The following is a 57,671-nucleotide window of genomic DNA, read 5'->3' as shown; positions in this document are numbered from 1 at the left end:
AAAACAGAATGTCCAAGTACACCTGAAAAGACTTATTTGTTGCCTTTCCGTTTTCTGAAAGAAACATTTTGTAACGGTTCTGTAACATAACCGTTTATGAGCCCCCACTCAAACTGTTGCTATGGTTCACCTCCTTAATTAATACTAGCACCCCGATTATTAGTTTTATACTATATCGAAACCGATTGACGAAAAACCGGTGGCCAGCAAGTTCAGTTAATAAACCAAGCATCATCAGGAGCTTATGACAAGCCTAACAAAGGTTCATCACTGTGGAAAGTTAGGTTTACTGAAGACTAACTGAGAATTTCTCAGAAAGAGCCAACAACCCAAAAAAGAGCCAACCAACTGAATTGCCCAGTTGATTAGCTCTAATTAGTTAACCGCGTTTAAACACCGCGTAATTTATCGAATAAGGAACTCTTCCCATTGCCAGCAACCGTCTTGCCACTAGCCTTGGCAAAAGTCTTCAAGGCCTCTTTTTGGCCCTTGTTAAGCTTGGTTGGCGTTTGGATGGCAACCGTGACTTGTTCATCACCAGTCCCATTGCCACGCAACCGGGGTGCACCTTTACCGCGTAAACGGAAAGTCGTCCCAGTTTGCGTCCCCGCCGGAATCTTCATCTTAACATCGCCATGAACAGTCTTGACACGCACTTCATCACCCAAAGCTGCTTGTACAAAATCAATTGGTAGCTTGAAGTAAATCGTCGCCCCATCACGTTCAAATTCATCACTTGGTTCAACCCGGAAGATAATGAACAAGTCCCCATAAGGGCCACCGTTAGCACCGGCTTCCCCTTGGTTTTGTAACCGCATTTGTTGGCCTTCTTCAACACCAGCAGGTACCGTTACCTTGATTGAATGACTTTGTTCCGTATGACCAGAACCACCACAAGTGGCACATTTGTCTTTAATTTCTTTCCCAGAACCATGACAAACATCACAAACTTGTTGACTCATCATACGACCAAGTGGGGTATTCGTTTGAACTTGGATATACCCACTCCCATGACACTTCGAACAGGTAACTGGCGACGTCCCTGGCTTAGCACCAGAGCCACCACAAGTTTCACATTGTTCTTCACGGTTATAAGTGATATTAGTCTTTTTACCAAAAATGGCATCTTCAAACTTCAAAGACATCTCATATTGTAAGTCCCGCCCTTGTTGAGGGGCCGTTGGATTTGGCTGCCGACGACCGCCGCCAGCACCACCAAAGAACGAACTGAAAATATCTTCGAAACCGCCGCCACCGCCGCCAAAACCACCAAAGTCTTGGCCGCCGAAGCCCCCGGCACCACCACCAAAACCTTGTTGGCCACCGGTTGAACCGAATTGATCATACTGAGCCCGCTTTTGCGAGTCACCTAACGTTTCATAAGCTTCATTGACTGCTTTAAACTTGTCTTCAGCACCCGGTTCGTGGTTCAAATCGGGATGGTACTTCTTTGATAGCTTCCGATAAGCTTTCTTGATTTCATCCTGACTGGCATCTTTAGCAACACCCAGAACTTTATATAAATCTTGTTCTGCCATTGTAACCTCCTAATGATCCTAAATAAAGTCTCATTAATACTAGCATATCCTGACGCAAAAAGCCAAAGCCGCGCGGCCTTGGCTTTTTGTGATAACCGGTCAGTTTTACTTCTTATCCTTATCTTTATCTAAGTCTTCGAAGTCGCCATCAACGGTGTTGTCATCGCCTTTAGCATCATCCTTACCAGCAGCACCTTCAGCACCGGCCGCGCCCTTTGCGTCGCCTTGAGCTTGTTGGGTTTGTTGATAAAGTTTAACTGATAAGTCTTGGACGATCTTATTCAAATCATCTTTCTTGGCTTTCATGTCATCGATGTTGTTGTCATCTTGAGCTTTCTTCAAAGCATCACGGGCATCTTGTGCCTTCTTGACTTCTTCATCGGAAACCTTACCTTTAAGTTCTTTGAGCGTCTTGTCAGTCGTAAAGATCAATTGGTCAACTTCGTTCTTCAAGTCAACTTCTTCTTTACGCTTCTTATCAGCATCTTCGTTTTCTTTGGCTTCCTTGACCATTTGATCAATTTCGTCATCTGAAAGACCCGATGAACTCTTGATAGTAATCTTTTGTTCTTTGTTCGTGCCCATATCCTTAGCAGAAACGTTCACGATCCCGTTCTTATCAATATCGAACTTAACTTCGATTTGAGGAACCCCACGTGGGGCAGCTGGAATGTCAGTTAATTGGAAACGACCCAACGTCTTATTGTCCGCTGCCATTGGTCGTTCACCTTGCAAGACATGAATGTCAACAGCTGGTTGATTATCAGCCGCCGTTGAGAAGACTTGTGACTTGCTAGTTGGGATCGTTGTATTCCGATCAATCAACTTAGTGAAGACACCACCCATGGTTTCAATCCCAAGTGATAATGGGGTGACATCAAGTAAAACAACGTCCTTAACATCACCAGTGATAACCCCACCTTGAACCGCAGCACCTAAAGCAACCGCTTCATCAGGGTTAATCGAATGGTTAGATTCCTTGCCAGTCCACTTTTCAACCGCATCTTGAACGGCTGGAATCCGAGTTGACCCACCGTTTAAGATCACAACATCCAAGTCAGAAGCTTGTAAGTCAGCATCTTTCAAGGCGTTTTGAACTGGAATCCGTGTCTTTTCAACTAAGTCTTCCGTTAATTCATTGAACTTGGCCCGTGTTAAGGTTTGTTCCAAATGCAAAGGACCACTAGCACCGGCTGAGATAAATGGCAAACTGATTTGGGCTTCAGAAACACCTGAGAGGTCCTTCTTAGCCTTTTCAGCCGCATCCTTTAACCGTTGTAAGGCCATCTTGTCTTGTGACAAGTCAACGCCGTTATCAGCCTTAAAGCTGTCAACTAACCAATCGATAATCTTTTGGTCAAAGTCATCCCCACCTAAGTGCGTATCACCATTAGTTGATAAGACTTCAAAGACCCCATCGCCTAATTCCAAGATGGAAACATCAAAGGTCCCACCACCAAGGTCATAGACTAAGATTTTTTCATCTTTATCGGTTTTATCCAAGCCGTAAGCCAAAGCAGCGGCCGTTGGTTCGTTGATAATCCGTTCAATGTTCAAACCAGCAATCTTACCAGCATCCTTAGTGGCTTGACGTTGGGCATCATTGAAGTATGCAGGTACGGTTACAACAGCCTTTTCAACTTTGTCACCTAAGTAATCTTCCGCAAACCCTTTGATGTATTGTAAAATCATCGCTGAAATTTGTTGTGGGGTGTAATCCTTGCCATCAACATTAACTTTATAACCAGCTTCACCCATGTGACGCTTGATTGAAGCGACCGTATTAGGGTTAGTGATGGCTTGACGTTTAGCAACTTCACCGACTTGGGTTTCGCCGTCTTTAAATGCAACTACTGAAGGAACGGTCCGGCCGCCTTCAGGAGTCGTGATAATCTTTGGTTCGCTACCTTCGAGAACCGCTACAGCTGAGTTAGTCGTCCCGAGGTCAATCCCGATAATCTTATTACTTGCCATAAATTAATAAACCTCTTTTTAATTAGTTTTTAGTTTTATTATTGTGCCACAACGACCATTGCTGGCCGCAGGGTCCGATCTTTGAACAAGTAGCCCTTTTGTAAGACTTGGACTACCGTATCAGCTGGATGTTCATCCGATGCTGGAACGGTTTGAACCGCTTGGTGAATATTCGGATCGAATTTTTCACCAGCAGCTGGTACTTCGGTAATCGCATGCTTCTTCAAGGCATCTTGTAAATGGCCATAAACCATTTCAACACCCTTCTTCAACTGCTGAGCAGCTGCATCGTCCGCTTGCGTTGCCAAAGCACGTTCAAGATTATCCAGCACTGGTAAAACATCTTTTGCCAATGCTTGACCATCATACTTGATGGTGCTGGCTTGTTCTTTCTTAAACCGATTCTGCATATTGACAACTTCGGCTTGGGCCCGCAACATTTGATCATCTTTTTGATCTAATTGTTGTTTTAAATCCGCAATTTGTTGATCACGGGGGTCGACCTTCGCTTTCGCTTGATCTTTAGCGGCAGTATCAGTTTGACCATCAGCTGGTTGCGCGGCGGCTTTGGTGGCCGCTTGGCTAGCCGTGCTGGTCGTTTGTTCATCCGTTGCGCTAGTTGATTCTTTTGCCAATGAGTTCATCTCCTTGTCCGTCACTCGTCAAAGTACCGGTAATATTCTAACAGTTTGCGTGCGAGCTCACGCTGAAAGGCGCCCATTAACCCAATCGTGCGGGAATAAGGCATCGCAGTCGGCCCGAGCACCGCAATGATCCCTTGACCATGCTGATCAACGTCATACGTCGCCGTAATCAAACTGTAGTCTTTCAACAAATCGTTGGTGATTTCATTACCGATGCGGACTTGGATATGCTGACCGGGCGAGCCGATCACATTCGCCAAGTTATCCGTTTGATCTAATAATGAATACAATGATCGCATTTCTTGCGGATTTTGCTTGGTCGTATAGTCAAACAAATTTAACTTGCCACCCACGTAGAATCGTTCAGAAGCTGCCTTGGACAATACACTGCCGAAGATATCCAGAAAGCCATCGGGATTTTGCAAATAATGCGATAATTTCAATGGGATTTCTTGTTGTAACTTCGCCAATACGTCTTGTAACGGCAGGCCGATCAATTGATCATCGATAAAACGAACGACTGGTTCCAATTCATCGCCAGTTAAATCATTCGGGATGGTAAAGGTCTGGTTCTCAACGTCACCGTTATTCGTGACCAGAATCGCCATCACCTGATGATTCCCTAACGGCACTAAGCGAAACCCGCTTAACCGGCTATGTTTCAGCTCAGGCCGTAACGTAAACGTTGTATAACTTGTCAGTTGTGACAAGATGTCCGCCGATTGCGCTACGATTTCATCGATTTTATGAAATTCACCACCCAATGAATGTTGGATGACTTTCAAGTCTTTACTATCCACTTTTTCAGGTTTCAGAATATGATCAACATAATACCGATAGCCTTTAATGGATGGAATACGACCTGAAGATAAATGCGTTTTGACGATCAATCCCAACGCTTCCAAATGGGCCATTTCATTACGAATCGTCGCCGAACTTACCTTGATTGGCAGCTCTTGGACTAATGATTTGGATCCCACGGGGTTACCGCCTTCGGTATAGTCACGGACAATGGCCTTTAAAATCAGACTTTGTCGTTCAGTTAACGTGATCATCACCTCTTTTTAGCACTTAACTTAATGGAGTGCTAACACAATTACTAATATAACAACCTCATGGGTTAAAGTCAAGGAAAGACAAAGTTTTTTAGCAAAATAATTAGTCGAGTGCTAAAAATGATCGTCCAGACAAAAAAAGCCTAGGAACCCAGTTCCCAGACCCATTCAAACTTAACGTTCAGCCTTATTAATCGCTGAATCGATTTCTTGATTATCAAATTGTTCTTGTAAATAGGCCGCGTTATCAATTGGCAAGTGAACTTTAAAATCAGCAAAGCGCTGCACCTTGACCGTGGCTTGATCGATTTCAAAGCCTAACAAATGACCGCCTAACTGATGGTCCGCACTCAAGAAGTGCAAATGATAGCCACCAACTGTCGCCCCTTGGAACAAATGCGGTGCGTAATAACCAACAATCGTCCCAGTGACATTCTCACCCTTAAACTCTGGTTGCGTAGCAGTCGCTTGTACTAACGTCTTGTATGGCCGTTGTTGCCGAGGCGCTACCCGCGTATGGATCTTTTTAAAGGTGCCATCAACACGAATCGCGGCAAACATATTTTGTAACTGATAGTCTTTCAACATTTGCGCTTCAAAATCAGCTTGGCTCATTGGCGTCAAATCAGCACTAGCATCTGGCTTCTCAAAGTGGACCGACGCGAATGGTAAGGTTTCGTCAGTGGCAATCTCCCGAATTTGGCCGTCTTCACGAGCTTGATAAGCATGACCATCTAAGATGATAACTTCACCGTCAAGACCGTTTAGCGTGCCAATTCCAGTATCGCCATGGGTTAGCAACTCACCAGCTGTGATCGTACCATCGTATAAACCTGGTACTAACAACCCTAACGTCCCATGTTGAAAAATCGTCGTTGTATCTACTGCCATGCTAATCGTCCTCCTTTAAAGCTGCTGTCAACTGGGTCAATCGCGGACTGGCTTGAAAGGGCTGGGCCACGAAATAATCCCGAGTGGCTTGTTCGTCATGCTGCAACTGAGCGACTAAGCCCGCTGCCCCATCAAACTTCACTTCTCCACGCATCCAATGACACCAGCGAACCGTTACCGTCTGCCCATAAATATCGCCACTGAAATCCAATAAATAGATTTCAACCGTAATCGGCCGATCATCACCAAACGTGACGTTACGACCCACTGACGCCATCCCAGCTACCCATTGATCGCCAACTTTGACCATGGTGACATAAGTCCCAATGCCCGGCACCCGGGTATTCGCTGAATGGGCCACATTGGCCGTTGGAAAGCCGAGTGTGCGTCCCAGAGCTTCACCGTGAACAATTGTGCCACTAGTTTCGTATTGGTAGCCTAATAACGCATTGGCTTCATCCACCTTGCCCGTATCGATGGCTTGACGAATACGTGTTGAACTAATCTTAGCCTGTGCTTCAACCGCTTTAGGCACTTCAATAATTTCAAACCGACCGCGACCATAATCACCTAAGCGTTGCATATTTGCAACATCAGCTGGCCCATAAGTATAGTCAAAACCAGCCACCACCGTTTGGGTATGGAGCCCGACAATTAAGTCGTCAACAAACGTTTGCGCAGGCATCGACGCGACGGCCTGATCAAAATGCAACACATACATCAAGTCAACGCCCATCTCTTGCATTAACGCTGCCTTTTGCGTCACCGTGGTTAAGTAACGCACTTTGGCCGGATCCTTGTGAGCAAAGATGACCGACGGATGCTGATCAAATGTCATAACTGCCAGTTTGGCTCCCGTGGCCCGGGCTGCTTGCCGCGCCGTTTTTACGACTTGTTGATGGCCACGATGCACCCCGTCAAAAAAGCCGAGCGCCAAAACAATTGGCCCGGCCGGAATTTGACTGGCAGCATATGGATAAGTTAAATTAATCACCTGCATATCAAAAAACTCCTCTTAATTCACTGCGAACATTTTAAAGGGCTTGTAACATGATTCTGCAACCCGATAACTATATAGACATTTTATGCGGTCTTGGTAAGTTAACGCAACCAATGTGTTCGCATCTGGATCTTTTTGTTGGCCTTCCTCGGCAGCTAACCACGCGCCGTTTCGCACGCGCGACCATTGTTCATCACTTAAAGCAACTTGCGGATAAGCAGTTAGTGCCATCTCGATCGGCGACAATAGCTCATCTGCCGTGCCGTCCGCCACGTGTTCGGCGATCTGTTCTAAGGTCACCGTCTGATCCAACGTAAAGCCACCACTCTTCAAGCGCGTTAAGTCACTCATGACCGCTGGCACACCGAGCGTTTTCCCAACATCAACAGCTAGCGTCCGGACATACGTCCCTTTACTGCAAGCCACCGTAAAATAAATCGTCTGCGTTTGCGTAGTAGCGTCATAAGTTGCTGGTTGCCGTTGTTCAAAGCTGGCAATTTGGATCTGGCGACTAGGCCGCTCAACGGTTTCGCCATGACGAGCATAGTCATATAAGCGTCGACCGTTGACTTTAACGGCCGAAAACATTGGTGGAATCTGGGTAATCTCGCCCGTCATTTGGGCTAAAGCTGCGTCAATCTGGGCTGCACTGAATGGTGCCGTCACGGCTTCACGCGCAATCTCCTCACCATCTAAATCTTCCGTCGTGGTGGCAAAGCCCAACGTAATACTACCTTGATATTGTTTACCAGACGCAACTAGAAACTGAACCACTTTGGTGGCGTTTCCAATACAAATTGGCAAAACACCGTCAACACTTGGATCTAAGGTCCCTGAATGACCGACTTTTTTGGTTTGATATAATCTTCTTATTTTTGCCACACAGTCAAAACTAGTGACTCCGCGTGGTTTGTAGAGCGGTAATATTCCATTTGACATGATAAAACTCCTTAAAATTAACTCGCTTAAGTATAACACAAGTTAATCACTGCAAAAAAGAGACGTTACGAGCTGCTGGCTAACCCGTGAACTCTTAGTTAGCTTGCCACTCTAAACGGCCTTTCTTAAAATAATCACGCTTGGTGCTATAAAATTGTCGCCTGTACAGTTGGTTTCTAGAAATATCGGAACACCGTGGGCCATTTTGAACCCAAAGCTCGGTCTTCCAAACTGACCTTGACCTTAAAGTCCAAGAAAACTACTCGTACTACCAGCCAACGACAACAGCTACGGTAACTGTTGAAAAAATAATCGTTTATTAATCGATAACCGGTTGCTAACGACGGGCGGACCAGAATTGGCTCAGTGGTGTCGTTTATCTTAGTCGTGGTTTTCGACTTAGATAAAGCCCGGCTTTCGAGACCGCTCTGTGGCTCGAAAACGTGGCCACCACGTTCCAGCCGATTCTGGGCCAACCAGAGTGGTAAGTAAATACCACAACTTAAGGTTCAACCTCGTCCAAACAAAAAAGGCAGCTCCCATAATAGGAACTGCCTTAAACACTAAACCACCAATTAATCTTGGCGTTTTAAGTTATTAATTAATTCATCAATACGACTCCCATATTGAACAGAAGTATCCCGTTCAAAGATCAATTCAGGCGTCTTGTAGATGCTTAACCGTGACCCTAATTCACTGCGGATCAACCCTTTAGCTTTTTCAAGCCCTTTGGCCGTCTTTTCACCGTCAGATGCTTTATCTGATAAGATGCTGTAGTAAATTGTGGCTTGTTGCAAGTCACCAGTCACTGTCACGCCCGTAATCGTTAACCCAGCGACCCGGGGATCACGAACGCGCTTTAATAAGATATCATCGACTTCTTTTTGAATTTCTTGTTCAAGTCGACCAACCCGATAATGTTGTGCCATGATGTGCACCTCCTTGAGGGATTGTTTATTCGATTGGAATTTCTTTCATGACGTAAGCTTCAATGACATCGTTAACCTTGATATCATTGTAATCCTCAATCCGGAGACCGAGTTCAAAGCCTTGTTTAACTTCCTTCACATCATCTTTGAAACGACGTAAGCTGGCTAGCTTGCCATCATAAATGACGACACCATCACGGATGACCCGGACACCAGATTCACGGTGGATGACCCCATCAGTGACCATCCCACCACCGATTGTCCCAATCTTAGAAACCTTGTAGATTTCACGGATTTCGGCTTGACCAGTGATCTTTTCTTCATACTTAGGTTCGAGCATCCCTTTCATCGCGCTTTCGATTTCATCGATTGCGTTGTAGATAACTTGATGCAAACGAATGTCAACATCATCAGTATCTGCTTGGGACTTGGCTTGTGGCGTTGGCCGGACGTTGAACCCGATAATAATCGCGTTACTTGCTTCGGCTAAGGCCACATCACTTTCGTTGATGGCCCCAACGGCGGTATGGATAATATTAACCCGAACACCTTCAACGTCGATCTTCTTCAAGCTACCAGCTAATGCTTCAACTGAACCTTGAACATCCGCCTTGATAATCACGTCGACTTCTTTAATTTCCCCTTGCTTCATTGAATCAAACAAGTTGTCCAAAGTGACATGGTTCGTTTGCTTCCGTTCGTCCATCAAAGCTTGCTTAGCCCGAGTTTCACCAGCATCACGTGCAGTCTTTTCATCATCAAAAACGACGAAACGATCCCCGGCTTCAGGGACATCATTCAAACCAGTAATTTCGATTGGGGTTGAAGGAATGGCTTCTTTCAAACGACGACCATTATCATCAGTCATCGTCCGTACTCGACCATAAGTGTTCCCAACAACAATTGGGTCACCAACATGCATCGTCCCTTGTTGAACTAACAAGGTAGCGGTTGAGCCTTTCCCACGATCCAAGCTGGCTTCCAAGACAGACCCAGCTGCATTTTGCTTTGGATTAGCCTTTAATTCTAAGACTTCTGCTTGTAATAAGATCATGTCAAGTAATTCATCTAAGTTCTTACCGAATTTAGCTGAAATCTGAACAAAGATCGTATCGCCACCCCAATCTTCAGGAATTAACCCATATTCAGTTAATTGTTCCATGACATGGTTAGGGTTGGCACCGGGCTTATCGATCTTGTTAACTGCAACGATAATTGGTACTTTAGCGGCTTTAGCATGGTTGATAGCTTCGATGGTTTGTGGCATGACCCCATCGTCCGCAGCGACCACTAAGACCGTGATATCGGTAATATCAGCACCACGCGCCCGCATTTCAGTAAAGGCCGCATGCCCCGGTGTATCCAAGAAGGTAATGGTCTTACCATCATGCTTCACTTGATAAGCCCCAATAGCCTGCGTAATCCCACCGGCTTCACCGGCGGTAACATGCGTATGCCGTAACTTATCAAGCAAGGTCGTCTTACCATGGTCAACGTGACCCATGACCGTAACAACGGGTGCCCGAGTGATTGCATCAGCCATGTTTTGGTTTTCATCGTCAAAGAACTTATCCAAGTCAGTGACATCGACTTCGACTTTTTCTTCAGCGTTAATCCCATAGTCCGCCGCTAAGACTTCAATCGTATCCTTATCTAAGGATTGATTTTGGTTAACCGCCACGCCTAACATAAACAACTTCTTAATGATTTCAGCAGGTTCGCGATGCAAAATCTTACCCAAATCTTGAGCGTTCATGCCAACCGAATAAACTAAGGTTTCTGGCAATGGCCGATCTTTACGAACTGAAACCGGCTTATTCGTCACTTGCCGAATCCGTTGGTTCTTACGGTTAATCTTCTTACCACGACGCTTGTTACCACGATAACGACCACCATTATTGTTGTTCAAGCTGCCGCCAAACCGACCGCTACCGTTACGGCTACTATTGTTATTACTCCGGTTACCGCTATTGTTGCGATTGTTTGTACTGTTGTTATTAGAACGATTCCCGTTACCACTGTTATTACCGTTCCGGTTATTACTGTTGTTACTCCGGTTAGCATTGTTACCAGTCGTACTGCGGTTACCGTTATTATTAGACCGATTAGCCGATGAATTATTAGACCGGTTGTTGCTATTGTTCCGTGAACTTGAGTTATTCGTCCGGTTAGCATTGTTAGTCCGGTTACCGTTGCTACTATTTGAGCGATTGCCAGTTGTGCTTGACGTACTACGCCCGTTAGCGGCCCGGTTATTCGTTGGCCGTGAACTGTTCGTCCGGTTACCATTGCTATTATTACTGCTATGGTTCCCGTTATTGTTCCGACTTTGGCTATGGTTGTTGTTTTGGTTATTATTTCGATTATTATTCAAAGAATCACCACTCTGTTGATGACGCGAGTTGGATTGCTGCTTAGTAGCAGTTCGTGTCACATTCTCAGCTGTATTAGCTGAACTAGTTTTCGGACTAGTTGTTTTAGATTTAGGATGGGTGCCCGTCTGAGCGGCCTTAACTTGCCGTTCTTCGTTGTCACCGAGTGTCGACATATGATTTTTGACGGAGAATCCCAACTGTTGTGCTTGCGCAATCAACTGTTTACTTGGGATGTTCAGCTCCTTCGCTAATTCATAAATTCGCTTTTTCCCCATATCTTCACCCTCCTTTAGTTAGTCATGATCGCCACCATTTTTCTGGCAAAACCACGATCCGTAATCGCAATTACGGTCCGTGGATTCCCGGTTGCGGCATTCAATTCCGCCTTAGTAAAGGTATCGATCACTGGTACATCATAGGATTGGGCCTTATCATGGAACTTTTTTACAGTCGTGGGACCAGCATCGCTTGCAATAAAGACAAGTTTGGCTGATTGGTTACGAATTGCGGCTAAAGCTAAGCCTTCACCGGCAATTTGTTTCCGGGCACGCCGAGAAAGTCCCAGTAGGTTCAAACAAGCTTCTTTAGGCGTCATCACCGAACAATTCCTTTCGGGCTTGTTGGTGATCGACATATGCCACCAGCTCGTCATAAAACGTTGGGTCGACCTTAATACCAAAAGCCTTGTCAAATGTCTTTTGGGCTTTGGCTTGGTTGGCCACTTCGACGTCGAGTGAAATGTAAGCGCCCCGCCCCGGTTTCTTCCCGGTTGGGTCTACTGACACCTCATCTTGCTTGTTTTTTACGACCCGGACTAAGTCTTTCTTGGGATGCATTTCACCCGTTACGATATCTTTACGCAACGGCACTTTTCTTTTTTTCAAATCCCAGACCTCCTTTAGTTATTCATCATCACTAGCTGAGTCGTCACTCGCCGCAGCCGATGTATCATCAGCAGTGGCTTGATCAGTTTCAGTTGGTGCTGGTTCAACTGCTTGGTCACTGGCAGCTGAGTCGACTGAATCATCGGCATCAACGTCAGCCGTTTCAGGCGCTTCATCAGCGGTTTCAGCAGCAGCAACATCAGTTGGGTTCGCATCCATTATATCAGAAGCTTCGGTCTCAGATTTAATATCAATCTTAAATCCAGTTAATTTAGCTGCTAAACGCGCATTTTGTCCCCGCTTACCAATTGCCAATGACAATTGATAGTCTGGAACAACGACCGTACAGCCACGTTCGTTTTCTGGATCAAAGATGACATCTAAGACTTCAGCAGGATTTAACGCATTCGCGATAAAGACAGCCGTATCATCAGTCCATTCCACGATGTCCATGTTTTCACCATGAAGTTCGTTAACAATCGTTTGTACTCGTTGCCCTTTAGGACCAACACAAGTACCGACGGGATCGACGTTGGGGTTATTTGAACGAACCGCAACTTTCGCCCGATCGCCCGCTTCACGTGCGATTGAGACGATTTCAACGATACCGTCAAAGATTTCAGGAACTTCTTGTTCAAACAAACGCTTCAATAAATCTGGCGCCGTCCGTGAAACAAAGACTTGCGGACCTTTAGTCGCATTTTCAACTTTTGACACGAAGACCTTAATTTTGTCATGAATCCGATACGTTTCACCTGGTAATTGATCAGAACGGCCCATGACCGCTTCAACCTTACCCAAACTGACATAAACGAACCGGTTATCTTGACGTTCAACTTCCCCAGTCACGATTTCATTTTCATACTGGCTATATTCGTCAAAGATAATCCCACGTTCAGCTTCACGAACCCGTTGCATAATGACTTGTTTAGCCGTTTGCGCAGCGATACGTCCAAAATTCTTGGGGGTCACTTCAAAGCGGATGTCATCACCGATTTCGTAAGCGCGGTTAATCTCTAACGCATCTTGTAAACTGACTTCCAAGCGCGAATCAAAGACGTCTTCAACAACTTCTTTTACCGCATAAACATGAATATTACCTTTTACTTGGTCAAAGTCAACTTCGACGTTCTGAGCTTGACCGTAATTACGCTTGTAAGCGGACACTAAGGCCGCTTCCAATGCATCGATCACAACTTCTTTTTTGATGCCTTTTTCTGATTCCAGGGTGTCTAAAGCCCCTAATAATTCCTTACTCATGTGTAAACTCCTTTGCTAGAACTTAACCGCTAATCGGGCTTGCGCAATCTGATCCCGCTTAACAGTGACCGTCTTATGACGGGTTTTATCTAAGTAATTAATGGTCAAGGTTTCAGGCGTGACTTCAGCTAAGTCGCCTTCAAACACTTTTTTGCCGTCGACTTTTTGGTACAAGCCGATATGGACGTATTGACCAATGGCATTTTGGTAATCGGCTTCCTTCTTTAAAGGCCGTTCCGCACCAGGCGAAGATACCTCTAAAAAGTAAGCTTGCGGAATCGGATCCGGATCCATCGTATCTAATTTTTCACTTAATTCATCGCTGACCATCGCACACTCTTCAATGTTGATGCCACCGGGTTTGTCGATATAAATCCGGAGGTACCAGCTCTGGCCCTCCCGGACAAATTCAATATCAACTAATTCAAACTGGTGGGCCGCCACAATGGCTTGGGCCAACGGTTGAATTGTATCAATAACGTTATTGCTCACGTTGCGCCTCCTATCCAGATTAGTCCAATAAAAAGAGTGAGCATCGCTGCTCACTCGTTAACGAGTTTTAAATTACACTCATATATTATCATAATTATGCATAATCCGCAACTCGACGCCATTTATAGCTGTTAGCTTTAAAATAATGACAACTGGTTTTCGTCAGGTAAGCCTTCCAAAACCCCATTTTCCGTCATGAAATCAATTAACGTCTTCGAAACCTTACCACGCTTCGACAAATCTTCCTTAGATAGGAACGGTTTATCCGCGCGTGCGGCGACAATTTGCTTCGCCACGTTTAAGCCCAAGCCTGGCACTGCCCGGAATGGCGCAATCAACGTATCGCCATCGATCAACCAATCTGCCGCATCCGACTTTTCAAGATCGACCATGGAGAACTTAAAACCACGTTCCAACATTTCGTTGGCTAATTCTAACACCGTCAATAAGTTCTTTTCCTTGGCCGACGCATCCATTCCTTTATCCGTGATGGCTTTCATCGACGCTTTGACAGCCTCTTTACCATGCGACATTGCAACCAAATCAAAATCATCGGCACGCACAGAGAAGTACGCCGTGTAATAGATCATTGGGAAGTAAACCTTGAAATAAGCCACCCGCAACGCCATCAAGATATAAGCTGCCGCATGGGCCCGCGGGAACATATACTTGATTTTCAAACAAGATTCAATATACCAATCTGGCACATCGGCATCTTTCATTGCTTGTTGCCACTCGTCTGGAATCCCCCGGCCTTTTCGCACATGCTCCATGATTTGGAAAGACATATCGGATTCCATACCGTAGTGGATCAAGTCGGTCATGATGTTATCCCGGCACCCGATAACTTCGGCCAATGTAACTGTCCCGTCCTTGATCAACTCTTCGGCGTTCCCTAACCACACATCGGTTCCGTGAGACAACCCAGAAATTTGTAATAATTCATTAAAAGTTGACGGGTGGGTTTCTTCTAACATCCCACGGACAAAGCGAGTCCCAAATTCTGGGATGCCCAGCGTCCCGGTCTTAGAAAAGATCTGATCTTCCGTGACGCCCAAGACTTCCGGACTAGAGAAGATTTTCATGACGTTCGGATCAACTGGTGGAATACTTTCTGGCTTAATTCCAGATAAATCTTGCAGCATCCGGATCATTGTCGGATCATCATGTCCCAGAATATCAATCTTCAAAATATTGTCATGGATCGAATGGAAATCAAAGTGGGTCGTTTGCCAAGCCGCAGTTTGGTCATCGGCTGGATATTGAACTGGCGTAAAATCGTAAATATCCATATAATCCGGCACAACAATAATCCCGGCCGGATGTTGACCCGTTGACCGTTTGACCCCCGTAATCCCTTTAGACAAGCGATCGACTTCGGCATTGCGGAACGTTTGATTCGTGTCACGTTCATAGGCTTTGACGTAACCATAACCGGTCTTATCAGCGACCGTCCCAATCGTCCCGGCCCGGTAAACGTTCTTCTCACCGAACAAAACTTTTGTATAGTTATGGGCAATCGGTTGATAATCTCCTGAGAAGTTCAAATCAATATCGGGGACTTTATTCCCGTAAAATCCTAAGAAAGTTTCAAACGGAATATTATGACCATCGCGAACCATGTTCGTGCCACACTTTGGGCAATCCTTTGGCGGTAAATCATAGCCAGACCCATATTCGTTGTTCGTATAAAAATGTGAATACTGACAATTTGGACACCGATAATGTGGCGGCATCGGGTTAACTTCCGTAATCCCTGACAACGTCGCAACTAGACTAGAACCAACAGATCCCCGTGACCCAACTAAGTAGCCATCTTTATTGGACTTAAACACTAACCGTTGGGCAATCAAATAAATAACCGAGAACCCATTCCCGATAATACTCTTTAGTTCCTTATCGACTCGCGCTTGCACGATTTCTGGTAACGGATCTCCATACCAGGCATGGGCCCGATCCATCGTTAACTGCTTGATTTCAGCTTCAGCACCGGCCATCCGTGGCGTATAAAGCTTATCCTTAACCGGCCGAACCGTTTCAAACTGATTGGCAATTGCTTGCGAATTTTCCACCACAATGCGATGGGCTGTCGCCTGACCTAAGAAGTCAAAATCCTTCAACATTTCATCAGTCGTCCGGAAATGGACATCTGGTCGTTCCGTTCGGTTCAATGGATTAGCCCCACCTTGAGAATGAATCAATATCTTACGATAAATCTTATCTTCTGGATTTAAGTAATGGACATCACCCGTCGCAACGACCGGCAACTTCAATTCATCACCGAGTTCGACCATATTGCTAATAATTTCTTCCAAATGTGGGGTATCCGCAATAAGGCCACTTTCAATCAACGGTGCATAGGCTGGCTTCGGTTGCACTTCCAGAAAGTCATAGTAGCCGGCTTTTTGCCGCGCTTCGGCTTTCCCTTTTTGCATCATCGCGGTGAAGACTTCTCCGCTCGAACAAGCTGAGCCAACTAAAATGCCATCACGGTACTTATTCAAAATACTACGGGGTACTCGCGGCACCCGATAATAATATTCGACGTTTGATAACGAAATAATTCGGAATAAGTTCTTTAACCCAGCTTGGGTTTGGGCATACAACGTTGCATGGAACGGCCGGGCATGTCGATAAGCGGCATTTTCATTCATATGATCATTTAACTGATCATGGAACTGGACGCCATACCGTTCTTCCGCATCCTTTAAGAATAAATGGTTCAAATGACCCGTTGATTCCGCATCATAGATCGCACGATGATGATGTTCCAAAGAAACATTGAATTTCTTCGCTAAAGTATTCAACCGATAACTTTTGAAGGTTGGATATAGCCAGCGGGCTAAAGTCAACGTGTCAATAATTGGATTCTCAATCGGGCCCATGCCGTGACGGGCATAGCCGGTATTCATAAACCCAATATCAAACGTAACATTATGCCCAACGACAATGGCATCGCCGTAAAATTCCCGGAACAACTTGAAAACTTCTTCTTCTGATTTAGAACCGCGCACCATGTCATCGGTAATACTCGTCAAATTAGTCGTTGTTTCCGACAAATGAAAGCCGGGATCAATAAATTCTTCAAATTGATCAACAACGTTTCCTTTGACCATCTTGACCGCTGATAATTCGATGACTTTGTCATAAATCGCTGATAACCCGGTCGTTTCAGTATCAAAAATGACGTAAGTTGATTCTTTCAGATCAACATGGGCATCGTTGTACGCAATCGGCACCCCGTCATCGACCATATTGGCTTCAACACCATATAAGACTTTAATGTTATTTTTCTCACCGGCCGCAAACGCTTCAGGGAAGGCCTGGGCACCGGAATGATCCGTAATGGCAATCGCTGGTTGGCCCCATTTAGCGGCCTGCTTCACAAAGTCAGACACACTATTCGTTGCATCCATCGTGCTCATATTCGAATGTAAATGTAATTCGACCCGTTTGTCGTCAGCGGGCGCGGTATCTTGGCGTGATGTATGCGTCGTTTCATTGATATCATACGCATTAACCGTCAGATCTCGCATGAAGCTATCTTCTTGTACGGAACCCCGGACCCGAACCCACATGCCGGGCTGTAACGCAGCAAATTGGGCTTCGTCATCACTATTACGAGAGAACTTCTTAACGACCATTGACGAACTATAGTCGGTAACTTTCAAGATTAACAATTGCCGTTGTGACCGTAATGTCCGAACTTCCATATCAAAGACGTAACCTTCAATAATCACGGAACGTTCTTCTTCGGTAATCTGAACCAGCTGCTTAGCCGGTTCGGCCGGATTAATCTGCTTACCTAATTGAACCGGACCATTGATGGGTGCTGGTTCATCGGCATGTTGGGCGCGTTTTTCATTGGCCTTTTTAATCGCTGCTTCGGCTTTCTTGGCCATTTCTTGGTCAGATTTAGCTTTTTGTTCATGGAACGCCTTGATTTTAGCTTGTGACGCCGTTTCATCAATCATCGTGTGGACTGAGAACTTTGGAAAACCCAGTGCTTGATAGGTCTCTTCAATGGGTCCTAAGGCTTGATTGGTTAAAAAGTTTTGAATGACTTCATTTTCAGCCAATAACAAGACCCGGTCATCTTCATAAGTTGGTACATTACTATTACATAATGACTGGACTAAAGGCGACTTGATCCCACTATTTTGAACGATCCATTCCCAATAATTGGCCAATTCCGTGGGGTTGATTTCAGTATCATCGGTTGTAAGCCGTAACTGAACCCCGGCAATATCGTGAAATGCGATTTGGAGTTTATTTTTAAAATCCATAAACTGCGCAAATGGCAAAACGTGTTGGAAATGTAAATGAAATTCCCAAACTTTTGAGGTCTGATGAACGGTCAGCTTCTCGATGGTCGCGTCCGTATAGACGGGACTCATCGGCATCCCGATTTGTTCGAGTAATTTCTCAAACATTTCCTGCTGATTTAAGCTCACGCGTGCTCCTCCTTTAACTTGGTGACTAACTAAAATCACCTAGTTTCCATGGGTCTCGAAACTAGGTGATTTCTGCATACTCAATAGGGTCAAGTGTACGCATTTTTTAGTTAACTTGCAACGGTCGTGACCGGAAAACCTAATCGATGTTCTTCATCAAAACGGCTAAGTTATTAGCAATTTCTTCTTGCTTAACTTCCAAAGTCTCACCGGTTTGGCGTAACTTGATTTCAACGATGCCTTCACTGGCTTTTTTACCAACTGTGATGCGAACGGGAATCCCCGTCAAATCTGAGTCGGCAAACTTAACACCAGGCCGTTCCTTACGATCATCATATAAGACTTTATAGCCAGCTGCTTCTAATTGCGTTTCGACTTGGTTGGCAACTTCGACTTGGTCGGCCTTCTTAACATTAACTGGAATAACATGGACGTCAAATGGCGCAATATCTTTTGGCCAAACTAAGCCATTCTCATCCGCACGTTGTTCAGCGATGGCAGATAATAGCCGTGAAACCCCGATACCGTAGCAGCCCATAATCACTGGAATGTTCCGGCCATTTTGATCCAAGACTTCCGCATGCAAGTCTTTAGAATACCGAGTGCCTAATTTGAAGATGTGGCCAATCTCAATCCCTTTTGTAAACTTCAAGACACCCGCGCCATCAGGTGACAATTCACCTTCTTGGGCAAACCGGATATCAACGTAGTCTTCTGCATGGAAATCACGTTCTGGATTAACGTTGGTCAAATGATGCCCATCTTCGTTAGCACCGACAGTAATGTTGACCATATCTTTGACATACAAGTCCGCAATAATCTTCACATCATCACTGACGTTCACTGGACCCAATGAGCCGAAGCCCGCCCCCAAATATTGTTTAGCTTGTTCAGGAGTCGCCATTTCTAAGAAATCGGCCCCTAAGTAGTTCTTTAACTTAATGTCGTTAACTTCATGGTCGCCACGAACTAAGGCTAAGACTGGTTCATCATCAGCCATAAATAGGATGCTCTTGACCAATTGATCAGCACCGACTTTCAAAAAGGCCGCTAATTCTTCGATGGTACCCACGCCGGGGGTATCAATCTTAGCCATGTCTTGTAATGAAGCATGCGACTTCTTTGGCACATACAAGCTCCGCGCCATTTCCAAGTTAGCAGCGTAATCGCTGGCATCAGAGTACACGATGGTATCTTCACCAACGGGCGCAATCGCGGAATATTCACGAGAATCTTTACCGCCCATTGCCCCACCGTCACCGATAATTGACCGGAATTTTAAGCCACAGCGTTCAAAAATATTTTGATAAGCTTGCGCCATATCTTGGAAGGTTTCATCCAATGAGCCTTCATCAGCATGGAAGGAATACGCGTCCTTCATGATGAATTCGCGGCCACGTAACAAGCCATACCGTGGACGGTTTTCGTCCCGATACTTTGCTTGGATTTGATACAACGTTAATGGCAATTTTTTATATGACTTGACTTCATCACGAATAATTGACGTAAACGTTTCTTCATGCGTTGGACCTAAGATAAAGTCCCGATCATGCCGGTTCTTTAATTTGAACAATTCTGGACCGTAAGTGTCATAACGCCCCGTTGCTTGCCAAAGTTCGGCCGGAATGACTGCGGGTACTAACATTTCAGCGGCATCGATCTTATCCATTTCTTCACGAATAATCGTTTCAATCTTCGTTAAGACCCGATAGGCTAATGGTAAATAAGCATACATTCCTGCTGAAATCTGACGAATATAACCGGCCCGCAACATCATTTGATGACTGAGCGCTTCGGCATCATTAGGCACTTCTTTCAAAGTAGGAATTAACAATTTTGATTGTTTCATCTACAAATCTTCTCCTTAATTGTTCCAATTTTAATATCATTCTGATTACGACTCTAGTTGGGCAGAAACGTGATGGCCACGTCTACAAGCCGCCATACGGTCTCGCAAGCCGGGCATTGACTAAATCGGAAAATCACCGATTTAGTCAAATGACCCCGCTGAACCAATGTTGGCCCGCCCAATGTTAATTTTTCAAAAGCTTAGAAGAAGTAACGTTGAATATCATTCCACGTCACTAAGACCATCAATAACATTAAAAGGCCAAAACCAATTAACGTAATCACACTTTCAGTCTCTACCCGTAGCGGCTTACCACGGATTCCTTCAACGATGTTCAACAAGAGCTTCCCACCATCGAGGGCTGGAATCGGCAATAAGTTGACGATGCCTAAGTTAATCGACAAGACTGCCAACAAATAAATGACTTGGCGAACACCAGATTTGGCAGCTTGTGACGTAGTGGCAAAGATGGCCACTGGTCCACCTAAATCATTTAGGCTGAAGCCATGTGTCACCATGCGACCAAGGACTTGGAAAATTTGTTTCGTGATGTTCCAAGAACCAGTAACCCCATACGCTAATTTGGCCCCTAAACTGTGATCAGTCGCTGTGGCCCACTTGACCCCAATCTGACCAATCTTATTGCCAGAGACCGTTTTAGCAGCGGGCTTTACCACAATCGTCTTTGTCGTGCCAGCACGCTTGACGCCTAACTTGACGGTTTGATTAGGACTATCTTGAATGAGTAATGAGATGGACTGTGAACTCGTCATCTTTTTCCCATTAACGGCCACAATCTGATCACCGGTCTTAATGCCAACTTGACGCGCGACGGAATTGGCCGTGGTGCCGGCAACTTTGGTCGTTACCGTGGTGACCCCGCCTTGCATAAAGGCCAAAATGGCAAAGGTAATAATTGCCAAGATGAAGTTATTCATCGGCCCAGCAAAGTTCGTCAGCATCCGTTGCCAAAGTTTGGCTGATTGGAACTGGACATCCACTGGGGCAATCTGAACCTCAGTGCCGTCACTTTCAACAATCGTCGCATCGTGATCAACAGCGTAGTGTTTAACTTCGCTTTCATCACCGTTCTCATAACCTTCAATCCACAAGGCTTTTTCAAGATCGGTAGCCGTGACGGATAACGGAATCCCATTAAACAAGGTCGTCTTTTTACTGGCATTAATTGAATGCACCAGGCCATCGTCACCCATCTGCAAACTAACGGGCGTTCCTGGCTTTAACTCATCGTCTTCGTCATCGGCCACCCCAGCCATCCGCACATACCCACCAATCGGTAAAAATCGCAAGGTATATGTTGTGGCATTACGTCGAAATGCGACCGCTTTAGGCCCCATTCCAACCGAGAATTCCCGGACAAGGATCCCGGCCCGTTTGGCAAAGTAAAAATGACCAAATTCATGCACGATCACTAAGATCCCGAAAACGATAATAAAGGTAATAATCGTAACTATCAATGCGCGGATCCTTTCTCCCACTAGTTGTGGGGATGCTTAGTCGTTAGAACAACCCGAAAAGATGGGCAATTGGAAAGACTAGTAACATACTGTCAAAGCGGTCTAAGATCCCGCCATGTCCAGGTAAAATCTTACCAGAATCCTTAACACCATAATACCGTTTTAACGCAGATTCTACTAAATCACCAAATTGACCGACCACTGATAAGATAATCGTGATCACTAACATACTCAACCAATTGTGATACCCGACTTGGAACCCGATGGCAAAGGCCGTGGCAATCACAACCCCGATAATGCTCCCACCGATACAACCTTCCCAAGTCTTGTTAGGACTGATGGGGGTCACTTTATGTTTACCTAACTTCCGGCCAACCATGTAAGCCCCACTATCAGTTGCCCAAACGATAAACATCAAGTACAACAACATCTGCACATTCACACCACGAGCGGCCGTAAAATAATTAAAACCCATCCCAATGTAGAAAATGCCTAGGGTTAGCATACCAGCATCATCAAATGAGAACCGGTTACGTGACCAAACCGTATGCAGTAACAGGAGAATAATCAAGAAATAAACCACATAAGCCTTGTTTAACTGGTCTGGCAGGCCGTTAAACCACTTATTGGGGGCAATCTCGACCATCACCGCTAGCATCCCGATAATCGCTTCAAATGAAATTAAGAGCTTCTTGCGCATGACTAGTAATTCAGTCATCGCAATCGCACCGAGGACCATTGCCACGATATCCAGTGTAATCCCACCAATGAAAATTACGGGGATAAAAAAGATTAACGCCACAACAGCCGTAATGACACGTTGTTTCATAAGTTAAAACTCCCTTTATTTTTGATTCGATAACCCGCCAAAACGCCGATCGCGGCTTTGATAATCCGCAATGCAGGCTTTGAGAGTCGTCGCAGTAAAGTCGGGCCATTTCACATCTGTAAAGACTAACTCACTGTACGCAATCTGCCAAAGCAGAAAGTTCGAGATCCGTTCCTCACCACTTGTCCGAATCAACAGATCCGGATCATGATACGGGGCGAGTGGCGCCGTCATTAGTGCCTGATCAACCGTGGCTTCGTCAATATCAGTAACAGCTAACTCACCAGCTTGAACTTGCGCCGCAATCGCTTGAATGCCACTCACAATTTCCGAACGTGAACCGTAATTCAAGGCAAAGTTCAGGATCATGCCGTCACAATCCTTGGTATCCGCAATCGCATCATTCACGGCCTTTTGCGTCTTCGCTGGTAACTTATCCGTATAGCCCATGACTTGAACTTGCACATTATTTTTAACCAAGTCTGGCACAAAGGTATCAAAGAAGCTGACTGGCAATTGCATCAAATAATTGACCTCATCCGTTGGTCGTTTCCAGTTTTCCGTTGAAAACGCGTATAAGGTCAGGACTTTCACCCCAAGATCACTCGCAGCAATTGTGACCTTTTTGACGGTGTTCATCCCTTCTTTGTGACCCGCAATCCGCGGTAAATGCCGTGCTTTTGCCCAGCGGCCATTGCCATCCATAATGATGGCCACGTGTGCCGGGATCCGTTGGGGATCAATTGCCGGCGTCGTGGTTTCAGCTGGATCATTTTTATTTAAAAAAGCGAACAAATTGCACCTCCAAAAAAAGCTTAACCAAGCACTATTTTACCAAAAAACAGGCGATTAAACTATCGTCAACAAAAAAAGGCTTGAATTTCTTCAAGCCTTAATCAAATCGCAACCCTGATTAACCTTCAAGGATTTCTTTTTCTTTGTCGGCGACAATGGCGTCAACGTCCTTGCCAGCTTGATCAGTCAACTTCTGAGTCTGGTCTTCTAATTGATGTAATTGGTCGTCAGTGAAGTCGCCATTCTTATGGCCCTTCTTCAACGCATCCATCGCATCCCGACGAACATTACGAACGGCAACTTTGCCGCGTTCGCCTTCTGCCTTAACATCTTTAGCTAATTCTTGACGGCGTTCTTCAGTTAACTGTGGAATTACTAACCGAATAGCAGTCCCATCGTTAGCGGGGCTAATCCCTAAATCTGAAGCCAAGATGGCTTTTTCAATTTCTTTTAACGCACTTTTATCAAATGGCGTTACCATTAAGACCCGTGGTTCCGGAACGGTGATTGACGCCATTTGGTTCAATGGCGTCTGCGTCCCATAATAATCCGCAGAAATCCGATTTAACAACGACGCATTGGCGCGGCCCGCCCGAATGTTACCGAGTTCGCGTTGTAAAGCGGCTTCCGCTTTTTTCATTTTAGCTTGTGCATCTTTTAAGATAGGTTCTGTCACTGCCATGTTATTTCCCCCTGACCGTTGTCCCGATATGTTCACCGGCAACAACTTTCCGAATGTTTCCTGGTTGATTTAAATTGAAGACAACGACTGGAATATCATTATCCATTGATAATGAACTAGCCGTGGTATCCATTACTTGTAACCCTTTGTTAATAATATCTAAGTGTGTTAACTCATCGAACTTAACAGCATTGGCATCTTTGTTAGGATCAGCAGAATAAACCCCGTCAACCCCATTTTTAGCCATTAAGATTGCATCCGCATTGATTTCAGCAGCGCGCAAAGCAGCCGTAGTATCCGTTGAGAAGTACGGACTACCCGTCCCACCAGCGAAAATCACAATCCGACGTTTTTCCAAATGGCGCATGGCCTTCCGCCGAATATAAGGTTCAGCGATTTGCCGCATTTCAATTGAGGTTTGGACCCGGGTCGGGACACCGATTGATTCCAAGTTATCTTGGAGTGCCAAAGCGTTCATAATCGTTGCTAACATCCCGATGTAATCCGCTTGGGCACGTTCCATCCCCATTTGGGCACCGGCTTCGCCACGCCACATGTTGCCACCGCCAACGACAATGGCAATTTGAACACCCATGTCATAGACATCCTTTAATTCTTCAGCGACTGTTTTAATAACTGGTGGATTGATACCAAATCCCTTTTCACCAGCTAAGGCTTCGCCACTCAATTTTAGGATCACACGCTTATATTTAACTTCCGACATCGTTTCGTCCTCCTCAAGATTATCTGTCTTCATTTTACCATAATATTTATAGGCATTTAGTGCAAAGGCTTGATTCTTACTTAAAAACCAACATTTTGCCGCAAAAAAAGAGGGATTAGGGCAAGCATGTCCCAATCCCTCCACATTAAGGCGACTAATTAGTCTTTAATTTGACTCATAATTTCATCAACGAAATTACCAGTTTGCTTTTCGATCCCTTCGCCAACTTCAAAGCGGACAAAAGTATTAACCTTGCCACCCTTTGATTGAACGTAATGATCAACGGTTTGGTCAGAATCCTTAACGAATTCTTGATCATCCAAACTGATTTCAGCCAACCACTTGTTTAAACGGCCTTCAACCATCTTTTCGATGATCTTTTCAGGCTTGCCTTCGTTTTGAGCTTCTTTAACCAAGACTTCTTTTTCATGAGCCAACGTGTCAGCAGGCACTTGTTCCCGTGAAACGTATTCTGGGTTAATGGCAGCAACGTGCATTGCAACGTCTTTAGCCGTAGCTTCATCAGCGCCATCCAATACAACTAAGGCGCCAATTTGGCCACCGTTGTGGATGTATGAGCCAAAGTTTTGGTCAGCTGACTTTTCGATCACTTTGAAACGACGTAAGCTGATCTTTTCACCAGTAACTTGTGTCGTGGCAATAATGTCATCGTTAACGGTCCCTTTGTCAGATTTCAAGGCTAAGGCAGCTTCAACTGATTCAGGTGCTTCATCAGCAATCTTATCAGCGATTTCAGCAATTAAAGCTTTGAATGGATCACTAGAAGCAACGAAGTCGGTTTCAGAGTTAACTTCCACGATTGCAGCATGGTCGCCTTTAATTGCAACAGCAGCCATCCCTTCAGCGGCAACCCGGCCACTCTTCTTTTCAGCTTTAGCAACACCTTTTTCGCGTAAAACGTCAACGGCTTTTTCCATGTCGCCTTCAGTTTCAACTAACGCCTTTTTCGCGTCCATCATACCAACACCGGTCTTGTCACGGAGTTCTTTAACTTGTGCTGCAGAAATCTTTGCCATAGTTTACTCTCCTTTGAGCATGTTTATTTTTTGATAAAAGGCTGCCCTCAAAATCAGGCCGATGAGGTCCGCGATTTTTAAGACAGCCTAATTATTTCAATTATTTATTGTCAGACTTAGTATCATTGTCGCCTTCAACAGCTTCAACGATGTCTTCTAAAGAGTCAACTGACTTCTTAGCGTCCTTGTTACCTTTGAATGAAGCTTCAGTAACATCTTCGTCTTCGCCTTGACGGCCTTCAATGACAGCGTCAGCCATCTTAGAAGTGATCAAACGAACGGCACGGATAGCGTCATCGTTTGAAGGAATGATAACATCAATGTCATCAGGATCAGTGTTCGTATCAACCATTGCGACGATCGGAATGTTCAACTTTTGAGCTTCCTTAACCGCAATTTGTTCCTTACGAGGGTCAACGATGAAGATAACATCTGGGATGCGAGGCATATCTTCAATCCCACCCAAGAATTTTTCAAGCTTAGCACGTTGCTTGATTAATAATGAAACTTCCTTCTTAGGTAAACGATCAAAGGTACCGTCTTCTTCCATCTTCTTCAAATCTTTAAGACGTTTGATCCGAGTTTGGATGGTGTTCCAGTTAGTCAAAGTCCCACCTAACCAACGATGGTTAACGAAGTATTGACCGGCACGAGTTGCTTCTTCTTCGATTGAATCTTGGGCTTGTTTCTTAGTCCCAACAAACAAGATAACGCCATCATCAGCAGCGGCATCCTTAACAAAGTTATAAGCAGAATCGATCATCTTGACCGTCTTTTGTAAGTCAATGATGTAAATACCGTTACGTTCCGTAAAGATGTATGGTTTCATCTTTGGGTTCCAACGACGAGTTTGGTGACCGAAATGGACACCGGCTTCAAGCAATTGTTTCATAGAAATAACAGCCATAATATATGTTGCCTCCAAAAAATTAGTTTTGATCCTCCTCGCAGCTCCCTTGACGTCAGGACTCAATGAGCACCACTGATATCATCACCACGAGTGTGAATTGGTGCTTTAGCACCGAAAATTAGTATACCGAAGATTGGCGGTGCTTGCAAGAATTTTCATCAGGAATTTGTGATTTTTAAATTGTATGCTAAAATATCTTTCGCATAGGAGGCTCAATTTAAAATGATTAAAGCCATCATTTTTGATGTAGATGATACGCTCTACGATCAAAAATCACCATTCAGTAAAGCCTTGAGTCAGATGACTCAGTTACACTTGACGCCGACTGAATTGGCTAACGTTTTTAACCGTTTTCGTGATTTTACCGACCAAAATTTCCATCAAGTAACGGCTAAGGAGCTTAGTCTAGAAGCTTGGCAGACCGCCCGATTACGGCATACTTTGGCGACATTACTCACGGAGACCATCACCACCGATTGGGCAATCCAATTCGAACTAGCCTACCATCAGGCCTTAGCTAAAATCGAGTTATTTCCGGGACTCGCTCCCGTCCTCGAAAAATTAAGTCATTGTTTTAAAATCGGGATTATTACCAACGGCCCGGCAGCTATTCAACGAAAAAAGTTGCACCAGTTGCAGATTGAGCGCTATGTGCATCCAGATGATATTTTTATTTCGGATGAAATTGCACTCGCAAAACCTGATCCCTCAATTTTTACAACTTGGGCACATCAAGCTGGTATCAAAGCTAATCAAGCAGCTTATATCGGTGACAATGCGACTTTAGACATTACCAGTGCCAAGCATGCTGGTTGGCAAACGTTTTGGTTCAACCATCGCCAGGCTCAACAAATTCAGCCAGCCGTCATCCCGGATCAAATCGTGGAGACGCCGGCCGAAATGCGTGAATTGCTTACGGCCCTGATTCAAGCAGCGCCAGTTTAAGCTTACAAATTAAAAAGACAGTTGCCAATATTCAGTTAATGGCAACTGTCTTTTTATAACCCTTAAACCAACTAGTCAAAGACCATCTGATTACGATACAGCTCCGCATAAAAACCATTTTCAGCCAATAGTGCTTCGTGACTGCCCTGCTCAATAATTGCCCCATCTTTCAGCACAACGATTTTATCAGCGTTCAAAATCGTCTTCAAGCGATGCGCGATGACAAAGCTGGTCCGACCTTGAATCACATTATCCATGGCTGCTTGAATCTTAGCTTCCGTCACCGTATCCACGTTAGACGTTGCTTCGTCTAAAATTAACAGTCGTGGATTTGTTAAAATCGTTCTAGCAATCGACATCAGTTGCTTCTGACCAGCCGAGAAAATACTCTGTTCATCAGAAACTTGCGTCGCGTATTTCTCCGGCAAGCTTTCAATAAAGTCATGAATATTGGCCTGTTTAGCAGCAGCAATCACACGATCCATGCTCGCTTCCGGCTGACCATAACGAATGTTGTCCGCAATCGTGCCCGTAAATAATTGAGGCTCTTGTAAGACAATCCCAACATTTTGGCGTAACGCCTTTAAATCAAACGTCCGAATATCAACCCCATCAAACGTAATCTGACCACTGTCCACGTCGTAAAACCGATTCAATAAATTCATCACGGTCGTCTTCCCAGAACCGGTCGGCCCCACTAATGCGACCATTTCACCACGCTGCACATTGATCGTAATGCCATGTAAAATTTCTTTACCCGGCAAATAGCTGAAATGCACGTCATCAATCTTCAATTCGCGTTGAATGCCATCTGGACGGCCGCCATCGACTGGATTCACTTCATCCGGTTGATCACGGACTTCATCAATCCGCCGCGCCCCCGTAATCGCCAACTGAATCATGCTGTACAGACTCGTTAACGACATGATTGGTTGATAATATTGTTGGGCATAGTTCACAAACACAACCACTAACGCTAAGGCTGCCCCTTTTGACAAACTACCGTTTAAGGCCAACCAGGAACCGAAAAAGATCACAATCGCCGTATTTAGTAAGGACATCCCCTGCATTAAAGGATTCAAAATACCTGACCAGATTTGACCAGTCAATGCCGATTGACGTACTCGCTGATTGTATTTATCAAAGCCGCGCTTAGAATCCTGCTGTAAGCCATTCGTAATTAAAACCTTTTGACCCGTGATTTGTTCATTGATATAGCCATTCAATTGACCAATATCATCTTGTTGCTGATTAACTGCCGTACCGGCTTTACGCATCACCAAGGCGGCAATAATCAATGCTACTGGCGTTGAAGCCATTGTGACCCATGCCATCGTCACATTTTGATTGAACATCACAATTAGGATACCAACAAATTGGGCAACGGCCAGCAAAACTTCCATTAGCGCCTGATTCATGGCATTAAAGATATTATCCAAATCGGACGTAAACCGTGCTAAAATGTCGCCATCACTATGGGTATCAAAATACTTAACCCGCATCCGTTGCATCTTTCGGAATAGGCCGACGCGCATTGTCCCCGTTGAATGAGCAGTAACACGTGCCAGGATCAAACCGGCCATAAAAATCGTCGCTGCATCGCCAACATATAAGAGGACATAAATAACCAACGTATGATTGAACGTCCCTAAACTGGCTTGAGCCCGCGTAGCCGGATTCAACCACTGATCTAGATAGGTGGTCAACGCTTCAACTGCTCGGCCTAAGTAGGTCGGTGCCACCACGATACACCAAGTCGAAATACCGATTAGCACGGCACTTAAAATAAAGCCCCGCCAATATTTTTTCAAATAATGCCAGTAGTATTTTCCCGCATTTCGTAAATCACTCATTTGACCGCCTCCTCGCGCGCTTTTTGCGTTTGATAAATGGCTTGATAGATCGGATTACTTTGCAACAATTGCTGATGCGTACCGCTACCACTAATCCGACCAGCATCTAGAACCAAGATCTGGTCAGCCCGAATAATTGAGGCGATCTTTTCCGCAATCACGACCGTTGTTGTTGATTTCAAATCGCGATCCATAGCTTCTTGAACCAACTTTTCCGAACGAGCATCTAACGCTGAAGTCGCGTCATCTAAAATCAATATTTCGGGATTGGCAATAATACCACGCGTAATCGCTAGCCGTTGCTTTTGTCCACCCGAAAAGTTTTGTGATCGCTCTTCAACTGGTGCATCATACGTTTGTGGCAAGCGTTCAATAAACTCGGATGCTTGGGCCACATTAGCAGCCCATTGCATATGACTGACCTGCGCATCTGGCCGTACCTGCTTTAAATTGCCAGCAATCGTCCCCGAAAATAACGTGGAACGTTGGAGTACATAAGCCACGGTCGCCCGCAACCTTTTTTCAGGAATTTGACGAACATCGACGCCACCAATCATAATGTGTCCACTGTCAGGATCATATAAGCGGGCAATCAGTTGGGCCAACGTCGTCTTGCCAGACCCAGTAGCGCCAACAATCCCCAACATCGCGCCGGCCGTCGTTTTAAAGCTAATGTCTCTTAACGTTGGCTGAGTATCACCTGGATACGTGAAAGTCACGTGATCAAAGGTAATCTCCCCGGTCAGTGGTGTCTCATCTTCACTGGCGACATAGGTCATACTTGGCTGAGTGACTAGCACTTCACTAATCCGGCCAATTGAAATAAAAGCCCGCGACGCAAACGTCATCAAAAAGCCACCGTTAATGACTGCATATAAAATCTGCATCAAATAAGCGACGAAACTAGTAATTGCCGCTAAATAAGCTGGATGAGCCGTGATATTTTGACCAACTAAATAAACAGCAACACCCACAGCCAAGTTGGCAGTTAGGAAGAAAATTGGCATCAAAATTGAAAACCAATACCCAATCTTAGCCGTCACTGCGGTCAATTGATCAGACGCCTGTGAGAACTTGCTGATTTCGTTTGTTTCTTGTACGAACGATTTCACCACACGGATGCCCATTAAGTTCTCCCGGGTCACCGTATTCACATTTTCAATATCTTGCTGCGTTTCCGCAAAATAGGTGGTCATCCGTCGAACGGCAACCCAAGATGCTAGCAAAATCACCAACATCATGACTAGAATAACCCACCATTGTTCTGGCATCGTCACAATAGCCAGGATTAACGCCCCAATAAATAGTAACGGAACCCGAGTGATCTGTTGAAAGGCTGCCATCACAATTTGCTGGACTTGATTAATATCATTCGTCATGCGAACCACCAAGTTGGACGCCGAAAAAGTCTCAACATCGGCGTACGCAAAAGATTGGATTTTAGCATACATATCCGCGCGCAGATCAGTCGCTACCCCTAACGCCACCCGGGCAGAATAAATCGTATTAATCACACCGCCAGCAATGCCAAGAACGGCTAATCCTAATAGTAGGATTCCCTCTCGCAACACCGTTTGCTGGTCATTTTTAATAATGGCCGTCATCACGACTTGTAACAATCTCGGCTGCCAAAGCGTGGCAAAGACTAAAACAAGCACAGATAACAGCGCAATACTCACGTCGACATGATACCGTTTGAAATAAGGCATCAATATTTTCATCTTGCATTCCTCCTCCGAGTATTCTAAATAAATACGCCTGGTACTAGTTGAAATTGCTGCCTGCCAGTTGGTTCCTAAAATGCTGGACTGAAAGTAATCAAGCGTTAATTTCTTAATATCCGTTAATTAACGTCGGACCAACCAGAGTGGCAATTTAAGCCAACTAGCACCAAACTCATAAATAAATCAATTGTGGTTCCTTTAGACTGAATGTAAAGCCCACCTGTTGTTGCTAGCTAGTTGACATCGATTTATTTATCTGCGATGACGTCTAGGTTAGTTATTTGGACTACCTAAACAACACTGTTACCAGCGTACCTGAAATCAGCGCTTTCGACAATTAATAGCTAACCGTTTCGACTAATAAATGATTGTAATATTGATAGATCGACATAAACCAATTAATACCCAATCGGCACCCAACGACTGAAAAGATAAAAAAACACGCCAATCCGAAGATTAGCGTGTTCCTTATTTAAACTCAGGAGAAATTAGTCAAACTTAACTTGGGTGTCAGCTTTACCAGTTTCGATGAATTGTTTGTTGTTGTCCATTGAGACATGCACCATGTTGTGAACAGCTGTTTCCGTGTAGAAAGCAGTATGTGGTGTAATCAAAACGTTGTCGCGGTTGAACAAGTTCATGAAGACCTTGTCATCAATCGTTTGACCTTCAAGATCCTTGTTGAAGATCTTAGTTTCGTATTCATAAGTGTCAAGAGCAGCACCGGCAACTTTGCCGCTGTCTAAAGCCTTGATCAAGTCTTCTGAATCGATAAGGGTCCCACGGGCAAAGTTCAAGATGTAAGCGCCATCCTTCATCTTGCTGAAGGCGTCAGCGTTTAACATATGATAGTTGTCCTTCAAAGCAGGAACGTGTAACGTGATAACATCAGCTTGGGCGTATAATTCATCCAAGCTATCAACGTACATACCTTCTTTTTCAAGTTCAGCATTACGGTAAACATCGTAACCGATAACCTTAGCACCGAAACCTTTGAAGATGTCGATAGCAGCACGGCCAATACGACCAGTACCGATAACACCAACAGTCATGGTGTTCAATTCCTTGGCAATATCTGGTGCCCAACGGAAGTCTTGCTTAGCTAACTTCTTGTTGAACTTAGGTGTTTGACGTAACAATTGCATCAATTGGGTTACTGATAATTCAGCAATCGCATTTGGTGAGTATGCAGGTACGTTGGAAATGTTCAATCCACGTTCCTTAACAGTTGGGACGTCAACATTGTCGACACCAACGTTACGAAGCGAAATGTTCTTAACGCCTTCGTCAGCTAATTTGTTTAAAACAGCAGCGGTGTAATCCTTTTGTTGGTATACATCGGCACCGTCAAAACCCTTAGCCAATTCGGCAGTCTTTTCGTCAAGTAGTTCGGGAACTAACTTAACTTCAACATCGGGATGTTCTTCCATCCAAGTCTTGAAGAATGGACGTTCGTCATCACGTACAGCATATGCAATAATTTTCATTACAGAAATTCCTCCTATATATTGATACATAGAATATTATAACAGTAAATGTCAGAAATAGAATGACTATTTATGAAAACTTCTTTAAATTTTTACATCATGGGCTGCCAGATATTTTAATTTTGCAGCGCGAGGCTGATGTTTAAAGGCATACTCCGCTTTTAGTGCCGCTGACTTATTTGAAAAAGTTTCATGATAAATCATTTTCAATGGTCGGCGTGACCTAGGTCGCGTATACTTGGCCCCTTTACCAGCATTATGGGTTGCCAGCCGGCGTTCTAAATCATCTGTAAAGCCCCCATATAACGTCTGATCCGCGCATAAGAGCACATAAAAATAGTAAGGTTTAGTTGCCATAGAGTAGCTGGTGCACCTCTTCTCCATAAGTGCCATCTGCTTGATACACGACGACTGGTGGCATGATTCGGACCCCATTTGGCCGGCCGTCTTTGATCATTTCAATCAAAACCATGTTGGCTTCGCGATCGGCTTTCGGATGGACGAATCGTAGCCGCTTGGGGGCTAAACGGTGAGCACGCATTGCCGCAAATAAATCATCTAAACGTTCTGGTCGATGAACAAAATAAGCTTTACCGTTCATTTTCAACAAGTCACTTGTCACTGCCAAAATCTGATCCAAATTCGCCGAAATCTCATGTCGAGCAATCGCTAAATGTGGATTTGGATTCTTTTGACTGGTGGGCTGATCCTTAAAATACGGCGGATTACATAAGACCACATCCACTGAATCTTTTGGAATCGTGGTTGTCACCGTCAGTAAGTCTTGATTTAAGACTGACAGACGCCCGGTTAAGTCGTTCAGTTGGATACTCCGTTGTGCCATATCTGCCAACCGGGGTTGAATCTCAACTTCAATGATAGTCCCCCGCGTTTGGGCACTGACGAATAAGCCAACCGCACCATTACCCGCACATAGGTCAACTGTTTTGGTTTTAGCTGCTTTGGGGACCGCCGCAAACGCTCCCAGTAGCACCGCATCGAGTGAGAAAGAAAACACGGTGGCACTTTGAATAATTTGAATCTCTTTACTATATAATTGATCAATCCGTTCATCCGGATGCAAGTCGACCGTTGCCATCGAACCCCGCCTTTCAAAAAAACTCATTGTTAGCTTACCACAAATTACTTGCAGGACGTTCAAAATTTCGTCATACTATGGGCAGTACTCAATCGAAAGGAAGTTTGCGCGATGTTTTATTCATTCATGCGCGGCCTGGTACGGCTAATCATTGGTCTGATCAATGGCAAGCCTCGCTACCAGGGACGCGATAATCTACCGCAAGGTGCCTACATTCTTGTTGGGCCACACCGGACTTGGTTTGATCCGCTGTTATATGCCTTAGCCGGTAGTCCCATGCCCTTTAGCTTTATGGCTAAAGAAGAGTTATTCAAAAATCCGGTATTACGCTTCATCTTAGTGCATGCCAATGCCTTTCCGGTGAATCGGAATCATCCCGGGCCATCTGCCATCAAGACGCCCGTCAAATTCTTACGGAGTGGTAAATTCTCGTTGATCATGTTTCCTTCTGGGACACGGCATTCACAAGAACTTAAGGGTGGCGCCACAGTGATTGCTAAAATGGCTGGGGTTCCCTTAATTCCGACCGTTTATCAAGGCCCACTGACCTTTAAACGACTATTCACACGCCAACAGATTACAGTCCGTTTCGGCAAACCAATCTACATTGACCGCAAGCTAAAGTTAGACGATGCTGGTCAAAAACAAATTGAAACCAAGATGCTGACGGCCTTTGACGATTTGGATCAACAAATTGATCCAAGCTTCCATTATGTTGATCCGGCCACAAAAAAACACGCCAACTAAGGGCGTGTTTTTTATTAACTCGTTTACTTTTCGTTACGAGCAGAAGCTTTCATCGAATTCAACATTTGATGAAGCTTCTTTTCGGATGGGCGTTGACCCATTTGCATCATCATTGTGCGTAACATTTCTTCGCTAATCGGTGGGTTTTGCTTGAGGTAACTTTGCATGTAGTGCCGAGCACCAAAGAAGCCACCAGTCAAGCCAACCAACACGCCGACAACGACGATTAAAATCCAAATACCAGTTGACACAGTCATTCCCCTCCCTTAAACAGTCTTCATTAAACTAGTCTACACAACTTAATTCTAAAAGAAAAGGAAAATTTACGTTTTCGCAAATTTTCCTAGCACGGTTTAATCATCACGTAAGCCGCGATCACGTTGGACTTGGCGTACTTTTTCTGGGGTAACTTCCTTACCCTCTTTATCGTAGACTTGCAACATTTCCACTTGTTGACGAAAGCCTGCGCGAAATTCTTTTAAATACTTCGCCCGTAAATCCTTACGTTCGATTTTTTCCAATTCAGTTAGCCCTTCAGATTTGGCCTTTTTAGCCAATTCATTAATGCGGCCAATGAGTTCTTTTGAAATCAAATTCGCTCACTCCTTTCAAAAGCAAGAATAGAATACCTGATTTCCGAACATAAATCAAAAAAAATGTTTTGTCAACCGAACGCTTGTTTGAAAATTAGTAACGCCTATGCTACAATTAAGCTACCAATTAATGAAAACTAAAAATGAGGTGCCAAGATGAGTAAAACATCGGAAAGCAAACAAATGGCCGTTCTGCGTTTTATTTATGATCGAGTCAATGAAAAAGGATACCCGCCAACCGTTCGTGAAATCGGCGAAGCGGTTAACTTGTCTTCAACTTCAACGGTGCACGGACACATGGCGCGGCTGGAGAAAAAGGGGTTACTAGAAAAAGACCCCACTAAGCCACGGGCCATTGAAGTCACCGCAGCCGGTTACGAGGCGCTGGGCGTTGAAATCAATCCCCACCAGATTCCAGTTTTAGGAACGGTTACCGCTGGACAACCAATTTTAGCGGTCCAAGAAGCAACCGACTACTTCCCAATGCCTAAAGAACTAGAAACGTTCGGCAGTGACTTATTCATGCTAACGATTCGTGGCGAAAGTATGATCAACATCGGGATTATGGATGGTGACCAAGTGATCGTTCGCCGGCAATCGTTCGCTGATAACGGTGATATCATCATCGCCATGACTGATGAAAACGAAGCCACATGTAAACGATTCTTCAAAGAAGCCGACCACTACCGGTTACAACCAGAAAATGATACGATGGCTCCAATTATTTTAACTAACGTTTCTGTTCTAGGTAAAGTTGTTGGTCTCTATCGTGACATGCTCTATTAAGCAAAAAAAACGCTGATCATGATGATCGGCGTTTTTTTGTTACAAATATTTGCTGGCTTCGCGCCGAGCCAAAGCTGATAATTGGTGACTTTGCAGAAAGTCACGGACCCAAGCGGGTTCAACTTTACCATAATCACGTAATGCCCAACCGATGGCTTTTTGAATAAAGAATTCCTCATCCGCCAAATTAGTAGTAATTGCTTGTGTTAAATAAGTGCGGTTGGTCGCCGCCTTTTGAGTCAACTGTAACGTAATCCCCACGCGGCGCAACCACATGTCCTCGGCTGTTAGATATGCTGGTCCGAGGGTCGCTAATGCTTGGTGTTGCCAAATATAAGTAGCTAAGACTTTACGCCACGCATCAACGCTATCCCACCATGCTTTAACCGTCACTTGTTGTTGACACCATTGATACTGTTCAAAGGTCAACCGACGGACATTGGCCAAAGCCAAGTCAACTGCAACATATTGATACTCACGTTCCGGCTGCTCATAGTAAAACTGTAGCCAAGTTGAGAGTTCAGCCGACGTTAACTGCCGACTGGCCTTGATCACAGGTCGTGTCAATTGTCGCCGTTCACTCGTTTTAACGCCTAAAAAATCAAATTGGTTACGCATATAGGCTGCCATCGCCGCCTGATTAGCTTCATGTGGCTTTAAAAATCGCTTTGGCATTTTGCTTTCATCTCACTCCTCAAAAAAAGACGGTCCGCAAGTACCAGACCGTCTGATTAATGTGATTTAATCTGTCACAACATAAGTTTTGTTGGCTGTAATAAAGTTACCGTTGTCAAGAACGAAACGATAAGCACCACCGGCTGATTTTTGAACACCTGTGACTTTTAACGTTTGGTTCTTACCGTAGCTAGTCCCAGTCTTTGTCTTGAAGTTTACATCACTGTAACCACGAACCTTTTTCAACGTCTTAATTTGGCTGCTAGCTGGCGCGGTATGATAATATTTCGTCGTCTTACCTTTAATCCAGCTATTGACCGCTGACGAATCCAAAATCTTGTTCATGTCAACATTACCGCTAATGCCACTCACCCGACCAGTCGCAGAATATTGCCAAAGATCAGCGCTCAACTTAGGCTTGGCGGAATAGTTCGCAATCCAAGTGCCATCAAACTTGCTGGTCTCAAATTTTACTGTGCTGGCAAACCATTCACCAGAGTATAAGATCAACTTTTTATTGGTTAACTTACGCATTTCAGTGACCCAAGCCGTCGCATACTTACGTTCGGCTGCACTTGAAACCCCACTCATATGCTTTTCGTCATCTAAAACAAAGAATTTAGCTTTTGAGTTACTACGGCTATAGAATTGCCGTGCTTCAGTTTGGGCGTCTTTAACACTCGTAAATTCCGCAAAGGCGTATTGGCCAAATGGCACACCGTGTTTTGCAGCCCCATTGGCATTCACATTCCGTTTAGTATCAATCGTTTCACCACCATGTTGAACGCGGATGATGGCCATCTTCGTAACTTTAGCCGTTTTGGCCCAATTAATATTACCTTGATATTGTGAGACATCGATAACTTTATTAGCACTGGCAAAAGCACTGGTACTAATCCCCAACGCAATCAATCCACTAATACCGGCAATAATTAGGCGACCTAACTTTCCTTTTTTCATGAACACACTCCTATTTTTAATGATTAACCCGATTATACAACGTCAATAAGGCAATGCTGGGTCAGTTGTTTTACAGTTTCTTAACAATTAAGACATGTCTCTAGTTAGTTGAACACTCTTCCAATGGTATAATAAATTAGCCTATTAAATCTGGGGGAGTTGATTTTGTGTTATTTTTAGCAATCATTGGTATCATCGTGTTTCTACTAGCCTTATTCTCACTAATCTCCGCGCGTCAAAGCGGGAACGGCTGGAAGTTTTTAGCAACGATTACGGTGCTAAGCGCATTGGTGACGGTATACGCCACCATCAAGTTACCGTTCTGGCCGTATAACCAGCCTAAAACCGAAAAAGCGGCAACTAGTCAACGGTCATCATCGACAGCGACTTCAGCTAAACTATCATCATCGGAAGCTGTCTTTAATGAAGCTAGTCAAAAAAAGGCCGCGGCGACGACTAAGCTTAAAGAAGATAGTATTCTGAAGCAACTGAAGGCAAATTACAAGTCGATTGGGACCTTTACGTTGGATCGTGAGACTAAGACCTTTACCTTAACGCCAACGAACAAGAAATACGTCAAATCGCTTAAAATTATTAAAAAGTATCCCGCTAAGAATCAAAAAGCCTTAACCACAGTGACGACGAATTATGAATCACTGTCAAGTTCAATTAAGAAAAATCTGGCTAAAGGCTATACGATTCGAGTGTTACAACCGGGTACCAAAAATACCACGTTACTCAGTTTGAAAGATGGTAAAGTGCTCGTGAATAACTTGAAAAAATAATCATTATTTAAAACCCACCGATCGAAGTCAAAATCTGATTTCAATCGGTGGTTTTTTAGTCTCTACTTAATCCTGTTGGCGATCTAAATATTGCCGCTGCTCATCTATTTGACCAGTCAGGACGAAGCGATGCGGATCATTAGCGATGTCAACCTGCTGATCAGCTGCTGTTAATTGTAATTGCTGCTTGAATAACGTTTCATAAGTCGCAACATCAACGCGTTGCCGACGTGCTAACCGTTGTGGTAAACCTAAATCTAACCCACGTTGATAGTCTGGCTGTAACCGGGCCGTATAAAATTCCCCTTCAGCGCCGGAACCATAGCTGAACAAACCAATCAAATCATTAGCCTTCAAATTCGCATCATTAATTAGTAGTGATAACACGCCTAAATATAGTGATCCCGTGTATAAATTACCGACTTGGCGACTAAAATAACGATTATTTTCAAAATGCGCCAACAAACGCGCTTGTTGCGCTGAATCGGCAGACGGCAAGACACTGCGTAAGGCTTTTAATCCCATCTTTGTATATGGCAAATGGAAAGTCAAGGCCGCAAAATCATTGATTGAGGCCGACTGTTGCTGGAGATATTCCTGAAAAACATTTTGGAAATAATCAATATAAATATTAGACGAGTATTTTCCATCAACTAATGCATTTGTATGATACAACGGTCGCCAAAAATCCATAATATCTTCACTCAACAAGACCGAATCATCATTTAAGGCTAAGACTTGTGGGTCAGCACTGACTAGCATCGCCACTGCGCCGCCGCCCTGGGTTGGTTCTCCCGGGGTATGTAAGCCATACCGAGCAATGTCGCTACCGATCACAAGGGCCTTTTTAGTTGGATGCACCCGAATATGATCAGCCGCCAATTGTAACCCCGCCGTTGCCGCATAACACGCTTCTTTCATCTCAATAGTCCGGACTCGCTTCGACAACCCTAATAAGCGGGCCACATAAATTGCGGCCGCCTTTGAATTATCAATGCCAGACTCGGTCGCCACAACGACCAAGTCAATCGCCGCAATATCTGCGGCTGTCAACATGGGGGCCGCCGCATTCGCTGCTAAAGTAACTACATCTTGACTTGGTGGAATCACCGCCATCTTAGACTGACCAACACCAATCAAATATTTATCTGGTGCGGCTTGCCGTGCCGTAGCCAATTCGGCCATATCTACATATAAATGCGAAGTTGCAAAATGCAACTTATCAATGCCAACTTTCAACGCTTTACCTCCATTTGTTCATACCAATCATTCATTTATTTTTAGTTAACCCAAGTAGTGAAAATCCGGGTCATTGCCCTTTTTGTCACACGCAAAAGCTTGTGTCAATTCATTATGAAACGTCACTAAAATTGCTGGTGTCGCCCAAGTTGAGGCCGCCCAAAAGACCGTATCATCGAAGTCTCGATTATCATTAGGATGGCGATAATAACCCCGTTGGTCATCCCAAATCGTGCCATGGGTGTTTAACCAATCTTCCGCCAGTCCAGCTTGGACAACTGCAATCACATCTTGGTTGTCCCGAATCAAGGCGGTTAACTTGGCCCAATCTAACTGACGGTCATGTGCCTTGGGTAACTGCGACCGGGTGCCCAGCGGCGTATGCCGCAAAGTAATTGGCGTTAAGTCAATAAAATCCATTCGAATCACCACCCTTGTCTAGTTTACCTGAAAACAGGTGCTAAAAGAAAGGCTGCTGGCTGTGATTTAAGACTTATTTTCCCCTACCTGACTAGATTTAACCCACCTAACTATCACCCTATCATTAAAAAGCAACTCACAATTAACCGGGACTGTACTAAACTAATTGAGGTTGCTTTAACAATTATGATGTCTTAATATCAAGGGGTTAATTCGCCCAAATAATCGTTTTTTATGTTTCATGATTAATAGGTTGAATACTAATTAATCGCTTTTATGATAAAGGTATACAAGTATCCTAAAGCATATTATAATTAAGGTGAAATCGTTAATTAATTTGGCTTACCATATTAGGGAGGACCAGGCTCATGCTCACTTTGGGAAAAAGCAAACTATATTGCCTTAGTTTATTGGGTTTTAGTTTAGGATTCATGATAATGACAGCGATTACAGTTAGGCCGATTAATGCGAGTACCGTAACGGATCTAACAACTACGAATAATGTGATTAGTCCACCGCCAGCCGCCCCGTTACCAACTGCACGGGCAGTTACATCACTAACAACTCCCGCTACAGCCGCTGATCCGATTACGGGCACTTTTGGCACGAGTCCATGGTCATTGCAAGATGGTGTCTTAACCATTGGTGCTGGTGACTTTGCCTCACACACTGGTAACACCTCACCATGGAACGCTTACAGTTCACAGATTACCACGATTAATATTACTGGACCGGTTAACTTTAGTACAAACGCCACTGGGATCTTTGGTAGCTTAGGCAATCTCACCGCCATCAACGGCCTCAGTAACATTAACACCAGTAAAACCACCAGCATTGACGATCTCTTCTATGCTGATTCACAGCTAACTGATCTCACCGGCATTGAGAACTGGCAGACCGGTAACATTCGTTCGATGAATCGAACTTTCTTTGCCACCGCACTGGTTGGTACGCTTGATTTAAGTCATTGGGATGTCGGTTCATTAACCAGCACCTCCATGGCCTTCTCACGAACCGGCGGGCTAGGCGATAATAGTGAACGGTTATTCAAACGGTTAGACTTATCTGGCTGGAACTTTAAAGCTAGCAAAGTCGGTTTATCAACATTTGGTTATCAATTACAAGTCTTAGATTTAGATACATCTAATTGGACAAACACGAGTCATATCTCAAATATGGAAAGCATGTTTACCTTCTCTAGCTTAAGTAGTATCGACCTGTCATCTTTTGATATGCGCCAGTTAGCACCCTATTATGGCGGAACTTGGAAGATGTTTTCCATGGCTTGGAACTTGAAAGTGCTCAAACTAGGTCCCTATTCCAAACTAGCCGGAACCGGCTTACCTGACATTACTGAAACCGATAAATATACGGGATATTGGCAAAACATCGGGACCGGCACCACAAGTCATCCCAATGGCGATCAGGTGTTAACCACTGATCAATTAGTCGCGGCATATGATGGGACAAAGACCCAAGCCACTGATACGTTCGTCCGGCAGCCCAAAGCAGCCCAGCCAGTCACCGTCCATTATGTTGATGCCAATGACCCAACAACTGAGATTCAGACACCAACTAAGATTACCGGCGCCATTGATGATCCGTTTACCGTGACGCCGCCAAAGATTGACGGTTATACGTATCAAGGGCCTCAAGACGACGCTGCCCTAACCGGGACCATCAGTGGCACCGCTCAAGACATCACCTTACTGTACGCCAAACAAGGCCAGGTCACGATTAATTACGAAGATGCTGACGGTCAAGAATTAGTCCCTTCAAAAACGATGACTGGTGACATTGGCAGTGCCTATACGGTTGAAACACCCACTATTGACGATTACAGCTATCAATCCGCTTCAGCTAATTTATCTGGCAACTATACCGCTACGGCTCAAACGATTACCTTGACCTATACCAAGACCATTAAGACTGGGACCGTCACCGTTAACTATCATGATGAAGCTGGCCACTCGATTGCAACGGCTAAAGAAATGACGGGTGATGTGGGCACTGCCTACAAAATCGACCCACCAACCATTGCTGGTTACACCTACTTGTCTGGTGATTTGACTGGCACCTATACCGCTGCCGACCAGACCGTGACACTAACTTATCAGCAATTACCAACTGAGGGTCAGCTTACCGTCAATTATTTAGACTCGGACGGTCACGTATTGGCCGAACCGACAACCATGACTGGCAAACTTGGCAGTACGTATACAATTGAGCCTAAACAAATTACTGGCTACACGTATCAATCGGGTGATCTAACTGGGACCTATACCACCACTAGTCACGCCGTTAACTTAATTTATCAAAAAGAAGCCGTTCAAGGGATGGTGACGGTCAACTATAAAGATGAAGCTGGTCATCAATTAGCTGTCCCAACGACACTGACTGGCAAAGTTGGTGCTGCTTATACGATTGAAAAAAAAGCAATTGACGGCTATACATTCCATCAAGGTGACCTCAGTGGCACTTTTACTGCAACTGCCAAAACAGTCACCCTCACTTATCGGAAAAACGCGGTTGCTAAAGGCAGCGTGACCGTTAACTATCATGATGGCCAGGGTAAATCACTGGCACCTACTGAAACCTTGACGGGTGACGTAGATACGCCTTATACAATTAGTCAAAAAGTCATTGCGGACTATACTTACCAAAAAGCAACTGGCAATTTGACGGGAACCTTTGCAGCTACGGCTAAAACTGTGACTTTAATTTACCAGCCAACAACTGTCCAACAAGGGCGGGTTAACGTGAACTATCGGTCGACAACGGGTCAGACGTTAGCTGCTGACCAGATTTTAACTGGTGATTTTGACACGACATATACGATTACGCCACTTAAAATCACTGGTTATCAGTATCAGCAAGCAGATGGTCCCCTGACTGGCAAGTTCAGTAGTCACACACCAACGGTCACACTAACTTACACACCGGTTACCGCTGACCTAGGTCAAGTTACTGCTAATTATCTAGACTTAGACGGCCAAGTGATTGCACCGTTAACTAGGTTAAGCGGCGCTTTAGGAACCGCTTATACGACCACTGCTAAAGACGTGACCGGTTATACCTATGTTAAAACTGTTGGCAATCCCACTGGTACATTTAAATTACAGTCACAAGTGGTTAATTACTTCTATCAAAAACAGGTCACGAGTAATGATCAACGCCAACTAACTGGTCAAAATTATACGATGACCGTTAATGGTCCGACACCAACTATTACCGACTTTAAAGCCAAGGCCAAAGATAAAGATGGCCAAGCCTTAACCGTCACACTCGATCTTAGTCGTACGAATCGTCATAAAGTTGGGACTTATCCCGTCACCCTCAGTACCACGGATGGTCAAACACTGACGGTTAAGTTGTTTGTTATTGCGGCCACAACCGATGGCAACAATGATTCGGCTGGTGATACGATCAATCCAGGTAAAAAGCCTGAATCATCAGCTGTGACTAGTTCCAAGCCAACCGCGACCGTTAAACCGACACCATTGCCTAATAAGTTACAAGCAGCCACAACTTCGGTTACTACTAATAAACCTAGCACCGATGTTGAATTACCAGCTACTGGTGAAACGATGACTTCTTTAGCAGTTTTACTTGGATTCTTAGGTTTGCTCAGTGTTAGCGTCATTTACTTCCGACGTCACTAAATTCAATAGCCATTAATGGCCCCTGCTGATGAGTTCATCTCACTCTAATCAGCAGGGGCCATTTTAATTTTAAAACTTTTTGTAAATTCTGGCTTGACCTGGGACGGGTTTCATAACTTACAGTATAGGTGTGTTAAGGAAGCGCTTAATCACAACACCATCAATTCTATCTGGAGGTTATATCATGAGACTATTTCGGCGGTATCATCAATCTAATTTAAAAGCACCGGTCACTGGCACACATGTCGATCTAAAGTCACTTGCCTCCAATTCGGCGTCACAAGTGATGTTAGCGATTAAGCCAACGACTAATGAAGTGCATTCACCGATTCACGGTGAAGTCATTGCTATCAGTCAACACGCCATCAAGTTACAAGACTTAGATGGTCACGATTACTGGGTTCATTTGAATCAAGTTCTAAATCAAGTTAAAACAACTATGTTTGACTGGCAAGTCCGCGTTGGTGATTCCGTCTCACCGATGACTCTGTTAGGCACGTTGAACTTAAAGGCCGTCCAACAGGCCCACCAAGCTGTGGTCGTTACTCAAGCAACGTTGAACACTAATGACAATGAAAGAGAATTGGCAACTGGGATGGTGATGCAATATTGACACTCTTAATTATATTAATGATTATTCGATTTATTCGTGGAAAAGTAACTGCACATCAGGCCACGACTCCGGTTCATCATCAAGCCGTTCACTATTTGCATCGGCAAACACCGGTACAGTTGGATCATTCGGTGGATTCTTCGAGGCAAGCTAGTTAGCCCTATTAACCCGATATTTTTATGAATAAATATTTGTTCCTGCTAAAAATTATGCTATACTATTCAAGTACCATCTTGGAGAGTTGGCAGAGTGGTAATGCACCGGACTCGAAATCCGGCGAACCGGCTAATACCGGCGCGCAGGTTCAAATCCTGTACTCTCCTTATTAAGTTGTACTACGTTAATTAAAAAATAGGAATCCCGTTAAGTCAACTTTTAATGGGATTCCTATTTTAATATGGCTTAATCGTCACTTTCTATGAGTCTTGAAAAGGTAGTAATGTCCGACGCCAGTCTGAAAGCCATAGTATGTGTTCAGTACCGATTGCTTTTTCCCATTAATCTTTTTATACACTACTTTATAATTATTACCTGCTCCAGCAGTTTGTTTCACCCCATGTAAATTCCAATACCCTTTTTTACTAGGTCCTTGCAATTTAAATTTGTATTTGGATTTATAGTATCTACCATTTGTATATGTTCGAGTAATAACGGTATGTTTATTGAACTTCAATGTATCATACTTGCCATTTCCATCATAGTTGTACCACGTATGACGAAATGATTTTGGCGCTGTATAAATAGTCTTAGCTTGCACAATTGATTGTGGAAAATAGAAAACAGCAAATAATAACGTACAAAAAATAAAAACTTTACCCATGCGCTTCATAAATTCATCACTCCTTATTTATCGATTACAATTCTATCATAACTTAATTTTTGTTGAATGATAGCATTTAACAAAAAAGTCACTAAATCAAAAAATGATTTAGTGACTTTTTAAATGAACGCTAAAACTTCATCAAGCTTAGCATATCATACTTTTTAAGCTTATCACGGCCATGTAAGGCTTCCAATTCAACTAAGAAGGCCGTTCCAACCACATTACCGCCTAGTTCTTCAACTAATTGGATAGTCGCTGAGATCGTCCCACCAGTAGCTAATAAGTCATCGGTAACCAAAACATTTTGACCAGGTTTGATCGCGTCTTTATGCAAGTAAAGCGCTGATTGACCGTATTCCAAGTCATACGTTGCTTTGACAGTTGGTCGCGGCAACTTGCCTTTTTTACGAGCGGGGGCAAACCCAACGCCTAATTCGTAGGCCACAGGGCAACCGACAATAAAGCCGCGTGCTTCGGGGCCCACAATCATATCAACTTTTTTATCACGTGCAAACTTCACAATTTGATCCGTAGCTTCACGGTAGGCTTCGCCATCGGCCATTAATGGGGAAATATCCCGAAAAATGATGCCGGGTTCCGGATAATCCGGAATACTAGCCACATAATCTGTTAAATCTAATGCCATTGCTTATAAACAGCTCCTTTAATTCTTCACTGCAGCTTGGGCCTTGACCCAGGTCTGAAGCGCTGCAGATTTACTATACAAAAGAGTTTCTTCAGCGGCGATTTGTTGCTCACGCAGCTGATAACTGGGGGCGTGATGTAAATCCGCTTGTTGAGGATTCGAAACTCCGTTCATGACACCATCATTTATTTTAACAAATCCGACCTCAAAAAACACCTGTATCATGAAAATAAGCAGATTTCGGTCTAAATGAAGATGTCCGGCCACCAATGACAGTTGATGATGAATGTCAACATCGTGATTAACCGCCACAAATTTGAACAACTTCGCGAACTGTTCACGCTTCGGCATTCCCGCCAAATAAATCGATTCTCGCCGATACAAGTATAGCGTTAATTGATTTAATGGCAACTGCGCTAACACCTGTGTTAAGTCAGCTAACGTATCTGGACAATCGACGATAAAGACCGGTTGATCTTTGGCAACCGTGGCGAGTTCAATACTAGGATCATTGGCTAAGACGGCTTTGGCATTGGACTTCATGTAATCGGCCAGCCGTTGCATCAGCTTTTGATGGAAGAACACATACACGCCCGGCGCGCTAAACTGTTGCGCACTGAGATGTTGCGTCCGAGCGTCAATAATTTGACTACCACTAACGGCAATATCTTTAACCATCAGTTGCGGCTTCGTCTGCCCATTCCATGTATTGGCACTTAACTCACCAACAACCGTCACTTGCGTTGGACTGGCTTCAATAGCTTGAGCAGCAGCGCCCATTGAAAAGGCAATCGCATCGACCTGATGTTGACCATCACTTAATTGCAATTTTAAATGCTGCTTATCCGACCCAATGGCCCGTACTTGCGGCACCGCTGTTGGTTTAAGCTCAAATAATGGTGCGGGATTGTCCGTCCCAAATGGGGCTAGTGCTTGTAATGCCGTTAAAGTATCTAACGACGCATCCGCAATCGCTAATTCGCCATCCAATTGCAAGACTGGTTGGGCGTGCGCTGCCAGATCGACCTTAGCGGCAGCCGTTTCTAGTGCCGCTTTCAACGTCTCCAGTTGATCGTGCATCACCGTCAATCCAACGGCCATATGATGACCACCAAATGCAACTAAACTATCGCGAATCGGATCAATTGCCGCAAATAAGTTATAGGCTTCAATACTGCGACCACTACCCTTTAAACGACCAGTCTCATCCTCATTCAACACTAACGTTGGTTTACCGGTAGCTTCCACGATTCGGCTGGCCACGATGCCTAAGACCCCTTCATGCCAATTTTTTCCGGTAATCACTAAGGTTTGCCGAGCTTGATTATCCGCATTATTGGCCTGATCCAAAGCATTTTCAGCAATATCGCGAACTAGTCCTTGCCGTTTCTCATTCAATTGATTGACTTGCGTGGCCAATTCCGTTGCTCGTGTTTCATCCAAAGTAGTCAATAATTCGACGCCACTTTGGGCTGATTGTAATCGACCAAGTGCATTCAAACGAGGCGCAATTCCAAATCCAATACTTGTCGCATCGAGTTTTTCAGGATCTAAACCGGCCGCCTTAATTAACGCCGCTAAACCGGGTCGGGTTGTCTGTTGCAAGACTTTTAAGCCTAGGGTCACTAATGTCCGATTTTCACCCGTCAATGACACCAAGTCGGCCACTGTCCCAATGGCAGCTAGATCTAATAATTCTTCAGGAACCTCTTCTAGTAACGCCGTTGCAACTTTAAAAGCCACCCCGGCACCAGAGAGATCACCAAAAGGATAATCGCCATCAGGGTGTCGTGGATGCACAATCGCATACGCCTGTGGCAAGGTTGCTGGCAACTCATGGTGATCTGTGACCACCACATCGACCCCTTGTGCTTGCACAGCATCGATGACAGCATTACCAGCGACCCCATTATCAACCGTCACAAACAGCTTGGTTCCCGCTGCAATCAGCTTATCGAAAGCCGCTTGATTAGGCCCATAGCCGTCTTTAAACCGGTCTGGAATATAATAATTCACGTTAGCCCCGACTTGGTCCAACGTTTCAAACATAATCGCCGTACTAGTCAACCCATCGGCATCATAATCCCCATAAACGGTAATCTGATCACCCGCAACAATGGCCGCTTGAATCCGTTCAATGGCACGCGCCATATCATGCATTTTCAGCGGATCATTAAACGGCTGCTGATCAGCCTGTAAAAAGGTCTGAGCTTGTGCCGGCGTGGTGATTCCACGCGTGATTAACAACTTTGCGACTAATGCTGGTACCTTAACTGCCTGTGCCAAGTCATCGATCACGGCTGATGTCACGGTTGTCTCTGGTGTAACCCACTTTTTCTTAGCTGCTAGCATGGCATCCTTCCTTTCAAATACAATTTAGTTACTTGGTCACAGTTGGTTGCGCACTTTTACCACGAGTTTGCTTGCCTTTATTATTCAATCGTAAACTCAAGCTTTTATTTTCAGCGGTTAATTTGTCGATTTGAGCCCGTGCTTCGGCCATTGCTTGCTTATGTTCATTATTTGTCTTAACTGAATTAAACGTCGCCATCAAAACTGCAATCGCAACACCAAGAATCAGCGTGATCACGATAACCAAAATTAATGGCCAATGCACCGTGGTAAACCCAAAACTGACTTCAACCGGATTAATATTCATAATCGCAAATATCACAATAATCAAGACAATCACTAACGCACTGACTAAACGCCATTGATTTTTCATTTCCAAACGACCCCCTATTTAAAATTAAACACTGAACCAGCCAACCAGTCACCCAACTTAGGTGCTAGTTGATACCCCAGATTAGCGGCGCCCATCACCCAAGGCGCATTGATTTCACGGCGATGTCGACCAAGCCGCCGCACAATTTGTTCGGCAAACTTCACCGGATTTAAGGCTAGCCAAGCCACCGAATCTAAATAATGTCCTGTAGGATCGGCGGTCTTAAAGAAATCCGTCTGAATAGGTCCCGGATTAACCGTCAACACATTGATCCCGGCTGGCCGTAACTCCAACCGCAACGCATTGTCGTAAGCAATCAATGCGGCCTTAGTCGCCGCATAAACTGCGGACTTGGGTGTCGCGATTTTGCCCGCAATCGAAGCCACATTCACAAGCTCGCCCTGCTGCGCTTTGACCATCCGCTGAGCCGCCAATTGACTGACATACATCACACCGAGCGTATTTACCCGCAACATCCGCGCCATCATCGCATGATCCATCTCGATGGCTGGGACCAGATAACCAAATCCCGCCGCATTAATCACGATATCCAAGTGGCCAAACAGCTCATCGATCGTCGCAAACACTTGATCAACGGCGCTCACTGAACTAATGTCAGCCGTTAAAGCCACTGCTTGCGTCTGTGACAACAACCGACACTGATCAGCAACCTTGACCAAGCGATCATGCCGCCGCGCCACTAACACAACTTGGGCCCCTTTAGCAGCCACGGCTAGTGCTAATTGTTCACCTAAGCCACTCGAAGCCCCCGTTACTAAGACGACTTTTCCCGTTAAAGCTGTCATTTTCGTCACCTACTTTTGAATTGGCACGTCAATCAGATCAAAATCCCGGACAACTTTCGTATTTGGAAAGACTTGTTGGGCTTGTTTCTGTAATTCTTTCGATAATTTACCGGTATACCGCGCCGAAATATGCGTCAATAATAATTGATGCACACCAGCCTTTTTAGCAACTTGTGCCGCTTGGGTACTCGTTGAATGGTAGTAATTATGGGCCAGCTTGCCTTCATCTTTACCAAACGTACTTTCATGCACCAACACATCCGCATGCTGAGCCAAGCTCACCGCATTCGGTGTCTGTCGCGTATCACCTAGAATGGTGACGATCCGACCGGCTTGGGGCGCACCTAAGAAGTCTTGCCCATTAAGCGTGCGGCCATCCGGCAAGGTCACTGTTTGACCTGCCTTTAATTGACCATAAAGTGGCCCACTAGGAATATTCAACGCTTTTAGCTTGTCCGCTTGCAACTCGCCAGGATGAGCGGCTTCTTCTACGCGGTAACCAAAAGCTTCAATCCGATGTTCCAGATGTTGGCAAGACACTTTGAACGTCGCATCTTTGAAGATCACCCCATCGCCACTGAGTTCTTCAAACCGCAATGGATAGGATAACCGCGTTCCAGACACCCGCATCGCAGTCATGACAAAGTCCCGAATACCTTTAGGACCATAAATCGTTAACGGTTCATCGCCGCCTTGAAACGAGCGCGAACTTAAAAAGCCGGGTAAGCCAAAAATATGATCGCCATGCAAATGGGTAATAAAAATTTTCGTGATTTTGCGTGGTTTAAGTGTCGTCCGTAAAATTTGATGCTGCGTGCCTTCACCCACATCAAATAACCAAACTTCATTACGTTCATCTAAGAGTCGTAATGCCGTACTCGTGACATTGCGAAATTTACCCGGTGAACCGGCACCGGTACCTAAAAATTCTAATTGCATCGTTATGTTCGTCCTTATCTGTACAGTCTGCTAATTATTTTACCGAAGACGGCGATAATTAACAACGATTAGTCTTTGTATTCTTCCTTTAATATTGTATCATTTAAGCTGAAGAAAGTTTGTAACTATTTAGTGAGGTAAGCAAATGCGTTTAATTGATTTCAAACTCTCAACTGCTGATTTAGTCCAGCAGTTGCCACTCTACTGGGAAACTAAAGCCCAATTACAGCCAGTGACCGACTTGCAGTTGCACGATCGACAGTTGTTACTCGTGACTACCGCCAAGGGTACACCCATGACACTCGATCAGTTAAACGCCCGCACGCGACAAGTCAGTGGTCCCACGCCGCTATTAATTGCGGCCGCGCCCCCGGTGCCCTTATTCGGCTATCGGCTCAGTGACCAACGCTTACTATTAGGCTAATCTCAGTTCAAAAGGAGTTTTTCATGTTGTTAAAACGATCAATCTTCGGGGGCTTACTACTCATCAGCGGCCTACTCTTAAGCGGCTGTACAGCTAAGTCCACCCCCAGCTATCACAAAACGGCGGCTCAATTTGAAAGTGAATCTGCGACTTCAAAGAAGGTGCCCAAAGATAAAACGGCCAAAGCGAGCTCAGTTAAAGCTAGCAGTTCAACCAAGACCAAGTTAAAATCATTTAAAGTACCGAAAAAAGTGCAACATGATAAAAATTACATCAAAAGCGGTCAGCTGACGAAAGATAAACAATATACTTATGACCAAGCCGGCACCAAAGTCAGTCTCACGGAAGTCAAACCAACCACCAAAACGGTCACTAACGGCCAAGTGAGCTTTAAATTCACTCAGATTCGTATCTTAAAAAACCAGCCAGCCACTAAGACAGCCCTTAAGATGGCCAACCAAGCCTTGAATACCGATCAAATTAAAGGGACTTATTATACGTTGCAACTTAAATACACCGTTACTAATCATCGCAACGCCACCATTAACATTGACGGCATCACTGCCCTTAAAACAGATCAGGGTCAGGCTTTGACACCTGCCACCCAGATGTACGATTCCGGTGCGGGTACCCAGCTAACCAAGGGTAGTCATAAAAGTCGGTTTACCATGGCTTTAGTTACCAGCGCCCCTACCAAAATTAAGCATGTCGATGTCATTTTGGGTGGTATCTTCACACCAAGTGGCAAAACTTTAGCCAAAGCCAGTGCTTTTCAAACGTTGACACTAAACTGATACCAAGCACCCTCAGACCTAACAACAGTTCTACCCTTAACGCCGCCAGTCACTCGGAGGCGTTTTTGGCGTTCATTTTATTTGTATTCGTTTTCACAGCCGAGTAAACTAAGGACATTACTTTTTATGGAGGTTTTACTAATGCCCGCAATAATCCCAAGTCTATGGTTCTCCCAAAACAACTGTGAAGAAGCTATCCATTATTACTTAGAGGTCTTCCCTAACTCTGAGCTCGAAAGCATGACCTTTTATCCGGACGAGTCCCTGGATAACCACTTCGTTGGCATGCACGGCCGGGTTTTGACCGCGGTGTTTACCTTAGATGGCCACCGTTTTACCGCGCTAGATGGCGGACCCAGCTTCACTTTTAATGAAGCCGTCTCATTCACTATCGAATGTGCTGACCAAGCTGAGATCGATTATTACTGGGAAAAGTTATCGCACGTTCCAGACGCGGAACAATGCGGCTGGGCCAAGGATCAGTTTGGCCTATCTTGGCAGATCGTCCCCCAAGCCATCGCCACTCTGACTGAGACACCCGCGCAGATCCAAGCACTGATGAAAATGAAGAAGATCGATATTGGCACATTAATGGCCGCTCGTTAACGCAAAAAAAAGCCGGTTCAACAGTTTTAACACTGCTAAACCGGCTTTTATTTAATGATTTTAGTCCATAAATTGGAAAGAGTAATCTAAGATTTGAATCGTATCATCGTTCTTCGCACCCGCAGCACGTAAGGCATCATCAACCCCCATGCCCCGAATTTGACGGGCAAAACGCATAATACTTTCTTCATGATCCAAGTTTGTCATCTTGAATAAACGTTCCAGCTTTTCACCCGACAAGACGAACAACCCTGGTTCCGGATTATCCACTGTAAAGTCTGGATTAGTGGCCGTCGTGTATTCACGATGTTCAACATCATCGACACCCTTAATTGGAAATTGTGGTGTCGTATCGAGTAAGTCCGCCGTTTGTGCCAACAAGGCTTTAATCCCTTGTTGGGTAATCGATGAGATTGGATAGATCTTTGGCGTTTCAGCTAAAGTCTTGTCAGTCTTTAACTTGGCTTCAAATTTAGCCAAGTTATCCGCTGAATCTGGCATATCCATCTTAGTCGCAACCACGATTTGTGGTCGTTTTAATAAGTCAGGATCATAGCTAGTCAATTCATGATTGATCTTCAAATAATCCTCAAAGGGATCGTTTTCTTCAACGCCACTCATATCAATCAGATGCAAGATAACCCGCGTCCGTTCGATATGCCGTAAGAATTGAATCCCTAGACCAACCCCATTAGCCGCGCCTTCGATTAACCCAGGCAAATCCGCCATAACAAAATCACGGCCGTCATCTAAGCGAACCATCCCAAGGTTAGGCACCAGTGTTGTAAAATGATAAGCCGCAATCTTAGGCTTGGCACTTGTAACTACGGACAATAGGGTGGACTTCCCAACGGATGGAAACCCGACTAAACCAACATCGGCTAAGACTTTTAATTCGAGGCGAATCGACAACTCGTCCCCAGGTTCCCCATTTTCAGCGATTTCTGGCGCTGGATTCTTCGGACTGGCAAAATGAATATTGCCACGACCACCACGGCCACCTTTAGCAATGACTAACTTTTGATTTTTTTCAGTAATATCACCAATTAATTTACCCGTTTCGAGATCGGTCACAACCGTCCCCAGCGGCACATTGATAATCCGGTTTTTAGCTGACCGACCTGTCATCTGCTTGATCATGCCGTTACCACCAGATTCAGCTTTGAACTTACGCGTATAACGGAAATCCATTAACGTGCGTAACCCTTCATCGGCTTGCAAGACGATACTGCCGCCACGACCACCGTCACCGCCAGCAGGACCCCCATTTGGCACGAACTTTTCGCGCCGGAATGCGACCATCCCATTACCACCGTTACCGGCTTTTACATCTACTTTTACTTGATCGACAAACATATTTTTCTCCTGTTTCTTCTATATTATTTATCTACGAAATGGTTCGTGCGAAATTAGATACCTGACCTAGTATACAAATGTTAAGCGACCACGTCAAAGTATCCGCCGTCTATCCCTACCAACTGACCGGGCGTTATCAGACCAATCCCGCTGATTAGCGTTGACGGGTTTGAGCTAATCCGTCAACCCTATCATCCATAGATTACCTTTTCGCTTCAAATTAACCGCTATCATTAAGGAAAATGGACCAAAATAGTCCTGTTTAACGTGATGATGACTAACTTGATGACGGCATTTGAATATTTTTGACGTTTTTTGAAGCTTTTTGTTGCGTTTTGATAGTGGAGCGTGTATATTATTCTTCGGAGGGATTTGAAAGTGCTTACAGAAGAACGTCAACAGTACATTTTAAATACGATCCGTTTCAAGGGCATTATTAAAATCAAAGATATTTGTTCCAAAACTAATTGTTCAGAATCAACGGCTCGCCGCGATTTACAACAGTTAGAGGAACAAGGCGAATTACTACGCGTTCATGGCGGCGCTAAGTATATGAATTCGCTCCAAGAAGAACCCGCCATGAATGATAAGGTTTCGCGTAATGTTGATGCTAAAGACCGGATTGCACAACAAGCTGTCGCCAATATTCAAGTTGACGATGTCATCTATCTCGATGCGGGGACTTCCACGCTCGCGATGATTCCACATCTAAACCCCGGCTACAACTTGCGCATCGTTACTAACGGCGTCGTCCATGCTTCTGTCTTAGCGGACATGGGCATTAAGACTTACTTGCTTGGTGGCAATCTCAAGAATGTCACCAAAGCCGTTATCGGTCCGGAAGCCGTCAAATCACTACAAGAATATCGGTTCAACAAGGTTTTTCTTGGTATCAACGGGGTCCATCCCAAGTTTGGGTTGACCACCCCCGACCCAGATGAAGCGATCGTTAAAAAAACAGCCATTGCGCAAAGTGAAGAAAGCTTCATTTTGGCTGACAATTCAAAATTCGACCACGTTTCCTTTGCGCGGGTCGGCGACTTGAGCAGTGCTACCATCGTGACTGACCAATTAACGCCGAGTCTGGCCGAACAATATCAACCATTAACTACGATTCAGGAGGTAAAGAACTCATGATTTACACCATTACCGTCAATCCCGCGATTGACTACGTGGTCCAACTACCGCAAATGACTTTAGGCAGTGTTAACCGCCTAGCCCACACCGCTAAATTACCTGGTGGTAAAGGCATCAACGTGTCACAGATTCTCAATGATCTTGAACAACCTAACGTGGCCTTAGGGTTCGTTGGCGGCTTCACCGGAACTTTTGTCAGTGAGGCTTTAAAAGCAAAAGGCTTAAACTGCCGGTTTACTAAGATCGCTGATGATACGCGGATCAATGTTAAGATCCATGCCGAACAAGAAACCGAATTAAACGGTGCGGGCCCTGACATTACTGCCAGTGAAGTTGACGCCTTCTACCAAGAACTCGCTAACTTGACGCCCGATGATGTGGTTGTGATGTCTGGTAGTTTGACCCCTAGTTTACCCGATAGCTTCTACTTTGATATTATTCAAAAGGTTGAAGCCGCTGGCGCAAACTTCGTGATTGATACCACTGGTGAAGCCTTGAAAAAGACCTTACCAAGCAAACCATTGGTCGTTAAACCTAACAATCATGAGCTAGCTGCTTATTACCACACGACGTTTAACAGCCAAGCCGATATCATTGCGGCCGGTCAACGGATGTTAGCTGAAGGTGCCAAGCACGTGCTAATCTCAATGGCTGGCGATGGCGGCTTACTCATCACACCAGACCAGGTTTACTTCAGCCCCGCACCTAAGGGTCACGTGATTAACTCTGTTGGTGCTGGTGATTCGATGATTGGTGGGTTTGTTGGGACCTTTGCTAAGACGCATGATGCGGTTGAAAGTTTCCGTTACGGCTTAGCTTGTGGCTCCGCTACCGCCTTCTCAGAAGACATTGCGACCCGTGCCAAGATTGATGAAATTTTACCCCTAATTAAGATCGAACAATTAACTAACTAGCTATTTTTGAAAGGACTGTTACGAACTTATGGATATCCGCGATTTACTATTAAAAGACGCCATGATCATGGACATGCAAGCCACGACCAAAGACGACGCGATTGACGAACTTGTTCATCAATATGCTAAAGTCGGCGTGATTAACGACGAAGCACTTTACAAGCAAGATATTATCAAACGTGAAGCTGAATCGACGACCGGGATTGGTGACGGCATTGCCATGCCCCATGCCAAAGATAAAGCCGTTCAACGCGCGACCGTCATGTTTGCTAAGAGCAAGGCCGGTGTTGACTTCAATGCTTTAGATGGTCAACCAGTGCATCTCTTCTTCATGATTGCCGCTCCTGAAGGGGCCAACAACACCCACTTGGCTGCCTTGGCCGCCTTATCAAGTCTCTTGATTGATCCTGACTTGGTTGCCAAGTTAAAGCAAGCGAACACTCCCGATGAAGTCCAACAACTCTTCGCTGATGCGCAAGCTGCTAAGGAAGAAAAAGACGCGAAGGATGCCGCAGCCAAAGCTGAAAAAGAAGCGGCTCAAGCCAGCGCACCTGCTGGTGAAAAACGGCCTTATATCGTTGGAGTTACCGCTTGTCCTAATGGGATTGCGCATACCTACATGGCCGAAGCTGCTTTAATCAAGCAAGCCGAAGCCATGAATGTCGATATCAAGATCGAAACAAACGGTTCTGAAGGGGTCAAGCATTTATTGACCGCCGATGAAATTGCTCGCGCTGATGGCGTCGTGATTGCCGCCGATAAGAAGGTCAAGATGGCCCGCTTTGATGGCAAGCATTTAGTTAACCGCCCTGTTACCGATGGGATTAACAAATCCGAGGAATTATTGAACGAAGCCTTAAGTGGCAAAGCACCCGTCTATCATGATGCTGACGGTGGTGCGGCAACTGACGACGATGCCAGCAATGCTGGTGGCGGCGTTTGGAGTGAAATCTATAAAGACTTAATGAACGGGATTTCACATATGTTACCATTCGTCGTTGGTGGTGGGATTTTAATGGCCCTCTCCTTCGTGATCGAACAATTCGCTGGTGGCGATAAGAGCCTACCCTTTATCTTCTTTAACCAAGCTGGGAACATGGCCTTTGCCTTTATGGTCCCTGTCTTAGCCGGCTATATTGCCGAATCAATCGGTGATCGTCCAGCCTTAATGCCTGGGTTTGTTGGTGGGTTTATGGCGACGGTTTACACCGGTGCTTATGGTGGTGCTTATACCGCTTCAATCACAGCTAATGCTAAGAGTCCAGCTGGGTTCTTAGGTGGATTAGTTGCTGGTTTCTTAGCTGGTTACATTACCGTTTGGATGAAGAAGTGGACGAAGAACATGCCACAATCCCTTGAAGGCATGAAGCCAATGTTAATCTACCCTATCTTGGGCTTGTTAATTGTTGCCGCTTTGATGTTCTTCATTGTTAACCCAATCTTCTCAGTAATCAACTTATGGATTACCCATTTCTTGAACTCCATGGGTACTGGTAATGCGGTTCTCTTAGGGTTAGTCCTCGGTGGGATGATGTCAATCGATATGGGTGGTCCTTTCAACAAAGCTGCTTATGTCTTCGCCACTGGTGCCTTTACGGCTACTCAAGATGGGAACTTAATGGCCGCCGTTATGGCTGGTGGGATGGTGCCACCATTGGCAACCGCGATTGCGACTGCCTTCTGGCCAAAGAAGTTCACGGATGACGAACGTAAAGCTGGGATTTCTAACTGGTTACTTGGAATTTCCTTCATTACTGAAGGTGCCATTCCATTCGCAACGGCTGATCCATTGCATGTCATTGGATCAAGCGTAATTGGGGCCGCCATTGCTGGTGGGTTAACTCAATTATGGAAAGTTTCCGTTCCCGCTCCGCATGGGGGCTTATGGGTTGCCTTACTAGCTACTAACATTTGGGGCTACGTGGCAGCGACTGTGATTGGGGCGGTCATTGCTGGGGTGATCCTCGGTATTTGGAAGCCTGCTCGTCAAACTGCTAAATAAAGTTAAAATTTTAGGCTCTTTGTCAACGGCTGTTGATGAATGATCCTATGAGAAACCAATTCATTTTCGAATTGGTTTCTTTTTTGTAATTTTGATTGTAAATTCTATCCGAATTCTTGTGTAAAGATGTGACCAATTCCTGTAACCATATGCCGTACGTTTGATTTGCTTG

At 44.8% G+C, this 57,671-nt stretch carries 52 protein-coding genes and 1 tRNA gene; 13 read left to right on the top strand and 40 right to left on the bottom strand.

The window, feature by feature from the left end; genetic code table 11:
• Positions 1–389 precede the first annotated feature (389 nt).
• The 22 genes from dnaJ to rpsB form a co-directional block, all read right to left on the bottom strand.
• Positions 390–1,538, bottom strand: coding sequence for a molecular chaperone DnaJ (gene dnaJ, locus FFM77_RS01615; RefSeq protein WP_137634009.1), 1,149 nt, complete (start codon positions 1,536–1,538; stop codon positions 390–392).
• 105 nt (positions 1,539–1,643) lie between these two features.
• Positions 1,644–3,512, bottom strand: a complete 1,869-nt coding sequence (gene dnaK / locus FFM77_RS01610; RefSeq protein ID WP_137634008.1) for a molecular chaperone DnaK — start codon at positions 3,510–3,512, stop codon at positions 1,644–1,646.
• Between the two features lie 38 nt (positions 3,513–3,550).
• A complete protein-coding gene (grpE, locus tag FFM77_RS01605; protein WP_379893624.1) occupies positions 3,551–4,156 on the bottom strand; it encodes a nucleotide exchange factor GrpE in 606 nt (201 codons plus the stop codon).
• A gap of 11 nt (positions 4,157–4,167) precedes the next feature.
• A complete protein-coding gene (hrcA, locus tag FFM77_RS01600; RefSeq protein WP_137634006.1) occupies positions 4,168–5,211 on the bottom strand; it encodes a heat-inducible transcriptional repressor HrcA in 1,044 nt (347 codons plus the stop codon).
• Between the two features lie 174 nt (positions 5,212–5,385).
• Positions 5,386–6,102, bottom strand: coding sequence for an acetolactate decarboxylase (gene budA, locus FFM77_RS01595; protein WP_137634005.1), 717 nt, complete (start codon positions 6,100–6,102; stop codon positions 5,386–5,388).
• A 1-nt stretch (position 6,103) separates the two neighbouring features.
• Positions 6,104–7,102, bottom strand: a complete 999-nt coding sequence (gene ribF, locus FFM77_RS01590) for a riboflavin biosynthesis protein RibF (RefSeq protein ID WP_137634004.1) — start codon at positions 7,100–7,102, stop codon at positions 6,104–6,106.
• A 15-nt stretch (positions 7,103–7,117) separates the two neighbouring features.
• The gene (gene truB / locus FFM77_RS01585; RefSeq protein WP_137634003.1) at positions 7,118–8,041 is read right to left on the bottom strand and encodes a tRNA pseudouridine(55) synthase TruB; all 924 of its coding nucleotides are present in this window, start codon (positions 8,039–8,041) and stop codon (positions 7,118–7,120) included.
• 575 nt (positions 8,042–8,616) lie between these two features.
• Positions 8,617–8,970 carry a 30S ribosome-binding factor RbfA gene (gene rbfA / locus FFM77_RS01580; protein ID WP_137634002.1) on the bottom strand — a complete coding sequence of 118 codons (354 nt, stop codon included), beginning with the start codon at positions 8,968–8,970 and terminating at the stop codon, positions 8,617–8,619.
• A 25-nt stretch (positions 8,971–8,995) separates the two neighbouring features.
• Positions 8,996–11,620, bottom strand: coding sequence for a translation initiation factor IF-2 (gene infB / locus FFM77_RS01575; protein ID WP_137634001.1), 2,625 nt, complete (start codon positions 11,618–11,620; stop codon positions 8,996–8,998).
• 14 nt (positions 11,621–11,634) lie between these two features.
• Positions 11,635–11,940 carry a L7Ae/L30e/S12e/Gadd45 family ribosomal protein gene (locus FFM77_RS01570; protein WP_137634000.1) on the bottom strand — a complete coding sequence of 102 codons (306 nt, stop codon included), beginning with the start codon at positions 11,938–11,940 and terminating at the stop codon, positions 11,635–11,637.
• Positions 11,930–12,229, bottom strand: a complete 300-nt coding sequence (gene rnpM / locus FFM77_RS01565) for an RNase P modulator RnpM (RefSeq protein WP_137633999.1) — start codon at positions 12,227–12,229, stop codon at positions 11,930–11,932. Before rnpM ends, FFM77_RS01570 begins: the two co-directional genes overlap by 11 nt.
• Positions 12,230–12,247: 18 nt before the next feature.
• Positions 12,248–13,489, bottom strand: coding sequence for a transcription termination factor NusA (nusA, locus tag FFM77_RS01560; protein WP_137633998.1), 1,242 nt, complete (start codon positions 13,487–13,489; stop codon positions 12,248–12,250).
• 15 nt (positions 13,490–13,504) lie between these two features.
• Positions 13,505–13,981, bottom strand: a complete 477-nt coding sequence (rimP, locus tag FFM77_RS01555; RefSeq protein ID WP_137633997.1) for a ribosome maturation factor RimP — start codon at positions 13,979–13,981, stop codon at positions 13,505–13,507.
• Between the two features lie 137 nt (positions 13,982–14,118).
• On the bottom strand, positions 14,119–18,435 hold the full coding sequence (locus tag FFM77_RS01550; protein ID WP_137633996.1) for a PolC-type DNA polymerase III: 4,317 nt from the start codon (positions 18,433–18,435) through the stop codon (positions 14,119–14,121).
• A gap of 139 nt (positions 18,436–18,574) precedes the next feature.
• Complete coding sequence (locus tag FFM77_RS01545) at positions 18,575–20,284, bottom strand: proline--tRNA ligase (RefSeq protein WP_137633995.1); 1,710 nt, start codon at positions 20,282–20,284, stop codon at positions 18,575–18,577.
• Positions 20,285–20,484: 200 nt separating this feature from the next.
• Entirely contained in the window at positions 20,485–21,762 is a 1,278-nt protein-coding gene (rseP, locus tag FFM77_RS01540) for an RIP metalloprotease RseP (RefSeq protein WP_137633994.1), read from the bottom strand.
• Positions 21,763–21,805: 43 nt separating this feature from the next.
• Positions 21,806–22,591 carry a phosphatidate cytidylyltransferase gene (locus tag FFM77_RS01535; protein WP_137633993.1) on the bottom strand — a complete coding sequence of 262 codons (786 nt, stop codon included), beginning with the start codon at positions 22,589–22,591 and terminating at the stop codon, positions 21,806–21,808.
• Between the two features lie 15 nt (positions 22,592–22,606).
• Positions 22,607–23,386 carry an isoprenyl transferase gene (locus FFM77_RS01530; protein WP_137633992.1) on the bottom strand — a complete coding sequence of 260 codons (780 nt, stop codon included), beginning with the start codon at positions 23,384–23,386 and terminating at the stop codon, positions 22,607–22,609.
• 118 nt (positions 23,387–23,504) lie between these two features.
• Positions 23,505–24,068: a ribosome recycling factor gene (gene frr / locus FFM77_RS01525; RefSeq protein ID WP_137633991.1), complete on the bottom strand. Its 564-nt coding sequence runs from the start codon at positions 24,066–24,068 to the stop codon at positions 23,505–23,507.
• Between the two features lies 1 nt (position 24,069).
• Positions 24,070–24,792 (bottom strand): UMP kinase, encoded by a 723-nt coding sequence (pyrH, locus tag FFM77_RS01520; protein ID WP_223876749.1) that lies wholly within the window; start codon positions 24,790–24,792, stop codon positions 24,070–24,072.
• A 158-nt stretch (positions 24,793–24,950) separates the two neighbouring features.
• Entirely contained in the window at positions 24,951–25,829 is an 879-nt protein-coding gene (gene tsf, locus FFM77_RS01515) for a translation elongation factor Ts (RefSeq protein WP_137633989.1), read from the bottom strand.
• Positions 25,830–25,929: 100 nt separating this feature from the next.
• Complete coding sequence (rpsB, locus tag FFM77_RS01510) at positions 25,930–26,736, bottom strand: 30S ribosomal protein S2 (RefSeq protein WP_137633988.1); 807 nt, start codon at positions 26,734–26,736, stop codon at positions 25,930–25,932.
• Between the two features lie 225 nt (positions 26,737–26,961).
• Here rpsB and FFM77_RS01505 point away from each other — a divergent pair, with 225 nt between their 5' ends.
• On the top strand, positions 26,962–27,684 hold the full coding sequence (locus tag FFM77_RS01505; RefSeq protein WP_137633987.1) for an HAD family hydrolase: 723 nt from the start codon (positions 26,962–26,964) through the stop codon (positions 27,682–27,684).
• A gap of 71 nt (positions 27,685–27,755) precedes the next feature.
• Here the strand turns inward: FFM77_RS01505 and FFM77_RS01500 are convergent, their stop codons facing one another.
• The 5 genes from FFM77_RS01500 to FFM77_RS01480 form a co-directional block, all read right to left on the bottom strand.
• Positions 27,756–29,537, bottom strand: coding sequence for an ABC transporter ATP-binding protein (locus FFM77_RS01500; protein ID WP_137633986.1), 1,782 nt, complete (start codon positions 29,535–29,537; stop codon positions 27,756–27,758).
• Positions 29,534–31,258: an ABC transporter ATP-binding protein gene (locus tag FFM77_RS01495; RefSeq protein WP_137633985.1), complete on the bottom strand. Its 1,725-nt coding sequence runs from the start codon at positions 31,256–31,258 to the stop codon at positions 29,534–29,536. Before FFM77_RS01495 ends, FFM77_RS01500 begins: the two co-directional genes overlap by 4 nt.
• A gap of 491 nt (positions 31,259–31,749) precedes the next feature.
• Positions 31,750–32,748 carry a D-2-hydroxyacid dehydrogenase gene (locus tag FFM77_RS01490; RefSeq protein ID WP_137633984.1) on the bottom strand — a complete coding sequence of 333 codons (999 nt, stop codon included), beginning with the start codon at positions 32,746–32,748 and terminating at the stop codon, positions 31,750–31,752.
• An 84-nt stretch (positions 32,749–32,832) separates the two neighbouring features.
• Positions 32,833–33,105 (bottom strand): GIY-YIG nuclease family protein, encoded by a 273-nt coding sequence (locus FFM77_RS01485; RefSeq protein ID WP_223876748.1) that lies wholly within the window; start codon positions 33,103–33,105, stop codon positions 32,833–32,835.
• Positions 33,095–33,847 carry a tRNA1(Val) (adenine(37)-N6)-methyltransferase gene (locus FFM77_RS01480; RefSeq protein WP_137633982.1) on the bottom strand — a complete coding sequence of 251 codons (753 nt, stop codon included), beginning with the start codon at positions 33,845–33,847 and terminating at the stop codon, positions 33,095–33,097. The genes FFM77_RS01485 and FFM77_RS01480 overlap by 11 nt, the downstream gene beginning before the upstream one ends.
• A 111-nt stretch (positions 33,848–33,958) precedes the next feature.
• Between FFM77_RS01480 and FFM77_RS01475 the strand changes: the two genes are divergently transcribed.
• The gene (locus FFM77_RS01475) at positions 33,959–34,594 is read left to right on the top strand and encodes a lysophospholipid acyltransferase family protein (protein ID WP_137633981.1); all 636 of its coding nucleotides are present in this window, start codon (positions 33,959–33,961) and stop codon (positions 34,592–34,594) included.
• 23 nt (positions 34,595–34,617) lie between these two features.
• Here FFM77_RS01475 and FFM77_RS01470 read toward each other — a convergent pair whose 3' ends face one another.
• On the bottom strand, positions 34,618–34,851 hold the full coding sequence (locus FFM77_RS01470) for a YneF family protein (RefSeq protein WP_137633980.1): 234 nt from the start codon (positions 34,849–34,851) through the stop codon (positions 34,618–34,620).
• Positions 34,852–34,947: 96 nt separating this feature from the next.
• The gene (locus tag FFM77_RS01465; protein ID WP_137633979.1) at positions 34,948–35,187 is read right to left on the bottom strand and encodes a DUF896 domain-containing protein; all 240 of its coding nucleotides are present in this window, start codon (positions 35,185–35,187) and stop codon (positions 34,948–34,950) included.
• 156 nt (positions 35,188–35,343) lie between these two features.
• Between FFM77_RS01465 and lexA the strand changes: the two genes are divergently transcribed.
• Positions 35,344–35,973 (top strand): transcriptional repressor LexA, encoded by a 630-nt coding sequence (gene lexA, locus FFM77_RS01460; RefSeq protein WP_137633978.1) that lies wholly within the window; start codon positions 35,344–35,346, stop codon positions 35,971–35,973.
• Between the two features lie 39 nt (positions 35,974–36,012).
• Here lexA and FFM77_RS01455 read toward each other — a convergent pair whose 3' ends face one another.
• Complete coding sequence (locus FFM77_RS01455; protein ID WP_137633977.1) at positions 36,013–36,648, bottom strand: DNA alkylation repair protein; 636 nt, start codon at positions 36,646–36,648, stop codon at positions 36,013–36,015.
• 66 nt (positions 36,649–36,714) lie between these two features.
• On the bottom strand, positions 36,715–37,608 hold the full coding sequence (locus FFM77_RS01450) for a GH25 family lysozyme (protein WP_137633976.1): 894 nt from the start codon (positions 37,606–37,608) through the stop codon (positions 36,715–36,717).
• A gap of 167 nt (positions 37,609–37,775) precedes the next feature.
• Between FFM77_RS01450 and FFM77_RS01445 the strand changes: the two genes are divergently transcribed.
• Entirely contained in the window at positions 37,776–38,393 is a 618-nt protein-coding gene (locus FFM77_RS01445; protein WP_137633975.1) for a hypothetical protein, read from the top strand.
• A gap of 66 nt (positions 38,394–38,459) precedes the next feature.
• On the opposite strand, the gene FFM77_RS01440 is transcribed toward FFM77_RS01445, so the two are convergent.
• Positions 38,460–39,632 carry a hydroxymethylglutaryl-CoA synthase gene (locus tag FFM77_RS01440; protein ID WP_137633974.1) on the bottom strand — a complete coding sequence of 391 codons (1,173 nt, stop codon included), beginning with the start codon at positions 39,630–39,632 and terminating at the stop codon, positions 38,460–38,462.
• 45 nt (positions 39,633–39,677) lie between these two features.
• Positions 39,678–40,052: a hypothetical protein gene (locus FFM77_RS01435; protein ID WP_137633973.1), complete on the bottom strand. Its 375-nt coding sequence runs from the start codon at positions 40,050–40,052 to the stop codon at positions 39,678–39,680.
• 437 nt (positions 40,053–40,489) lie between these two features.
• Between FFM77_RS01435 and FFM77_RS01430 the strand changes: the two genes are divergently transcribed.
• From FFM77_RS01430 to FFM77_RS01420, 3 genes are all read left to right on the top strand, one after another.
• Positions 40,490–43,714 (top strand): MucBP domain-containing protein, encoded by a 3,225-nt coding sequence (locus tag FFM77_RS01430; protein ID WP_171001535.1) that lies wholly within the window; start codon positions 40,490–40,492, stop codon positions 43,712–43,714.
• Between the two features lie 184 nt (positions 43,715–43,898).
• The gene (locus FFM77_RS01425; RefSeq protein ID WP_137633971.1) at positions 43,899–44,327 is read left to right on the top strand and encodes a PTS glucose transporter subunit IIA; all 429 of its coding nucleotides are present in this window, start codon (positions 43,899–43,901) and stop codon (positions 44,325–44,327) included.
• Between the two features lie 235 nt (positions 44,328–44,562).
• Positions 44,563–44,650: transfer RNA gene (locus FFM77_RS01420), tRNA-Ser, on the top strand.
• Between the two features lie 86 nt (positions 44,651–44,736).
• On the opposite strand, the gene FFM77_RS01415 is transcribed toward FFM77_RS01420, so the two are convergent.
• The 6 genes from FFM77_RS01415 to rnz form a co-directional block, all read right to left on the bottom strand.
• On the bottom strand, positions 44,737–45,156 hold the full coding sequence (locus FFM77_RS01415) for a hypothetical protein (RefSeq protein WP_137633970.1): 420 nt from the start codon (positions 45,154–45,156) through the stop codon (positions 44,737–44,739).
• Between the two features lie 121 nt (positions 45,157–45,277).
• A complete protein-coding gene (locus FFM77_RS01410) occupies positions 45,278–45,796 on the bottom strand; it encodes an adenine phosphoribosyltransferase (RefSeq protein WP_137633969.1) in 519 nt (172 codons plus the stop codon).
• Between the two features lie 18 nt (positions 45,797–45,814).
• Complete coding sequence (recJ, locus tag FFM77_RS01405; RefSeq protein ID WP_137633968.1) at positions 45,815–48,148, bottom strand: single-stranded-DNA-specific exonuclease RecJ; 2,334 nt, start codon at positions 48,146–48,148, stop codon at positions 45,815–45,817.
• A 28-nt stretch (positions 48,149–48,176) separates the two neighbouring features.
• Positions 48,177–48,521, bottom strand: coding sequence for a LapA family protein (locus FFM77_RS01400; protein ID WP_137633967.1), 345 nt, complete (start codon positions 48,519–48,521; stop codon positions 48,177–48,179).
• 14 nt (positions 48,522–48,535) lie between these two features.
• Positions 48,536–49,327 carry an SDR family NAD(P)-dependent oxidoreductase gene (locus FFM77_RS01395; protein ID WP_137633966.1) on the bottom strand — a complete coding sequence of 264 codons (792 nt, stop codon included), beginning with the start codon at positions 49,325–49,327 and terminating at the stop codon, positions 48,536–48,538.
• Positions 49,328–49,336: 9 nt separating this feature from the next.
• On the bottom strand, positions 49,337–50,266 hold the full coding sequence (gene rnz, locus FFM77_RS01390) for a ribonuclease Z (protein WP_137633965.1): 930 nt from the start codon (positions 50,264–50,266) through the stop codon (positions 49,337–49,339).
• Positions 50,267–50,411: 145 nt separating this feature from the next.
• Here rnz and FFM77_RS01385 point away from each other — a divergent pair, with 145 nt between their 5' ends.
• The 3 genes from FFM77_RS01385 to FFM77_RS01375 all read left to right on the top strand — a co-directional run bounded on the left by FFM77_RS01385 (position 50,412) and on the right by FFM77_RS01375 (position 52,090).
• Positions 50,412–50,690, top strand: coding sequence for a hypothetical protein (locus tag FFM77_RS01385; RefSeq protein ID WP_137633964.1), 279 nt, complete (start codon positions 50,412–50,414; stop codon positions 50,688–50,690).
• 23 nt (positions 50,691–50,713) lie between these two features.
• Positions 50,714–51,484 carry a hypothetical protein gene (locus FFM77_RS01380; RefSeq protein WP_137633963.1) on the top strand — a complete coding sequence of 257 codons (771 nt, stop codon included), beginning with the start codon at positions 50,714–50,716 and terminating at the stop codon, positions 51,482–51,484.
• 141 nt (positions 51,485–51,625) lie between these two features.
• Complete coding sequence (locus FFM77_RS01375; RefSeq protein ID WP_137633962.1) at positions 51,626–52,090, top strand: VOC family protein; 465 nt, start codon at positions 51,626–51,628, stop codon at positions 52,088–52,090.
• Positions 52,091–52,150: 60 nt separating this feature from the next.
• On the opposite strand, the gene obgE is transcribed toward FFM77_RS01375, so the two are convergent.
• Entirely contained in the window at positions 52,151–53,446 is a 1,296-nt protein-coding gene (obgE, locus tag FFM77_RS01370) for a GTPase ObgE (RefSeq protein WP_137633961.1), read from the bottom strand.
• 378 nt (positions 53,447–53,824) lie between these two features.
• Between obgE and FFM77_RS01365 the strand changes: the two genes are divergently transcribed.
• The 3 genes from FFM77_RS01365 to FFM77_RS01355 are packed head-to-tail and all read left to right on the top strand — an operon-like array spanning position 53,825 to position 57,499.
• The gene (locus FFM77_RS01365) at positions 53,825–54,583 is read left to right on the top strand and encodes a DeoR/GlpR family DNA-binding transcription regulator (protein ID WP_137633960.1); all 759 of its coding nucleotides are present in this window, start codon (positions 53,825–53,827) and stop codon (positions 54,581–54,583) included.
• A complete protein-coding gene (pfkB, locus tag FFM77_RS01360) occupies positions 54,580–55,497 on the top strand; it encodes a 1-phosphofructokinase (protein WP_137633959.1) in 918 nt (305 codons plus the stop codon). Before FFM77_RS01365 ends, pfkB begins: the two co-directional genes overlap by 4 nt.
• Positions 55,498–55,525: 28 nt before the next feature.
• Entirely contained in the window at positions 55,526–57,499 is a 1,974-nt protein-coding gene (locus FFM77_RS01355) for a PTS fructose transporter subunit IIABC (protein ID WP_137633958.1), read from the top strand.
• Positions 57,500–57,671 lie beyond the last annotated feature (172 nt).

This window comes from Lactiplantibacillus songbeiensis, from assembly GCF_005405125.1.
Lineage (GTDB): Bacteria > Bacillota > Bacilli > Lactobacillales > Lactobacillaceae > Lactiplantibacillus > Lactiplantibacillus songbeiensis.
Note: the sequence above shows the minus strand (reverse complement) of the source record. Positions and strands in the feature narration are given on the sequence as shown.

Bases quoted from the DNA above. Each gene is read 5' to 3' on its own strand.
- dnaJ (WP_137634009.1), bottom strand. From the start codon at position 1,538: ATGGCAGAACAAGATTTATATAAAGTTCTGGGTGTTGCTAAAGATGCC.
- dnaK (WP_137634008.1), bottom strand. From the start codon at position 3,512: ATGGCAAGTAATAAGATTATCGGGATTGACCTCGGGACGACTAACTCA.
- grpE (WP_379893624.1), bottom strand. From the start codon at position 4,156: ATGAACTCATTGGCAAAAGAATCAACTAGCGCAACGGATGAACAAACG.
- hrcA (WP_137634006.1), bottom strand. From the start codon at position 5,211: ATGATCACGTTAACTGAACGACAAAGTCTGATTTTAAAGGCCATTGTC.
- budA (WP_137634005.1), bottom strand. From the start codon at position 6,102: ATGGCAGTAGATACAACGACGATTTTTCAACATGGGACGTTAGGGTTG.
- ribF (WP_137634004.1), bottom strand. From the start codon at position 7,102: ATGCAGGTGATTAATTTAACTTATCCATATGCTGCCAGTCAAATTCCG.
- truB (WP_137634003.1), bottom strand. From the start codon at position 8,041: ATGTCAAATGGAATATTACCGCTCTACAAACCACGCGGAGTCACTAGT.
- rbfA (WP_137634002.1), bottom strand. From the start codon at position 8,970: ATGGCACAACATTATCGGGTTGGTCGACTTGAACAAGAAATTCAAAAA.
- infB (WP_137634001.1), bottom strand. From the start codon at position 11,620: ATGGGGAAAAAGCGAATTTATGAATTAGCGAAGGAGCTGAACATCCCA.
- FFM77_RS01570 (WP_137634000.1), bottom strand. From the start codon at position 11,940: ATGACGCCTAAAGAAGCTTGTTTGAACCTACTGGGACTTTCTCGGCGT.
- nusA (WP_137633998.1), bottom strand. From the start codon at position 13,489: ATGAGTAAGGAATTATTAGGGGCTTTAGACACCCTGGAATCAGAAAAA.
- FFM77_RS01545 (WP_137633995.1), bottom strand. From the start codon at position 20,284: ATGAAACAATCAAAATTGTTAATTCCTACTTTGAAAGAAGTGCCTAAT.
- FFM77_RS01535 (WP_137633993.1), bottom strand. From the start codon at position 22,591: ATGAAACAACGTGTCATTACGGCTGTTGTGGCGTTAATCTTTTTTATC.
- frr (WP_137633991.1), bottom strand. From the start codon at position 24,068: ATGGCAGTGACAGAACCTATCTTAAAAGATGCACAAGCTAAAATGAAA.
- pyrH (WP_223876749.1), bottom strand. From the start codon at position 24,792: ATGTCGGAAGTTAAATATAAGCGTGTGATCCTAAAATTGAGTGGCGAA.
- tsf (WP_137633989.1), bottom strand. From the start codon at position 25,829: ATGGCAAAGATTTCTGCAGCACAAGTTAAAGAACTCCGTGACAAGACC.
- rpsB (WP_137633988.1), bottom strand. From the start codon at position 26,736: ATGGCTGTTATTTCTATGAAACAATTGCTTGAAGCCGGTGTCCATTTC.
- FFM77_RS01505 (WP_137633987.1), top strand. From the start codon at position 26,962: ATGATTAAAGCCATCATTTTTGATGTAGATGATACGCTCTACGATCAA.
- FFM77_RS01500 (WP_137633986.1), bottom strand. From the start codon at position 29,537: ATGAGTGATTTACGAAATGCGGGAAAATACTACTGGCATTATTTGAAA.
- FFM77_RS01495 (WP_137633985.1), bottom strand. From the start codon at position 31,258: ATGAAAATATTGATGCCTTATTTCAAACGGTATCATGTCGACGTGAGT.
- FFM77_RS01490 (WP_137633984.1), bottom strand. From the start codon at position 32,748: ATGAAAATTATTGCATATGCTGTACGTGATGACGAACGTCCATTCTTC.
- FFM77_RS01485 (WP_223876748.1), bottom strand. From the start codon at position 33,105: ATGGCAACTAAACCTTACTATTTTTATGTGCTCTTATGCGCGGATCAG.
- FFM77_RS01480 (WP_137633982.1), bottom strand. From the start codon at position 33,847: ATGGCAACGGTCGACTTGCATCCGGATGAACGGATTGATCAATTATAT.
- FFM77_RS01475 (WP_137633981.1), top strand. From the start codon at position 33,959: ATGTTTTATTCATTCATGCGCGGCCTGGTACGGCTAATCATTGGTCTG.
- FFM77_RS01470 (WP_137633980.1), bottom strand. From the start codon at position 34,851: ATGACTGTGTCAACTGGTATTTGGATTTTAATCGTCGTTGTCGGCGTG.
- lexA (WP_137633978.1), top strand. From the start codon at position 35,344: ATGAGTAAAACATCGGAAAGCAAACAAATGGCCGTTCTGCGTTTTATT.
- FFM77_RS01455 (WP_137633977.1), bottom strand. From the start codon at position 36,648: ATGCCAAAGCGATTTTTAAAGCCACATGAAGCTAATCAGGCGGCGATG.
- FFM77_RS01450 (WP_137633976.1), bottom strand. From the start codon at position 37,608: ATGAAAAAAGGAAAGTTAGGTCGCCTAATTATTGCCGGTATTAGTGGA.
- FFM77_RS01435 (WP_137633973.1), bottom strand. From the start codon at position 40,052: ATGGATTTTATTGACTTAACGCCAATTACTTTGCGGCATACGCCGCTG.
- FFM77_RS01430 (WP_171001535.1), top strand. From the start codon at position 40,490: ATGACAGCGATTACAGTTAGGCCGATTAATGCGAGTACCGTAACGGAT.
- FFM77_RS01425 (WP_137633971.1), top strand. From the start codon at position 43,899: ATGAGACTATTTCGGCGGTATCATCAATCTAATTTAAAAGCACCGGTC.
- FFM77_RS01415 (WP_137633970.1), bottom strand. From the start codon at position 45,156: ATGAAGCGCATGGGTAAAGTTTTTATTTTTTGTACGTTATTATTTGCT.
- FFM77_RS01410 (WP_137633969.1), bottom strand. From the start codon at position 45,796: ATGGCATTAGATTTAACAGATTATGTGGCTAGTATTCCGGATTATCCG.
- recJ (WP_137633968.1), bottom strand. From the start codon at position 48,148: ATGCTAGCAGCTAAGAAAAAGTGGGTTACACCAGAGACAACCGTGACA.
- FFM77_RS01400 (WP_137633967.1), bottom strand. From the start codon at position 48,521: ATGAAAAATCAATGGCGTTTAGTCAGTGCGTTAGTGATTGTCTTGATT.
- FFM77_RS01395 (WP_137633966.1), bottom strand. From the start codon at position 49,327: ATGACAGCTTTAACGGGAAAAGTCGTCTTAGTAACGGGGGCTTCGAGT.
- rnz (WP_137633965.1), bottom strand. From the start codon at position 50,266: ATGCAATTAGAATTTTTAGGTACCGGTGCCGGTTCACCGGGTAAATTT.
- FFM77_RS01385 (WP_137633964.1), top strand. From the start codon at position 50,412: ATGCGTTTAATTGATTTCAAACTCTCAACTGCTGATTTAGTCCAGCAG.
- FFM77_RS01380 (WP_137633963.1), top strand. From the start codon at position 50,714: ATGTTGTTAAAACGATCAATCTTCGGGGGCTTACTACTCATCAGCGGC.
- FFM77_RS01375 (WP_137633962.1), top strand. From the start codon at position 51,626: ATGCCCGCAATAATCCCAAGTCTATGGTTCTCCCAAAACAACTGTGAA.
- obgE (WP_137633961.1), bottom strand. From the start codon at position 53,446: ATGTTTGTCGATCAAGTAAAAGTAGATGTAAAAGCCGGTAACGGTGGT.
- pfkB (WP_137633959.1), top strand. From the start codon at position 54,580: ATGATTTACACCATTACCGTCAATCCCGCGATTGACTACGTGGTCCAA.
- FFM77_RS01355 (WP_137633958.1), top strand. From the start codon at position 55,526: ATGGATATCCGCGATTTACTATTAAAAGACGCCATGATCATGGACATG.